Source organism: Bradyrhizobium sp. P3_C3, from assembly GCF_056402655.1.
In genome coordinates this window covers 164764-216703 of record NZ_JBFUGY010000001.1, presented here as the reverse complement: position 1 = coordinate 216703, position 51940 = coordinate 164764, and the positions used below count along the sequence as shown (strand labels likewise).

The 51940-nt window shown below is 62.2% G+C and carries 63 protein-coding genes, 2 tRNA genes and 2 pseudogenes (1 of these 67 cut by a window edge); 41 read left to right on the top strand and 26 right to left on the bottom strand.

The window, feature by feature from the left end; all coding sequences use genetic code 11:
• Window positions 1-245: 245 nt before the first annotated feature.
• A tRNA-Gly gene (locus AC1DW2_RS01215) sits at window positions 246-319 on the top strand.
• Window positions 320-457: 138 nt separating this feature from the next.
• Entirely contained in the window at window positions 458-700 is a 243-nt protein-coding gene (locus AC1DW2_RS01210; RefSeq protein WP_477005095.1) for a hypothetical protein, read from the top strand.
• On the opposite strand, the gene AC1DW2_RS01205 is transcribed toward AC1DW2_RS01210, so the two are convergent.
• Both AC1DW2_RS01205 and AC1DW2_RS01200 read right to left on the bottom strand, forming a co-directional pair.
• On the bottom strand, window positions 697-966 hold the full coding sequence (locus AC1DW2_RS01205) for a hypothetical protein (protein WP_477005094.1): 270 nt from the start codon (window positions 964-966) through the stop codon (window positions 697-699). The genes AC1DW2_RS01210 and AC1DW2_RS01205 overlap by 4 nt on opposite strands.
• Entirely contained in the window at window positions 963-1232 is a 270-nt protein-coding gene (locus tag AC1DW2_RS01200) for a hypothetical protein (RefSeq protein WP_477005093.1), read from the bottom strand. Before AC1DW2_RS01200 ends, AC1DW2_RS01205 begins: the two co-directional genes overlap by 4 nt.
• An 851-nt stretch (window positions 1233-2083) precedes the next feature.
• Here AC1DW2_RS01200 and AC1DW2_RS01195 point away from each other — a divergent pair.
• The 5 genes and pseudogenes from AC1DW2_RS01195 to AC1DW2_RS01175 all read left to right on the top strand — a co-directional run bounded on the left by AC1DW2_RS01195 (window position 2084) and on the right by AC1DW2_RS01175 (window position 6213).
• Window positions 2084-2674, top strand: a complete 591-nt coding sequence (locus tag AC1DW2_RS01195; protein ID WP_354124140.1) for an RNA polymerase sigma factor — start codon at window positions 2084-2086, stop codon at window positions 2672-2674.
• Window positions 2675-2873: 199 nt separating this feature from the next.
• Window positions 2874-4808, top strand: a complete 1935-nt coding sequence (locus AC1DW2_RS01190) for a vWA domain-containing protein (RefSeq protein WP_441256379.1) — start codon at window positions 2874-2876, stop codon at window positions 4806-4808.
• A 382-nt stretch (window positions 4809-5190) separates the two neighbouring features.
• Window positions 5191-5547, top strand: a pseudogene (locus AC1DW2_RS01185) (DUF1109 domain-containing protein); the annotation flags it as partial.
• A 50-nt stretch (window positions 5548-5597) separates the two neighbouring features.
• Window positions 5598-5765: pseudogene (locus tag AC1DW2_RS01180) on the top strand (GDP-L-fucose synthase); the annotation flags it as partial.
• Window positions 5766-6009: 244 nt separating this feature from the next.
• Window positions 6010-6213: a hypothetical protein gene (locus AC1DW2_RS01175; protein WP_063986285.1), complete on the top strand. Its 204-nt coding sequence runs from the start codon at window positions 6010-6012 to the stop codon at window positions 6211-6213.
• 124 nt (window positions 6214-6337) lie between these two features.
• Here the strand turns inward: AC1DW2_RS01175 and AC1DW2_RS01170 are convergent, their stop codons facing one another.
• The gene (locus AC1DW2_RS01170; protein WP_354124142.1) at window positions 6338-7069 is read right to left on the bottom strand and encodes an IclR family transcriptional regulator; all 732 of its coding nucleotides are present in this window, start codon (window positions 7067-7069) and stop codon (window positions 6338-6340) included.
• 235 nt (window positions 7070-7304) lie between these two features.
• On the opposite strand from AC1DW2_RS01170, the gene AC1DW2_RS01165 reads away from it, so the two are divergent.
• The 13 genes from AC1DW2_RS01165 (at window position 7305) to AC1DW2_RS01105 (ending at window position 20688) form a co-directional block, all read left to right on the top strand.
• Window positions 7305-8135 (top strand): transporter substrate-binding domain-containing protein, encoded by an 831-nt coding sequence (locus tag AC1DW2_RS01165; RefSeq protein WP_354124143.1) that lies wholly within the window; start codon window positions 7305-7307, stop codon window positions 8133-8135.
• 17 nt (window positions 8136-8152) lie between these two features.
• Window positions 8153-8869, top strand: a complete 717-nt coding sequence (locus AC1DW2_RS01160) for an amino acid ABC transporter permease (protein WP_063982553.1) — start codon at window positions 8153-8155, stop codon at window positions 8867-8869.
• Window positions 8866-9684, top strand: coding sequence for an amino acid ABC transporter permease (locus AC1DW2_RS01155; protein ID WP_477005092.1), 819 nt, complete (start codon window positions 8866-8868; stop codon window positions 9682-9684). The genes AC1DW2_RS01160 and AC1DW2_RS01155 overlap by 4 nt, the downstream gene beginning before the upstream one ends.
• On the top strand, window positions 9681-10427 hold the full coding sequence (locus tag AC1DW2_RS01150) for an amino acid ABC transporter ATP-binding protein (protein ID WP_354124145.1): 747 nt from the start codon (window positions 9681-9683) through the stop codon (window positions 10425-10427). Before AC1DW2_RS01155 ends, AC1DW2_RS01150 begins: the two co-directional genes overlap by 4 nt.
• A gap of 86 nt (window positions 10428-10513) precedes the next feature.
• Window positions 10514-11830, top strand: coding sequence for an NAD(P)/FAD-dependent oxidoreductase (locus tag AC1DW2_RS01145; RefSeq protein WP_354124146.1), 1317 nt, complete (start codon window positions 10514-10516; stop codon window positions 11828-11830).
• A 60-nt stretch (window positions 11831-11890) separates the two neighbouring features.
• Entirely contained in the window at window positions 11891-13207 is a 1317-nt protein-coding gene (locus AC1DW2_RS01140; RefSeq protein WP_354124147.1) for an NAD(P)/FAD-dependent oxidoreductase, read from the top strand.
• 475 nt (window positions 13208-13682) lie between these two features.
• Window positions 13683-15080, top strand: a complete 1398-nt coding sequence (locus tag AC1DW2_RS01135) for an MFS transporter (protein ID WP_085405396.1) — start codon at window positions 13683-13685, stop codon at window positions 15078-15080.
• A 120-nt stretch (window positions 15081-15200) separates the two neighbouring features.
• Window positions 15201-16028, top strand: a complete 828-nt coding sequence (locus AC1DW2_RS01130; RefSeq protein ID WP_477005091.1) for a 3-oxoadipate:acetyl-CoA acetyltransferase — start codon at window positions 15201-15203, stop codon at window positions 16026-16028.
• Window positions 16029-16173: 145 nt separating this feature from the next.
• Window positions 16174-17379: an MFS transporter gene (locus tag AC1DW2_RS01125; protein ID WP_477005090.1), complete on the top strand. Its 1206-nt coding sequence runs from the start codon at window positions 16174-16176 to the stop codon at window positions 17377-17379.
• Between the two features lie 137 nt (window positions 17380-17516).
• On the top strand, window positions 17517-18203 hold the full coding sequence (locus AC1DW2_RS01120) for an outer membrane protein (protein WP_477005089.1): 687 nt from the start codon (window positions 17517-17519) through the stop codon (window positions 18201-18203).
• A gap of 218 nt (window positions 18204-18421) precedes the next feature.
• Window positions 18422-19651, top strand: coding sequence for a CaiB/BaiF CoA transferase family protein (locus tag AC1DW2_RS01115; RefSeq protein ID WP_063982558.1), 1230 nt, complete (start codon window positions 18422-18424; stop codon window positions 19649-19651).
• A gap of 225 nt (window positions 19652-19876) precedes the next feature.
• Window positions 19877-20092, top strand: a complete 216-nt coding sequence (locus AC1DW2_RS01110) for a hypothetical protein (protein ID WP_014494475.1) — start codon at window positions 19877-19879, stop codon at window positions 20090-20092.
• Window positions 20093-20295: 203 nt separating this feature from the next.
• Window positions 20296-20688 (top strand): RidA family protein, encoded by a 393-nt coding sequence (locus AC1DW2_RS01105; RefSeq protein ID WP_283016887.1) that lies wholly within the window; start codon window positions 20296-20298, stop codon window positions 20686-20688.
• Window positions 20689-20867: 179 nt separating this feature from the next.
• Here the strand turns inward: AC1DW2_RS01105 and AC1DW2_RS01100 are convergent, their stop codons facing one another.
• Window positions 20868-21539, bottom strand: coding sequence for a TetR/AcrR family transcriptional regulator (locus AC1DW2_RS01100; protein WP_477005088.1), 672 nt, complete (start codon window positions 21537-21539; stop codon window positions 20868-20870).
• A gap of 209 nt (window positions 21540-21748) precedes the next feature.
• Between AC1DW2_RS01100 and AC1DW2_RS01095 the strand changes: the two genes are divergently transcribed.
• The 3 genes from AC1DW2_RS01095 (at window position 21749) to AC1DW2_RS01085 (ending at window position 25010) form a co-directional block, all read left to right on the top strand.
• Entirely contained in the window at window positions 21749-22984 is a 1236-nt protein-coding gene (locus AC1DW2_RS01095) for an acyl-CoA dehydrogenase family protein (protein ID WP_477005087.1), read from the top strand.
• A 131-nt stretch (window positions 22985-23115) separates the two neighbouring features.
• Complete coding sequence (locus AC1DW2_RS01090) at window positions 23116-24174, top strand: phosphotransferase family protein (RefSeq protein ID WP_283016886.1); 1059 nt, start codon at window positions 23116-23118, stop codon at window positions 24172-24174.
• A 209-nt stretch (window positions 24175-24383) separates the two neighbouring features.
• Complete coding sequence (locus AC1DW2_RS01085; protein ID WP_477005086.1) at window positions 24384-25010, top strand: LysE family translocator; 627 nt, start codon at window positions 24384-24386, stop codon at window positions 25008-25010.
• Between the two features lie 199 nt (window positions 25011-25209).
• Here the strand turns inward: AC1DW2_RS01085 and AC1DW2_RS01080 are convergent, their stop codons facing one another.
• The 3 genes from AC1DW2_RS01080 to AC1DW2_RS01070 form a co-directional block, all read right to left on the bottom strand.
• Complete coding sequence (locus AC1DW2_RS01080; protein WP_477005085.1) at window positions 25210-25512, bottom strand: hypothetical protein; 303 nt, start codon at window positions 25510-25512, stop codon at window positions 25210-25212.
• A gap of 167 nt (window positions 25513-25679) precedes the next feature.
• Window positions 25680-26867 (bottom strand): acetylornithine deacetylase, encoded by a 1188-nt coding sequence (gene argE / locus AC1DW2_RS01075; protein ID WP_085405573.1) that lies wholly within the window; start codon window positions 26865-26867, stop codon window positions 25680-25682.
• A gap of 93 nt (window positions 26868-26960) precedes the next feature.
• Window positions 26961-27611, bottom strand: coding sequence for a TetR/AcrR family transcriptional regulator (locus tag AC1DW2_RS01070; RefSeq protein ID WP_085405574.1), 651 nt, complete (start codon window positions 27609-27611; stop codon window positions 26961-26963).
• A 94-nt stretch (window positions 27612-27705) separates the two neighbouring features.
• Here AC1DW2_RS01070 and AC1DW2_RS01065 point away from each other — a divergent pair, with 94 nt between their 5' ends.
• Complete coding sequence (locus AC1DW2_RS01065) at window positions 27706-28188, top strand: anthrone oxygenase family protein (RefSeq protein WP_477005084.1); 483 nt, start codon at window positions 27706-27708, stop codon at window positions 28186-28188.
• Window positions 28189-29116: 928 nt separating this feature from the next.
• On the opposite strand, the gene AC1DW2_RS01060 is transcribed toward AC1DW2_RS01065, so the two are convergent.
• Entirely contained in the window at window positions 29117-29902 is a 786-nt protein-coding gene (locus tag AC1DW2_RS01060; RefSeq protein WP_071912821.1) for an SDR family NAD(P)-dependent oxidoreductase, read from the bottom strand.
• Window positions 29903-30036: 134 nt separating this feature from the next.
• Between AC1DW2_RS01060 and AC1DW2_RS01055 the strand changes: the two genes are divergently transcribed.
• Both AC1DW2_RS01055 and AC1DW2_RS01050 read left to right on the top strand, forming a co-directional pair.
• Entirely contained in the window at window positions 30037-30735 is a 699-nt protein-coding gene (locus tag AC1DW2_RS01055) for a histidine phosphatase family protein (RefSeq protein WP_477005083.1), read from the top strand.
• A 69-nt stretch (window positions 30736-30804) separates the two neighbouring features.
• Window positions 30805-31572, top strand: a complete 768-nt coding sequence (locus AC1DW2_RS01050) for an SDR family NAD(P)-dependent oxidoreductase (RefSeq protein WP_063982568.1) — start codon at window positions 30805-30807, stop codon at window positions 31570-31572.
• Between the two features lie 150 nt (window positions 31573-31722).
• Here AC1DW2_RS01050 and AC1DW2_RS01045 read toward each other — a convergent pair whose 3' ends face one another.
• A complete protein-coding gene (locus tag AC1DW2_RS01045) occupies window positions 31723-32946 on the bottom strand; it encodes a serine hydrolase domain-containing protein (RefSeq protein WP_477005082.1) in 1224 nt (407 codons plus the stop codon).
• Window positions 32947-33099: 153 nt separating this feature from the next.
• On the opposite strand from AC1DW2_RS01045, the gene AC1DW2_RS01040 reads away from it, so the two are divergent.
• A tRNA-Trp gene (locus AC1DW2_RS01040) sits at window positions 33100-33175 on the top strand.
• A gap of 40 nt (window positions 33176-33215) precedes the next feature.
• Here the strand turns inward: AC1DW2_RS01040 and AC1DW2_RS01035 are convergent.
• The gene (locus AC1DW2_RS01035; RefSeq protein ID WP_477005081.1) at window positions 33216-33380 is read right to left on the bottom strand and encodes a hypothetical protein; all 165 of its coding nucleotides are present in this window, start codon (window positions 33378-33380) and stop codon (window positions 33216-33218) included.
• A gap of 848 nt (window positions 33381-34228) precedes the next feature.
• Here AC1DW2_RS01035 and AC1DW2_RS01030 point away from each other — a divergent pair.
• From AC1DW2_RS01030 to AC1DW2_RS01015, 4 genes are read left to right on the top strand one after another with little or no spacing between them, the layout of a single operon-like run.
• Window positions 34229-34516: a hypothetical protein gene (locus AC1DW2_RS01030; protein ID WP_477005080.1), complete on the top strand. Its 288-nt coding sequence runs from the start codon at window positions 34229-34231 to the stop codon at window positions 34514-34516.
• Window positions 34513-34806 carry a hypothetical protein gene (locus AC1DW2_RS01025; RefSeq protein ID WP_477005079.1) on the top strand — a complete coding sequence of 98 codons (294 nt, stop codon included), beginning with the start codon at window positions 34513-34515 and terminating at the stop codon, window positions 34804-34806. Before AC1DW2_RS01030 ends, AC1DW2_RS01025 begins: the two co-directional genes overlap by 4 nt.
• On the top strand, window positions 34803-34958 hold the full coding sequence (locus AC1DW2_RS01020) for a hypothetical protein (RefSeq protein WP_354102181.1): 156 nt from the start codon (window positions 34803-34805) through the stop codon (window positions 34956-34958). Before AC1DW2_RS01025 ends, AC1DW2_RS01020 begins: the two co-directional genes overlap by 4 nt.
• Window positions 34959-35007: 49 nt before the next feature.
• Entirely contained in the window at window positions 35008-35247 is a 240-nt protein-coding gene (locus AC1DW2_RS01015; RefSeq protein WP_283016418.1) for a hypothetical protein, read from the top strand.
• Window positions 35248-35888: 641 nt separating this feature from the next.
• On the opposite strand, the gene AC1DW2_RS01010 is transcribed toward AC1DW2_RS01015, so the two are convergent.
• The 4 genes from AC1DW2_RS01010 to AC1DW2_RS00995 form a co-directional block, all read right to left on the bottom strand.
• Window positions 35889-36083 carry a hypothetical protein gene (locus AC1DW2_RS01010; protein WP_354102182.1) on the bottom strand — a complete coding sequence of 65 codons (195 nt, stop codon included), beginning with the start codon at window positions 36081-36083 and terminating at the stop codon, window positions 35889-35891.
• A 478-nt stretch (window positions 36084-36561) separates the two neighbouring features.
• On the bottom strand, window positions 36562-36837 hold the full coding sequence (locus AC1DW2_RS01005) for a hypothetical protein (protein ID WP_441268031.1): 276 nt from the start codon (window positions 36835-36837) through the stop codon (window positions 36562-36564).
• The gene (locus AC1DW2_RS01000) at window positions 36834-37310 is read right to left on the bottom strand and encodes a hypothetical protein (protein ID WP_441268030.1); all 477 of its coding nucleotides are present in this window, start codon (window positions 37308-37310) and stop codon (window positions 36834-36836) included. Before AC1DW2_RS01000 ends, AC1DW2_RS01005 begins: the two co-directional genes overlap by 4 nt.
• Complete coding sequence (locus tag AC1DW2_RS00995) at window positions 37307-37471, bottom strand: hypothetical protein (RefSeq protein ID WP_477005078.1); 165 nt, start codon at window positions 37469-37471, stop codon at window positions 37307-37309. Before AC1DW2_RS00995 ends, AC1DW2_RS01000 begins: the two co-directional genes overlap by 4 nt.
• Before the next feature lie 345 nt (window positions 37472-37816).
• On the opposite strand from AC1DW2_RS00995, the gene AC1DW2_RS00990 reads away from it, so the two are divergent.
• From AC1DW2_RS00990 to AC1DW2_RS00970, 5 genes are all read left to right on the top strand, one after another.
• Entirely contained in the window at window positions 37817-38269 is a 453-nt protein-coding gene (locus AC1DW2_RS00990; protein WP_477005077.1) for a HEPN domain-containing protein, read from the top strand.
• A gap of 10 nt (window positions 38270-38279) precedes the next feature.
• Window positions 38280-38795, top strand: a complete 516-nt coding sequence (locus AC1DW2_RS00985; RefSeq protein ID WP_477005076.1) for a hypothetical protein — start codon at window positions 38280-38282, stop codon at window positions 38793-38795.
• 162 nt (window positions 38796-38957) lie between these two features.
• On the top strand, window positions 38958-39182 hold the full coding sequence (locus AC1DW2_RS00980) for a hypothetical protein (RefSeq protein ID WP_477005075.1): 225 nt from the start codon (window positions 38958-38960) through the stop codon (window positions 39180-39182).
• A 197-nt stretch (window positions 39183-39379) separates the two neighbouring features.
• Window positions 39380-39733, top strand: coding sequence for a hypothetical protein (locus AC1DW2_RS00975; protein ID WP_477005074.1), 354 nt, complete (start codon window positions 39380-39382; stop codon window positions 39731-39733).
• Window positions 39733-40926, top strand: coding sequence for a single stranded DNA-binding domain-containing protein (locus tag AC1DW2_RS00970; RefSeq protein ID WP_477005073.1), 1194 nt, complete (start codon window positions 39733-39735; stop codon window positions 40924-40926). The genes AC1DW2_RS00975 and AC1DW2_RS00970 overlap by 1 nt, the downstream gene beginning before the upstream one ends.
• 138 nt (window positions 40927-41064) lie before the next feature.
• Here AC1DW2_RS00970 and AC1DW2_RS00965 read toward each other — a convergent pair whose 3' ends face one another.
• The 12 genes from AC1DW2_RS00965 to AC1DW2_RS00910 form a co-directional block, all read right to left on the bottom strand.
• The gene (locus AC1DW2_RS00965; RefSeq protein WP_477005072.1) at window positions 41065-41493 is read right to left on the bottom strand and encodes a hypothetical protein; all 429 of its coding nucleotides are present in this window, start codon (window positions 41491-41493) and stop codon (window positions 41065-41067) included.
• The gene (locus AC1DW2_RS00960) at window positions 41486-41905 is read right to left on the bottom strand and encodes a hypothetical protein (protein ID WP_477005071.1); all 420 of its coding nucleotides are present in this window, start codon (window positions 41903-41905) and stop codon (window positions 41486-41488) included. Before AC1DW2_RS00960 ends, AC1DW2_RS00965 begins: the two co-directional genes overlap by 8 nt.
• A complete protein-coding gene (locus AC1DW2_RS00955) occupies window positions 41898-42323 on the bottom strand; it encodes a hypothetical protein (RefSeq protein WP_477005070.1) in 426 nt (141 codons plus the stop codon). Before AC1DW2_RS00955 ends, AC1DW2_RS00960 begins: the two co-directional genes overlap by 8 nt.
• 50 nt (window positions 42324-42373) lie before the next feature.
• Entirely contained in the window at window positions 42374-42781 is a 408-nt protein-coding gene (locus AC1DW2_RS00950) for a hypothetical protein (protein ID WP_477005069.1), read from the bottom strand.
• 33 nt (window positions 42782-42814) lie between these two features.
• The gene (locus tag AC1DW2_RS00945) at window positions 42815-43018 is read right to left on the bottom strand and encodes a hypothetical protein (RefSeq protein ID WP_477005068.1); all 204 of its coding nucleotides are present in this window, start codon (window positions 43016-43018) and stop codon (window positions 42815-42817) included.
• A 950-nt stretch (window positions 43019-43968) separates the two neighbouring features.
• Complete coding sequence (locus tag AC1DW2_RS00940) at window positions 43969-45183, bottom strand: AAA family ATPase (protein WP_477005067.1); 1215 nt, start codon at window positions 45181-45183, stop codon at window positions 43969-43971.
• Window positions 45180-46037, bottom strand: a complete 858-nt coding sequence (locus tag AC1DW2_RS00935) for a DUF7146 domain-containing protein (RefSeq protein WP_477005066.1) — start codon at window positions 46035-46037, stop codon at window positions 45180-45182. Before AC1DW2_RS00935 ends, AC1DW2_RS00940 begins: the two co-directional genes overlap by 4 nt.
• Window positions 46034-46315, bottom strand: a complete 282-nt coding sequence (locus AC1DW2_RS00930; RefSeq protein ID WP_477005065.1) for a transcriptional coactivator p15/PC4 family protein — start codon at window positions 46313-46315, stop codon at window positions 46034-46036. The genes AC1DW2_RS00935 and AC1DW2_RS00930 overlap by 4 nt, the downstream gene beginning before the upstream one ends.
• Complete coding sequence (locus AC1DW2_RS00925) at window positions 46312-46470, bottom strand: hypothetical protein (RefSeq protein WP_477005064.1); 159 nt, start codon at window positions 46468-46470, stop codon at window positions 46312-46314. The genes AC1DW2_RS00930 and AC1DW2_RS00925 overlap by 4 nt, the downstream gene beginning before the upstream one ends.
• A gap of 272 nt (window positions 46471-46742) precedes the next feature.
• The gene (locus AC1DW2_RS00920; RefSeq protein WP_477005063.1) at window positions 46743-46970 is read right to left on the bottom strand and encodes a helix-turn-helix transcriptional regulator; all 228 of its coding nucleotides are present in this window, start codon (window positions 46968-46970) and stop codon (window positions 46743-46745) included.
• 94 nt (window positions 46971-47064) lie between these two features.
• A complete protein-coding gene (locus AC1DW2_RS00915; RefSeq protein WP_477005062.1) occupies window positions 47065-47646 on the bottom strand; it encodes a hypothetical protein in 582 nt (193 codons plus the stop codon).
• The gene (locus tag AC1DW2_RS00910) at window positions 47639-48886 is read right to left on the bottom strand and encodes a tyrosine-type recombinase/integrase (protein ID WP_477005061.1); all 1248 of its coding nucleotides are present in this window, start codon (window positions 48884-48886) and stop codon (window positions 47639-47641) included. Before AC1DW2_RS00910 ends, AC1DW2_RS00915 begins: the two co-directional genes overlap by 8 nt.
• Before the next feature lie 538 nt (window positions 48887-49424).
• On the opposite strand from AC1DW2_RS00910, the gene secE reads away from it, so the two are divergent.
• From secE to AC1DW2_RS00885, 5 genes are all read left to right on the top strand, one after another.
• Entirely contained in the window at window positions 49425-49616 is a 192-nt protein-coding gene (gene secE, locus AC1DW2_RS00905; RefSeq protein WP_007611620.1) for a preprotein translocase subunit SecE, read from the top strand.
• Window positions 49616-50173, top strand: a complete 558-nt coding sequence (gene nusG / locus AC1DW2_RS00900; RefSeq protein ID WP_063982569.1) for a transcription termination/antitermination protein NusG — start codon at window positions 49616-49618, stop codon at window positions 50171-50173. Before secE ends, nusG begins: the two co-directional genes overlap by 1 nt.
• A 131-nt stretch (window positions 50174-50304) precedes the next feature.
• A complete protein-coding gene (gene rplK, locus AC1DW2_RS00895; protein WP_006611824.1) occupies window positions 50305-50733 on the top strand; it encodes a 50S ribosomal protein L11 in 429 nt (142 codons plus the stop codon).
• A gap of 6 nt (window positions 50734-50739) precedes the next feature.
• Complete coding sequence (gene rplA, locus AC1DW2_RS00890) at window positions 50740-51432, top strand: 50S ribosomal protein L1 (RefSeq protein WP_014494487.1); 693 nt, start codon at window positions 50740-50742, stop codon at window positions 51430-51432.
• A gap of 117 nt (window positions 51433-51549) precedes the next feature.
• A protein-coding gene (locus AC1DW2_RS00885; RefSeq protein ID WP_477005060.1) for a 2-hydroxyacid dehydrogenase crosses the window boundary here: on the top strand, window positions 51550-51940 show its 5' portion. Its footprint extends 563 nt past the window's final position; only the first 391 of its 954 coding nucleotides appear in the window; its start codon is at window positions 51550-51552; its stop codon lies off the right edge, out of view.

The window sequence follows — 51940 nt, the reverse complement described above, 5'->3', positions numbered from 1 at the left end:
GGGCTGAGAGCGCCCCGATGCCAAGCCTTTCGTCAAAGCCTAGCGGGCGATCCCAGCGAGGTGACAGCGCTTGAGATAAGACACTGGATCACCTCCTTTCGTTGGTTTCGGGACTCTGAATATAGGACGAAATCCCGCCGCCGTTAAGGGGCGCCCCGGGGTGGGAACTAGCCTGTCCGCAAGGCGGGAAAGTCCGGTCCGGAGCAGTTGAGACTGCCGCCCGGTCGTGTTAGGGAGCCAGTGATGCGGGTGTAGCTCAATGGTAGAGCAGCAGCCTTCCAAGCTGAATACGAGGGTTCGATTCCCTTCACCCGCTCCAGTCATTACAATGACTTAGCGGCGGTTTTCGTCGTGCGCAATTTATTTTGGGTGTAACAACGGGTGTAAAATGCCCGATGCAACCTTGTTCCGCAGCGCTTTCTCATATCCACTGAATACTTTGTGAGAAGGCATCCCCATGAAACATGACGAATACGCAAGAACACTGAAAATGAGCGACGCCGATTTGCTTGACTTCGTAACGGAGACAAGCGGATCGCAGCGCGGACACTTAGCGCGCCATATCCTTGCGACACGCCAGCACGACACAATGAAAAAGGCGACGATCTATGCTGCAATCGCCGCCGGTCTTTCCGCGCTTGGTACGGTCATTCAAGCCGTCATGGCGGTTATGGCTTATGTGTATGCGCCGCCGCACTAGCTCCTTGCTGCCGCCAGTGCTTTGCGCCGCAGGTCGGTAACTCGGTCAATCTCGCCGTCAGGTGCGTTGAAGAGTCCGACGCAGTACAACTTCTCCTGCGCATCCAATGCCTCAACCAGCTGCTCATGCGCGTTAACTGCCTTCAGAATTTCATCGGCAGCATCGCCGTCGCCCTTCCTGAAAATCTGCGCGACGTACTCATGTGGTCGCCCCATCCGTGCCAGCATCTTCATGCCGCCTGGCGCATAGGCTATGCAGAGTTTCATAAATCCCCCTCATTACTGGGAGGAAGACTGTCTGCCAGCGTCATGTATTCAGTAGCGCGCTTCAACATCATACGGGCCGACTCTTGGCATTTTACCGAAAGGTCTACATGCCGTTTGGCGGAATCGATCAGTTCTCTGGCTTCGAGTTGGCAGCCCTCAGCATTCTCAAGCAGTTCCGATTTTATGCTTCTCACATAATAACGACCGTTGCGCAGCGACTTTTCCTTGCGCTTCAGCAGCGCGGCAATTCCCTTAATGACATTCATTATTTCCTTTCGTTCATGCCGCGCCCACGCGCAGCCACGAAAGCAATTTTACCACCGATGTATTTGCGCGTGTAAATGGATAGCCGGAACTGTTGCTTTTTGGGTGTAACTTTGGGTGTAAAAAGGTCGGAGTGACCAAGGGTTTGAAGGGTAACGACAATTCGCTGAAAGCGCCGAAAAACCCTATAAAATAAGATGTTTGCAGTGGTTTCGGGTGATGCGGCGTGATGTGCGATTATGCGGGCGGGAAAGCCTTCCAAGCTGAATACGAGGGTTCGATTCCCTTCACCCGCTCCAAATTTTTCGAAGATTTTGCGAGAGTGGTCAGGTTTCAGTCTGACAAATCGGCTGCTTTGCACGTTCTGATGCTCGCTTTCCGATCGACTGTTTCGCGCCTCTCTTGATAGCTTTCGTATTCCCCGCACTGGATAAGAACCGCGAAAGGCAACCAGTTAGAATCCCGGTTGGCGACTCCCTCCTGGCCTTCGCGGGTGTGCGACCGGCTGAAGCGAGGCTAATTGGACCGGGCCACGCCGAACCGCCTGAAAATCCTGGGCATGGTCGCCCGGATCGTGTTCGCCGCCACGATGCTTGCGTTGCTGCCGCCACAGAGCGCCGTAAGGCCCTGGTGTTGCGCCGTCCGGAAATTTTTTCAAACCTGGCCCAAGGATTCCGGCGTCTCGTTCGTCTCAATTCGTGAATGCCCGGAAAATCTCCTCCCGGCGCCCCGGCTTATGGGTGGAACTACTATGGTAAAGCGCATGCGGTCGCGGTCCAGGACGGGACTGCCCGGGGGACCGGGTAACGGTCCCAATTGTTTTGCTCAATCCTGTCGGCTTTGAGGAAAGGGCATGGGGGGCGCCATTCAGCTTATGACCGCAGAGGTGACTGAGCCGCCGGATGGCGGCGCCACGGATGACGACCTCGTCAGTCTGGCCACGCAGGGCAACCGTGCTGCATTCGAAGCCTTGTTGCGGCGTCACTACGACCTGATGCACCGGGTTGCGTGGCGCATGACCGGCTCCCAGACTGACGCGCAGGACATTTGCCAGGATGTCTGCTGCGCGCTGGTGGAACGGATCGCTTCTTTCAGGGGGGAGGCGAAGTTCACAACCTGGCTGGTCGGTATCGTGCGCAACGCCTGCCATGACCACCATCGGCGTCATTCGACGTTGACGCGGCTGAAAGGCCATCTCGCCGTTCTTGCCGAAATGGCGGCGCCGCCGGATGGCCGGGATCTCTTTCGTCGCAGCTGGCTCGCGAGCGAGCTGGCGCGGCTTTCGCCGCTGCTGCGGGAGACAGTCGTGCTTGTGGTCGGCGAAGGCATGACGCACGCGGAGGCGGCCACAGCCCTGGGCGTCTCCGAGTCGACCATCTCCGGGCGCATGCACGAGCTGAGGCGACAGGCGGATCTCGCGAAGGACATCGGCGATGAGTACTGATCACGACATCATGCGTTTGCCCGACCCTCCGCCGCCTGCGCCGGACGCGCGTGCCTCGGCTGTGCAACAGGCGCTGCTGCGCTTCGATCAAAAAAGCGCCGAGGAAAAAAACGCCGACGACAGCCAAGGAGTGCCGACCGACATCCGTCTCATCGAGCGAACCGCCGCGTCCTTGCGGCCGTCGCGCGAGAGGACTGTCATGAATCGTACGCGTTATCTCCTGGCTGCCAGCCTGGCCTGTATTGTTGCCGGATCGGGCGCCTATCTCCATCTCATGTGGTCGCCGCAGCCGCAGGATGCCGGCGTGCGCGTCGAACGGCTGGCTAGCAACGCCGTCGCTCAAGCTCCTTCGACAGTGGAAGCAAAGAAGGAAAGCGAAAGCCACGCCCAGCCGCAAATGCAAATCCAAACCGCCAGTCAGGCCGGAAAGCCCAGCCAGGAAGGCGCCGCGCCTTCGGCTGCCGCGGCGCCGCCTCCCGCCAGGTCGCGCGTGGAAAATCTGATTGCCAGCCGGGACGCTCCGAAGGCGCCTCCCGCGACGGCGTTGAGGGCTCCCATGCAGGGGGCACCGTCAGAAATGTACGCTCTTAGAGGCCGGAACGATCACATGCTCTCGCGCGCGCCGTCTGCTCAACTGCTGGCGCAGGTCGAAGTCTTTCGGGACCAGCGCGAACGTGTTCCTGCTGCGTCCGAGCCTATCGGCCGCGACAAGTTTGCAAACGCGCCGGAAAACGCCTTCAAGGTCGCGCGCGACGCACGCGTCTCGACATTCTCTATTGATGTCGATACGGCGTCGTACGCGTTCGTCCGCGCACAGCTCAACCGCAATGTCCTGCCGCCGGCCGCGTCGGTTCGGACCGAGGAGCTGATCAATTACTTTCCCTATGCCTATGAAGCCCCCGCATCGGCGAACGAACCGTTCCGGGCCAACGTTGCCGTGTTTCCGAACCCCTGGGCGGAAGGCCGCAAGCTCATTCGCATTGGCGTCAAAGGTTATGCGCTGCAACAGACGAGCCGACCGCGCGCGAATCTCGTTTTCCTGATCGATACATCGGGCTCGATGGAGCCGCAGAACCGGTTGCCGCTCGTGAAGCAGTCGCTCGCCATGCTCGTTACCCAGCTGAAACCCGAGGACCGCATCGCGATCGTGACCTATGCCGGAAATGCCGGCACGGCGCTCGAGCCCACTTCCGTGTCCGAGAAAGCGAAAATCCTGGCGACGATCGATCGGCTCGAGGCGGGTGGCAGCACGGCGGGTGCCGAAGGCATCAGGCAAGCCTATGGTCTTGCAGAGCAGAACTTTGACGCCAGCGGCGTCAATCGGGTCATCCTCGCCACCGACGGCGACTTCAATGTCGGAATTACGAACAAGGATGAATTGAAAGGTTTCGTCGAGCGTCAACGCGAAAAGGGCATTTTCCTGTCCGTGCTCGGCGTTGGTGCCGGCAATTACAACGACGCGCTGGCGCAGACGCTGGCGCAGAACGGCAACGGCGTCGCCGCCTATATTGATACGATCAACGAGGCACGCAAGGTGCTGGTCGAAGAGGCAAGTTCGACGCTGTTTCCGATCGGCAAGGATGTGAAGATCCAGGTCGAGTTCAATCCGGCAGCCGTCGCCGAATATCGGCTCATCGGCTACGAGACGCGACTGCTCAATCGCGACGATTTTTCAAATGACAAAGTCGATGCCGGCGACGTCGGCTCGGGGCAAACCGTGACGGCGCTCTACGACATCGTGCCTGTCGGCGGGCCTCGCGTGGTCGACGATCTCAGATACGGTGCGCAAGCCCCGGCGAGCGACTCACCGTCGCCGGCCGAATATGCCTTCGTCAAGATCCGCTACAAGCTGCCGCGATCCGATCAAAGCGTGCTGGTCAGCACCCCCGTCGATCGCGCATCGGAACATGGCCGCTTCGAGGACGCGCCACTCGATGCCCGCTTTGCAACCAGTGTTGCCGCGTTCGGCGAGATTCTACGTGGCGGAAAGCACACCGGCCGGTTCGGCTATGACGACGTGCTCCGTATCGCCTCGGCCGCGCGCGGCGACGATCCTTACGGCTATCGCTCCGAGTTCCTTCAGTTGGTGCGCGCGGCCAAAACTGCGAGCGCGATGCAGCCGCTGCGACCGTGATCACTCTTCGATTTAGGCCAGCGCGCCCATTCCGGCATCGATAGGAAGCGGAGCAAAGTTGCCTCCGCTTCCGGGCCTCCCAACGCGATGCGAAGCCATCAAGGCGGAAAATTTCGTGCCGCCACCGCTCGCTGGATGGTAGCGCTTAGGCGGTGTCAACGCCGTGTGCCACATCCAAACCAGAAAGCGGACGCGTGAATTGTCACCAAGAGACTCGCGCTCTCGGCTCACACGCGTCGATCCTCACGAGGGCGTGATGTAACTGATCGCCGACCGTCGCCGAATTCAGGACCAGGGGGCTTCTCAATCCGTCCCGCCCGTGGAATTTTGCGGCCATGAAATTTCGAGCTGTCATGTCCTGAAGCACAGCATGGCGGTCGTCGTCCTGCCGTTTCTGCTGATCGCGGCGCTGGCGCTCATCAGCATCGGTTCGGCGCCGGTGTCGCACTGGGACCGAATGGTTGCGGGTGACGCGTGGTTGGAATGTCTGGTGTCGATCCCGATCATCGCCATTGTGGCATTTGCGCTAACGATGTGGGCGGTGCGTCAGGCGGCACCGATCGACCTGCGCCGCGCAGGGGCGTTCGCCGGTCTTGTCGCTGGCAGCATCAGCGCAGTGGCCTACGCGCTTCACTGCACCGACGATTCGCTGCCCTTTGTCGCGCTCTGGTATGGTGGAACGATCGTGGTGTGCACTCTGGCGGGGGCCGCGCTCGGGCCGCGGCTACTGCGGTGGTGAGGTGTTGCGTCAATACCGACGTCGAACTCGAAACCGCGACAAATGCGTGCGGCGATATCAGTGTCGATAGCTCGCGTCCCGATCGAACGCCGCGCAAACTGCTCGACGTCAGCCGTCTCGCCAAGCTCGGCTGGCGCGCCGCGACCTCGCTTCACGATGGCTTGAAGAGCGCCTATGCGGCGTATCAGGCCGGCGCGCCGGTGGCGGCGCGAGAGTAGGAACCTTCACCGCAAGCAAGAGTTGGCCGGTCGGGCAGGGCGAAAAGCCACACGAGGCCGACCGTGCAACAAGCCGTGCGCGTGCGCTCCACCGCGCAAATCGAGGGTCATCCGATTCATCCGATGCTGGTGCCACGACAAGGCCGGCGCATTGCTGGTCGCCGACGACAGCGGCAACGCCGTGTGGCGGGTGACGGCGGCCCATCCGCAGGTCACGCAGCGCTGGATATCGAGGAGTTGCACCATGGGCCTTGCTCAATACGCGATCGTGCCGGTCGAGGATGAATGGGGCGTGCTGCATGACGGCGACGTCAAAAGCAAATACGCGACCAAGGAAGCCGCGTTCGAGTCCGCGGTCGCTGCCGCCTCCCTGGCGATCCGTCAGGGGCATGAGGTGCATGTCAGCGTGCCCGGTCGCGAAGCCGGCGAGAATGCGCTGGGAAGCTAGGGATACGATCAAGCCCGTGCGCTTGTGATCCTGAGCGAGTACGGCGCCACGACTGCGCATCATCCCTACGTGAACGATATCCGCTAACCTGTTTCCGGCCGTCGCCACGCCACCCTGATCCTTCCTACTGACCGACGATGGCGTCGATTTCCTCTTTCAGGAGGGCGCCGTAATGTTCGAGGACGCCCGGCGCCAGCTTGGCGCAGAGCAGCGTGAAACTGAGCGCCGCGCCCGGCTTTTCGCCCGGCGTCATGATCGGCAATCCAACTCCGGCAATGCCGGGAATGAGCTCGCCCACATCCACCGCGTAACCGCGGCGACGGGTGTCGGCAATCAGCTGTCGAACCTTGTCCTCGGTGAGGTTGCGATAGGACGCGTAGCGCCCGAGGTTGGCGCGGATGATGTAGTCCTGCTCGTCCTCGTCCAGGAATGCGAGCATTGCGATCGAACCGGGGCCAACGCCGAGGGGGACGAAGCCGCCGATCGATCCCGTCAGCGTCGGCACGATGCATTCGCCGTCGCGCCGGTCGAGACAAACGGAATCGTGGTTGAAGCGGGCCATCAGATGGGTCGTGTCGCCGGTGCGGCGCCTGAGCCGGGACAGCGCGATCTCGCAGCGGCTGATGATGCCGGGGCCGCGAGCCGCGCGGACGCCGTAGATCGCCATGCGTGCACCCAACCTGTAGCGCCGTTTTTTGTCGTCGCGGGCAAGCAGCTTGTGACCGACCAGCGTGTTGAGGATGCGGTGACAAGTGGCGGTGTTTAGCCCGGAGCGGGCCGCCAGGTCTTTGAGCGATAGGCCCTCGACGCCGCCATCGGCGACGAGATCCAGCAGGATGACGGTCCGGTCGAGCAACTGGGCTCCACCGGAGGGCGGTTGGGCGATCACCGGTATATAATCTCACATTATGAAAAAAGTGGTCTCAACAACTTGTACATTGAGAAAGATGTGTCTCCAATGATGAAAATTAGGTCGCTTGGGATTGATGCATATTTTTTGAGCGACCTGATTTCTGCATTCGCAAAGCTGATGGCTGACGCGGCGCTGTGGCAACAGCGCTGGAAGGCCGTGATTTATCCAGAGGAACAGGATGACAGGCTTCAAAACGATGATGGGCGTTTCCGCTGTTGCGCTCGCTGCCTTTTTTGCTGGTAGCGCCGCCGTGGCGGGCACGCTTGAGAACGTCAAGGCGCGCGGCAAGCTCGTCGTCGGCGTGAAGAATGATTACGTGCCCTATGGCTTTCTGAACGACAAGGGCGACATCGTCGGCTTCGAGGTCTCGCTTGCGAAGTACGTTGCCAAGGAGCTCCTTGGCTCCGAGGACAAGATCGAGCTCGTGCCTGTCGTCGCGTCCAATCGCATCGAATTCCTGACCGCCGGCCGCATCGATGCGATTTTCGCCACGCTCGGCGTCACGGCCGAGCGCGCCAAGGTCATCGACTTCACGACGGAATACGTTTCCGCTGCCGGCCCGTCCGTGCTGGCGGCCAAGGAAGCGACGGTCTCCAAGTGGGAAGAGCTGAAGGGCAAGTCGGTCTGCGGCATCCAGGGCTCCTACTACAACAAGAAGATGACCGAGGAATTCGGCATCAATCTCGTGGCCTTCAAGACCCAGCCGGAAGCCTATCGCGCGTTGAAGGACAATCGTTGCATCGGCTTCGTCTTTGACGACATGACGCTTCAGCAGAAGCTCAAGGAGCCCGATTGGGCAAACTACAAGATCGCGGTGGCGCCCTATGAATTCCAGCCGATGGCGGGCGGCCTGCGCAAGGGGGACACGGAATTCCACGAAGCCGTCGACAAGGCCATCGCGAAGGCCGAGGCCGAAGGCAAGCTGATTGCGTGGGAGACCGAGTTCGGCATGCCGCACTCCGGCTACATCGCCGCGCGGGCGAAGGCTGCGGTCGCGAAGAAGAACTGACGCACACGGAGCGGCCTTTGTTCGGACTCGACTATTCCTGGCTCGCGGATCCTGCGTACCAGCAATGGCTGCTGACCGGTGTCGTCAACACGCTGAAGCTGGCGGCGCTCTCATCGGCGGCCGCCATCCTCATCGGGATGCTCGGGGCCCTCGGGCTCACGCTGCGGATTTTCTGGCTCGATGCCCTGATCGAGCTGTTCGTCGAGGTGTTCCGCAACACACCGCCGCTGTTGCAGATGTTGTTTGCCTATTTCACCTTCTCGAACCTCGGCCTCAAGGTGACCGATCCGTCGACGGGATTATCGGTTCCGCTTCTCAGTGCTTTTGCCTGTGCTGCGATTTCGCTCAGTCTCTTCGGCGGGGCGCTGGCGACCGAAGCCTTCCGCTCGGGCATCGAAACCATGCCGCGATCGATCATCGATGCCGCACGGTCGCTGGGGTACGGCCGATGGGCCCGCTTCTGGCGCATCGAGGCGCCGATCGCCACCCGCATCTGCCTGCCGGGACTGACGAACATCCTGACCAACCTCTTCAAGACGACGTCGCAGGCATCCGTCATCACCGTGCCGGAACTGATGTACTACGCCGGGCAGATCTACAATGACACGTTCCGCACGCTGGAGGTCATGATTCTGGTCCTCCTCATATATGTGGTGCTGGTGTCCATCCTCACATTTGCGATGGCGAGGCTCGAAGCCTTCATGGCCTTCCCGGGTTACGGGAGGGGGCATTGATCGCGGGCTCCATGCTCTCCTATGACGGAAAGAAGCGCGCCGTTCTGCTGCTGATCGCCTTTGGCGTGGCCGTCTGGATCGGGGTCGATGCGGCGGCGGGCGGCTCGGCGCACCGGAGCCGCGTGCTGGCGCGGCTTCCTCTGCTTCTCACCGGCTCGGCGTCCGGCTGGCCGATCACGGGCGGCTTTGCCCTCAATATCATTCTCTCGATCGCCTCCATGGCACTCGCGACGGTGCTCGGTACGATCATGGGTCTTGCGACGCTCGCCAGGTTCGGACCGATCCGGGTCCCGTCTCTTCTGCTGATGAATTTCCTGCGCAATTCACCCTGGCTCGTTCTGCTTTTTGCAACGCTCTATTTCCTGCCGTTTGAGATGCATGTCTTCGGCACGACCATTGCGTTCCCGCCGTTCGTGAAGGCCGTGATTGGCCTTGCGCTGCCGACGGCGGCGAATTTCTCCGAGGTGATCCGGGGCGCCGTTCAGTCCATTCACAGCGGTCAGTGGGAAGCGGCACGTTCGCTCGGCTATGGCACCGGCCAGATCTATCGCCACGTGATCATGCCACAGGCGCTGCGGCGCATGATTCCGGGCTGGATGAATTCCTACGCGTTGCTGATGATCGCGACAGCGCTCGCCACGGTGGCCGGTATCCAGGACGTGCTGACAATTCTGAATACTTTGCTCGCCATGGAGAACGAGCGCGTGATCGTCTACTTCTATTTGACCATCCTCTTCCTGTTCATCGCCTATTGCTATCCGATCGCGGTCGTCGCGCGCTGGTTGGAACGCGCCGCGAAGGGAGAAAGCCTGTGAACCGCATCGACGCGCTGATCGAGCTCGACAACGTCCGCAAGTCCTTCGGTGACGTCCCTGTTCTCAAGGGCATTTCGATGTTCGTGCAGAAGGGCGAGGCAGTCTGCATTATCGGTCCTTCCGGGTCGGGAAAGTCCACCATTCTGCGCTGCATCAACGGCCTGATTCCCGTGGACGAAGGCTTTGTCCGCGTCGGCGCACACCGTGTGCATGAAATGAGGTCGGAAAAGCAGATGCGGGTGCTGCGCCATCAGGTCGCGATGGTGTTCCAGCAGTACAATCTTTTCCCGCATCGCACCGCACGGGAAAACATCATGATGGCGCCGATCCAGGTTCTCGGACACGATCGCGCCGAAGTCGAGGAGCGGGCCCGCAAGCTCCTGAAGAAGGTGCGGCTCTCGGAGAAGGCAGACAGCTACCCGGGGCAGCTGTCCGGCGGCCAGCAGCAGCGCGTGGCAATCGCCCGCGCACTCGCGATGCAGCCGGAAGCGATCCTGTTCGACGAGGTGACGGCTGCGCTCGATCCCGAAACGGTAAAGGACGTGCTGTTCGCGATCCGCGAACTGGTGGAGGAGGGCCTCACCTGCATTCTCGTGACGCACGAGATGAAGTTCGCCCGGGAAGTCTCGCAACGCGTTTGTTTCACCGATCGTGGTCTGATCGTGGAAAGTGCGCCTCCTGCGGAACTCTTCGACAATCCGCGAGACCCGCGCACGCGCGAATTCCTCGGTCAGGTTCTCTGATCGCACCACCGGGGCGGACGCGCTGCGTGGTGCGGCCATCCCACGTGCAATGAAAATGAAAGGTGAGCCGGAAGGCCCAATACATCATGCCTCGTTTTGACGACATCTACGCCAAGGACTTCAAGGAGACGCCTTACTGGTGGGAGGCCGCGGAACCGGAGACCGATCTCGATCCGCTGCCGGAGCGAGCCGAGGTCGTGGTCATCGGCTCGGGCTATGCCGGGTTGAATGCAGCGACTCATCTGGCGCGCGCCGGGCGCTCCGTCGTCGTCATCGACGGTGACCGGATCGGGGAGGGAGCCTCGACGCGTTCGGGCGGGATGGTGTCGAGTGGCCAGAAGCTGGTGGTTAGTGGTGCGATCAAGGGAATCGATCCCGTGCTCTTCTCGCGCCTGATCGGCGAGAGCAACGAGAGCTTCGATTATCTGAAGATGCTGGTCGAGACGGAGAAGCTGGATGCGGGGCTTGCGCTCAGCGGCCGCTTTTTCGGCGCCCACGCCGCGGGCGATTACGAAACCCTGAAGCGGCATGGCATGCTTCTGGCGGAAAAGACCGGCGTGACCGTACATTTCCTCGATCGCGCGCATCAGCGATCGGCGATCGGTTCGGACTATTATCACGGCGGCATGGTGATCGACGAATATGGCGGTCTGCATCCGGGCAAGTATCACAAGGCGCTGCGCGACCGGGCGCGCGCCGCCGGCGTCATGCTGCGCTCGCATGCGCGCGCGGGTATGGTGCAGGATGGTGCGAAAGGAGAGAAGATCGTGCCGACCGCTCGAGGTGCCATCCGGGCTGCCCACGTGGTCGCAACCACGAACGGTTACACCGCCGCCGATGCGACGCCTGGCCTCGCCAGCCGTATCGTGCCGGTCAAGAGCTATCAGATTGCCACCGCGCCGCTGCCGGCCGATCTCTTGGCCGAGCTCGTTCCGCAGGCCCGCATGGTGTCCGACACACGCCGTGATTTGATCTACGCCAGGCCGTCGCCTGACGGGACACGGCTTCTGTTCGGTTCACGCCCGGGCATCTTCGACATGCCCGACAAGCTGGCCGCGAAGCGGCTTTATGCGCGCATGTTGGCCATCTGGCCGCAGCTTGCGGGCGTGAAGATCACTCATGCCTGGAGCGGGCGCGTGGCCATGACCGTCGACAAGATAGCCCATCTCGGGGCTCGCGACGGCGCGGATTTCGCGGCTGGTTGCAATGGCAACGGCGTCGCGCTGATGACCTTTCTCGGCTACCAGACAGCACGCAAAATTCTCGGCGAGCAGAACATGCCATCGGCCTTCGATCGCGAGACATTCACGGCCGTGCCCTTCTATTCGGGCAAGCCCTGGTTCGTGCCGCTCTTTGCCGGCTGGTATCGCCTGCGCGATTTCCTCGACCGTCCGGGACGCTGAGCCTCGGGCGGCACATCCGGCCCGGCTCGCCTTCCGCGTACCCGTTTCAAGGAGGACCACGTGTCCAGGATTATTCCCGATCTTGTCGTCGCGCCGCAGGAGCTACCTGCGCATGTGGACGTCGTCGTGATCGGCGGCGGCATCATCGGCGTGTCGACCGCGCTTTCGCTGGTTGAGCGTGGCGTCTCCGTTGCCCTGTGCGAAAAGGGATTGATCGGAGCAGAGCAGTCGTCGCGAAACTGGGGCTGGGTACGCCAAATGGGGCGCGATCCGGCCGAGTTGCCGCTCGCGATCGAGAGCCTTCGGCTCTGGCGTGGTATGAACGAGCGTATCGGCGGCGAAACCGGCTTTCGGCAGGCCGGCATCGCCTATCTCTGCGACACGGATGCCGACGTTGCGATGTATGACGAGTGGTTGAAACACGCCACGTCTTTCGATCTCGACTCTCGCTTCGTAAGGGGCGAGGCGCTGAAGACGCTCATGCCGGGTATGGCGAAACCGTTCCGTGCCGCGCTGCATACGCCGAGCGACGGCAAGGCGGAGCCGTTTATCGCCGTCCCTGCAATCGCGCGCGGCGCGGCCGCGAAAGGGGTGCATATCCTCACCAACTGCGCGGTCCGTTCCATCGAGCGATCGGCGGGCAGGGTGAGCGGCTGTGTCACCGAGCGCGGCGAGATCCGCTGTTCGTCCGTCGTGCTGGCGGGAGGGGCTTGGTCGCGCCTCTTCGCCGGCAACATGGGCATCGATCTTCCGGTCCTGAAGATCCTCGGCAGCGTCGCCCGCGTTTCTTCGATCGAGGGCGTTCCGGATTTTGCCGTTGGTGCAGGCAACTTCGCTTTCCGCCGCCGTCTGGATGGAGGGTTCACCGTCGCCCAACGCAACGCGAACGTCGCCCCGATTACGCCGGACAGTTTTCGATTGTTCTGCGACTATGCGCCGACGCTCATCAAGAGCTGGAACGAACTGACGCTTCACATCGGCGGTCAGTTCGTTCGCGAGGTGAAAATGGCCCGCAGCTGGAAGAGTGATGAGGTTAGTCCTTTCGAGCATGTCCGCATTCTTGATCCCGATCCGTCGCTGCGGTTCGTCCATGGCGGCGTCACCCATCTGTGCGAAGCCTTCCCGGCGTTCCGCGACGCCAAGATCATGCAAATGTGGGCTGGCCTGATGGATGTCACGCCGGATGCCGTTCCCGTTATCGCGCCGGTCGGCTCCGTTCCAGGCTTCTATCTCGCGACCGGCTTCTCGGGCCACGGCTTCGGTATCGGTCCTGGCGCCGGCGCCCTGATGGCCGATCTCGTGACCGGTTCGACGCCTTGCGTAGATCCCGCACCCTTCCGGATGGAGCGCTTCAAGCGCCTGAAGAAGGCCGCCTGATTTTTGATGTCCACGTCAAACAAGGCGTAGTCGTCACGGGAGCTCTTCTCGTGGCAGACGGCGGCGGCCGGTCTCCCACACACAGTCGCGCTGTCTGAGGCGGGCAATCTTGCCGGCATGGGAGAAGCGAGCCTAGCGTGCGCTTGTGGCGAAAAGCGTGTTTTGAACTGGCGGTCTGAAAATATCTGGTCGTCTCTGCGTCGGATGTCGACGACGCGTCTCCGCCGGAGCGCTGCTGATCGGCGCACAATCGCCAACTGTGTTCAAGTCCGGCGAAAATAACATCATGTTAAGTTTATCGCATAACTGGGTAATTGTGTTAGCCCGGCGAAAGCCTATTGTCGCGACCAATCGGATACCCATCGGCAGTGACAAGCGCTCGCGGAAGTCGGCAGAGCGCCCGGAGAATGCTGCCCAATTTCTAGCGAAGCCCGACAACGGGACGTCAGCAAACCCAGTGGAGGAATTTTCTGCGATGACCACGACTCGCACGATCCGTCACATGAGTCAGTCCAGGAAGGCCGCTGCCAGCGGCTGGATCGGTTCGGCTCTCGAATATTATGACTTCTTCATCTACGCGACCGCCGCGTCGCTGATCTTCCCGCAAATCTTCTTCCCGTCGGAAAATCCCACCGTCGCCATCGTCGCATCGTTGGCGACCTATGGTGTGGGATATGTGGCCCGGCCGATCGGGGCTTTCGTTCTCGGACATTGGGGCGACACCCATGGCCGCAAGACCGTTCTCATCGTCTGCATGTTCCTGATGGGCATCTCGACGATGGCGGTGGGTTTTCTGCCGACCTATCAGCAGGTCGGCATCCTGGCGCCGATCCTGCTCGTCATCCTGCGCCTTGTGCAGGGATTTGCGGTGGCCGGTGAAATCTCCGGCGCGAGCTCGATGATCCTGGAGCATGCGCCGTTCGGCCGGCGCGGCTTCTATGCCAGTTTCGCCCTTCAGGGCGTGCAGGCCGGACAAATCCTCGCGGCAGCCGTGTTCCTGCCGCTGGCGGCCTATATGCCGACCGACGCATTCAATAGCTGGGGATGGCGGATTCCGTTCCTGCTCAGCTTCTTCGTCATTGTCGCAGGCTACATCATTCGTCGCGAAGTCGACGAAACCCCTGCCTTTGCGCAAGAGGGCGCACGGGGAGAAACGCCGCGGTCGCCCATTGTTCAGGCCATCAAGCTGAGCTGGCGCGACATGCTCAGGGTCATCTGCATGGCTCTGATGAACGTCATCCCGGTCGTTGCGACCATCTTCGGTGCGGCCTACGCGGTGCAGCCGGCCTATGGCATCGGTTTTGCCAAGGACGTCTATCTGTGGATCCCGGTCCTCGGAAATATGCTGGCCATATTCGTCATTCCCTTCGTCGGCAATCTCTCCGACAAGGTCGGTCGCAAGCCTCCGATCATCGTGGGCGCGCTGCTCTCAGGCTTGCTTGCCTTCGTCTATCTCTATGCCATCAGCATCAGGAATGTGCCGCTGGCAATCCTGGTGTCGCTGCTGATGTGGGGCGTCGTCTATCAGGGCTACAACGCGATCTTCCCGAGCTTCTACCCGGAGCTGTTTCCGACCCGCACGCGGGTGTCGGCGATGGCGATCTCGCAGAACATCGGAACGACCATCACCGCGTTGCTTCCGGCCCTGTTTGCGACCGTGGCGCCTCCCGGCTCGGACAATATCCCCTTGACGGTGGGAGCGATCGCCTTCGGTATCACTGTCATCGCGGCGCTGGCGGCCGTCACGGCCCGGGAGACCTATCGGGTCAGTATCGACGATCTCGGCAATCCCAAGGCCGTTCCGATGCCGCGGGCCGACTATGAGCGGCAGCGTGCGGAGGCGGCGAGCGGTGCGGCCGCAATTCCGACCTGAAGGGCACGCAAGGGGCCTGCCGCTGCGATCGATGATGTTTGCAGCGGCAGGGCTCGATGCGTTACTTGAGTGCCTATTCGAACTCCGTGCGCGCGAGCGCGATCATCATGAGGTCAAGGGATGAACCCCGTTGTTGTTGCTGTCGCCATCACCGGCTCCGTTCCGCGCAAGAAGGACAATCCCGCGGTGCCGATCTTGCCGTCCGAGCAGATCGAGTCGACGCAGGAGGCCTTCGAGGCCGGCGCCACGCTTGCCCATATCCATGTTCGAAACGATGACGAGACGCCGTCCTCCGACCCCGAGCGTTTTGCCCTGGTGCAGGAAGGCATCAAAAAGCACTGCCCCGGGATGATCGTTCAGTTCTCGACGGGCGGGCGAGGCCGCGATCCCTCGGCGCGGGGATCATCGCTTTATCTGAAGCCGGACATGGCCTCGCTGTCGACAGGGTCGGTGAACTTTCCGACGATTGTCTATGAGAACGGCGCCGCCCTGGTCGAGACTCTCGCGACCGGCATGAAGACAAATGGCATCCGCCCGGAAATCGAGATCTTCGATCTGTCGCATCTACACGGTGCGCGGCGTCTGATCGAGGCGAGGCTGATGGACTCACGTCCGCACGTGCAGTTCGTCATGGGCGTCAAGAATGCGATGCCGGCCGACGAGCATGTCCTCGACATCCTCCTGGGAGAGCTGAAGCGGCTGATCCCGACAGCGACGTGGACGGCGGCCGGGATCGGACGCCATCAGGCCGAGGTCATGGGCTGGGCGCTTGCGCGCGGCGCCGACGCGGTGCGCACCGGGCTCGAGGACAATATCAGGATCGACAAGACCCGCCTGGCCGCCAGCAATGCTGAGCTCGTGACCATCGCCGGCGAGGCTGTCGCGCGCCACGGCCGGCGCGTCGCGACCGCGGCCGAGGCGCGATCCTTGCTCGGGCTCGCGGGGTAGGGGCTACTGCCTCCTGCTGACATGCTCCCGGCCGCCTTCTGCCATTCGGCGGCCGGCGTTCCGCTGCGCCAGGACTTCCGTTATCAAGACTCCCGCTATGACGTGTCCGTGTGCACGCATGCAGCTGGGGCAGGCGACGATCGGAATGCGGTTCTTGAAATCTGACGGCAGACTCATCGGGGTCCTGCTGGTGCTTGCAATCACCCAGCTCATTGGATGGGGCACGATCGGTCTTCCGCCGATCGTGGGCCGTGACCTCGCGGCCGATCTCGGCATGAGTCTGCCGATGGTGTTTGCGGGCACCTCGACGCTTTATGTCACCATGGGCCTGTGTGCGCCTTGGCTCGCCAAGGCTTTTGCGCGGCACGGCGCACGCAAGGTGATGATGGTGGGCACCGTCGTGGCCGTGCCGGGCTATGTCCTTCTGTATTTTGCGCACGAGCCGATGCTCTATTTCGTGGCCTGGGTCATCCTCGGCATGGGCGGCAGCGCCACGCTGTCGACCGGCGCCTATATCATGCTCAACGAGGTCGCCGGGCGACAGGCCAAGAGCGCGATTGGCGCGCTCATGCTGGTGACGGGACTGTCCGGCAGCATCTTCTGGCCGACCACCTCGTTCCTGAGCGGCCATTTCGGTTGGCGCGGCACCTGCCTCGTCTACGCCGGCATGCTGTTTCTCGTTTCGCTTCCGCTTTATGCTTTCGCAACTCCGCGCCGGGCCATCGCGAAGGAGGGGGGCACCGCTCCCGCAAAACATGCCAGTGCGCTGTCGATTCCGCGGAGCACGTTCGGCCTCGTCGTCGCCGCGATCACCGTCAATGCCTTCGTCACTTTCGGCTTGAGCGCCGTTTTCATCGAATTGCTGCGGGCCGAGGGGCTGGCGCCGGCGCAGGCGATCGCCTTCGGCTCGATGCTCGGCGTGATCCAGGTCAGCGCCCGCGGGCTCGATTTCCTCGGCGGCGGGCGCTGGGACGGCATCACGACGGGGCTTGTCGCCGGCACGGCGCTGCCCGTGGCCATGCTGCTCTTGATGCTGAGCGAGGGGGCGACCTGGGCGGTCGCGGTCTTCATCCTGCTCTACGGCGCCGGCAGCGGCGCCATGGCGGTAGCGCGGGCGACGATCCCGCTGGTGTTCTACGATCAGGTCGAGTTCGCCAAGGCGTCGTCGATGATTGCGCTGCCGCTCAATCTGGCCTCCGCGATCTCGCCGCCCGTTCTTGCCGGCCTGCTCACCCAGTTCGGCAGCCGCGGCGCGCTCGGTCTCACCTTCGTCTGCTCCTGCGCAGCGGTGCTGATCCTGCTTCTGCTCAGCCGCCGCCGTCCGCAGGTGGCCGCGGCCGGTGTCGTGTGAGGTCGGCGGCACGTCGGTTGCCGCGAGTTGCCGGTCGCTTCCTATTCGTTTTCACCGAGTGTCGCCCGGCCGCCACAGCAAAAGCGGGGGGAACCCGCTAGAGTTGGAATCGTCAATCCGATGGGCTGGAATTTGCAATGAAACGCAAGCTAATCTGCCTCGCCGCGCTGGCCTGCTCCGCCGTCGCTGCGGATGCTGCCGACTTGCCCGTTAAGGCAGTGCGCTCTGTCGCCGTGTCGCCCTTCGCATGGACTGGCTTCTATGCAGGTGTCCAAGGTGGTTACGCGTGGAGCCAGGATCGCACTGTCGAATTCTTCTTGGGCGGGCCTCCGACCGGCTTCACGCATGGGTTCCGCGCGGACGGCGGCTTCGGCGGTGTCCATGTGGGCTACAACCATCAATTGGACAGGCTCGTTGTTGGCCTTGAGGCCGATGTAGACGTGGGCCCGGTGAACGGCGGATTTAACATCCCGTTTTTCCGATACGACGCGCGCAAGGAGTGGGAGGCCTCCGTTCGCGGACGGCTCGGCTTTACACCGACTGAGCGCCTGCTACTCTATGTGACGGGTGGCTTGGCGTTCACCGAGGTGAAGTACCGGTGGACGTCGACATTGGCAGTTCCCACGGTGGATGCCGACATTTCGAAGACCGGATGGACCGCAGGCGTCGGCGGAGAAGCGGCGCTGACCAATCGGGTTACGGCGCGCCTGGAATATCGCTATAGCGATTTCGGCACGTCCCGCTTCGACTGGCCCGACGTCGGGAGCTACGAGCAGCATCCTCGCTTCCAGTCCGTGCGCGGTGGAATCAGCGTCAGGTTCTAGCCGTCATCAGCGGCGCGGATCGCCGTGGCGGAGCGCCGGCGCAGGCGTGATAGCCGTGGCGCGGAAATTCGCCCGCCGCAGGGCCGCTCCTGCTGCCGGGCGATGGATAGCCGTATGCCCCGAACGCAGTGCTCAGAACTCCAAAATGGTGTATCCGCAGGGAGCGCGGCCAGGGCTTAAGGCCGCCGCGCCAATATCAGTTCCCGGAGGAAATCGACATGTCGGCCTTGCCGCTCTCAGGCATCAAGATCCTTGACCTCACCCGCGTGCTGGCCGGGCCCCTGTCGGCCCAGATGCTGGGCGATCTCGGCGCAGAGGTGATCAAGATCGAGCGGCCGGGCACCGGCGACGACGCGCGCGCCTTCGGCCCGCCTTATCTGACCGACCCCGAGGGCAAGGCCAACAACAACAACTCGTTCTACCTTTGCGCCAACCGCAACAAGAAGTCGGTCACCGTCAACATCGCCAAGCCCGAGGGGCAGGCGATCATCCGCGCGCTCGCCAAGGACGTCGACGTCTTTATGGAGAACTACAAGGTCGGCGATCTCAAGCGCTATGGCCTCGACTACGAGACGATCAAGGCGATCAACCCCGGCATCATCTATTGCTCGGTGACCGGCTTCGGCCAGACCGGCCCCTACGCGCCGCGTGCCGGCTATGACGCGATCCTGCAGGCGATGGGCGGCCTGATGAGCGTCACCGGCCATATCGACGGCGAGCCCGGCGAGGGTCCGATGAAGGTCGGCCCGTCTATCGTCGATTACATGACCGGCATGAACACCTCGATCGGGATTCTCTCGGCGCTGTACCATCGCGACGCCAATGACGGGCAGGGACAGCACATCGACGTCTGCCTGTTCGATACCGTCATCGCATCGCTGTCGCACTGGCTGCAGATCTACCTCGTCAACGGCAAGATGCCGCCGCGCCGCGGCACCTGGGGCAATGGCGGCATGCCGGCCGGCGTATTCCGCTGCACCGACGGCGAGCTGATGCTGGTGGTCGGCAATGACGGCCAGTTCCAGCGCACCTGCGCCGTGCTCGGCGAGCCCGAGCTCGCCAACGACAAGCGCTTCGTCAAGAACAACGACCGCGTCGTGCACGGCAAGGAAATCATGGCGATCTTTGCCGGCCTGTTCCTGAAGCAGCCGGTGGCCTACTGGTTGGACAAGCTGGAGGAGGCCGGCGTGCCGTCGGGCCCGATCAACAATTTCGAGCAGGTGTTTTCCGATCCGCACGTCCAGTCGCGCGGCATGCGGGTGAAAGTCGATCATCCGTTCGAGCCCGATCTCTCGCTGATCCGCAACGCGCTGACCCTCTCGGAGACCCCGATCGAGAATTACCGCGCCCCGCCGCTGCTCGGCGAGCACACCCAGGAGGTGCTCGGCGGCAAGCTCGGCTATGATGCCGGCAAGATCGAGCAGCTGAAGCAGCAGGGGATCATCTAGCTTCGCTTCCTGATCCTCCCAGGGGCGTGCTGGCGAAGACCAATGCGGTGCTGGCGCGCATGCGACAGCGATCCTGACCAGCCTCGGAGCGACGGTTGCGCGATGCCAGGCCTTGCCCGAGGCTTGCGTGCAATCCCCAGATGAACCCGGTCCGTACTCGCACAGGCTTCCGCTTTGCGCGCGACTCTGATGCGATCATCCCGACGCAAGTCCGGGAGGGAACGCATGTCCTACACGATCGGGTTTCAGGCCAAGGACCAGAAGGCAATTCTGGCGACCGAGGCAGCAACGGCCAATCAGGCCGTCGCCATCATTGCAGCGCTGCGGCAAAGCGCCGACGAGATAAAGTTCATCCGTTCGCCCCAGGAAGGCGAGATGGGCATCGAGATGCTACTGCTGCTCGCCAAGGAAGAGGCCGAGGAGATGCCGCAGCGGGTGTAAGGCACGATCCGGAAAACTGCGCAGCGGTTTTCCCTCGCGACAAACGCGGAACGGGTTTGCGCGGAGATTATCTCAAACAAAAACTAGAGCGCGATCTCATCGCGCTCTAGGCCCGCAACCACACTTCGAGCTTTAGCGAAGCATGCCGGCTGCAAAATAATGTAGCAAGGCGCCAGTCTCGCTCGAACCGAAGGTGGCCGCCGATGAAACGCGAAGCACTCCGCGTCGAACCGATCTCGTCCTTTCTCGACCGCGTCAAGGCGCCGACCTCGCCGGTCACGCGCGCCGGCAACATGATCTTCGTCGCCGGCCTGCCGCCGTTCGACCCCGAGACGGGCGAGATCGGGGGGATGCCAATCGCGCGGCAGAGCGAGATCATCATGGAGCAGATGAAGCTCTGCCTCGAGACGGCAGGCGCCTCGCTCGACAATGTTATGAAGTGCAACGTCTACTGCACCTCGACCAAACACTTCGCCGCGTTCAACGCGGTCTATGCCCGCTATTTCCCGATTGATCCGCCGGCGCGCATCTTCGTCTGCACCCCGGAATGGTTCGGCCCCTTCGACGTCGAGATCGACTGCATCGCGATGATGTGAGGGGGATTTCCGCGGCCCATCCTTCGAGACGCCCGCTTGAGGCGGGCTCCTCAGGATGAGGACGGAGCGCGCGGCATAGATTCAACGGGCAACAATGCCGATTAGCCTCATCCTGAGGAGACCGCAAAGCGGTCGTCTCGAAGGACGAGGCGTGCACGAGAATCGATCGAGCTCATTCGTCAGCGCGCGTCTCGCGCGAGTAGGCGCGCGGGCGCCTTCGTCTCGGTCCGCCCCGCCGTCAGCGCCATCGTCGCGACGCTGACGACGCGCGCGACGACGTCCTCGACGTCGTCGAGATCGCATTTGCCTTCCGACAGTTTCGTCAACCGCTCGCTCTCGCGGATGGTGTGGTGCGCCATGGCGAGCGCGAAGTTCAGGCCCCAATAGATATCGACGTCGCTGCGGTCGGGCAGGGAGCGCCGCATGGCGCCTGCGAATTTCCGCAAATGATCGATCTCGCGGTTCTTGATGCGGCGGATCGGCGGCACGGATTCGATCGAGGCGCGGATCATGAAGCGCGCCGCGGTGGAGCGCTGGTTTTCCGGACCCAGGCAGCCGCGCAAGGTCGGGCCGACCAGCGCCCGCAAGATCACCTCGATCGGCGCGCGACCGCCGCCTTGCTCTTCCGCGGCCTTCAATTCGCGCAGGCGTTCGCGATTGGTGGCGATCGAGCGCGAGACGAACAGCTCCGCGATCAATTCGTCCTTCGAGCCGAAATGATAATTCACCGCCGCGAGGTTGACGTTGGCCCCCGCGACGATGTCGCGCAGCGTCACGTCGCCAAAGCCGCGATCGGCATAGAGCCGTTCGGCGGCGGCGAGAATGGCAGACCTCGTATGATCGCTGGCCATGGATGCCCCTCGGGGAGGGAGTTGCAATTCAAACACTTGTATGAAACTATCGTTTGAAGGCCGGAGAAAGTCAATCCGCAATCGAGACTCGTTCGCAACGCGCGAGCCGGTTCCGAGGCGTCCGCAAGCATTCGCGCTTGCGGGTCGCGTGCGGCGGGAGGACAGTCCGGCGCAAAACAGCTTTGCAAAGAGAGACCGAGGAGCGTCCCATGGATTTCGATCTGTCCCCCAAGCAGAAGGAATGGCTCGACCGCGTGCAGTCGTTCATGACCAAGCACGTGCGTCCGGCGGTGCCGATCTATAACGAGCAGGATCACAGCGGCGAGCGCTGGAAGGTGATCCCGGTGCTGGAGGACCTCAAGAAGAAGGCGAAGGCCGAAGGCCTCTGGAACATGTTCATGCCGCCGAACGTGCATGAAGACGACGAATTCCGTGGCGCGGGATTGACCAATCTCGAATACGCGCTGCTGTCGGAGCAGATGGGTCACATCTCCTGGGCTTCGGAAGTGTTCAACTGTTCGGCGCCCGACACCGGCAACATGGAAGTGTTCATGCGCTACGGCTCCAAGGAGCAGAAGCGCAAATGGCTGCGTCCGCTGATGGACGGCGAGATCCGCTCGGCGTTCCTGATGACGGAACCGGCGGTCGCCTCGTCCGACGCCACCAACATCGAGACCAGCATCGAGAAGGATGGCGATCACTACGTCATCAACGGTCGCAAATGGTGGTCGTCCGGCGTCGGCGATCCCCGCTGCAAGATCGCGATCCTGATGGGCAAGACCGATTTCAAGGCGGCCAAGCACCAGCAGCAGTCGCAGATCCTGGTTCCGCTCGACACTCCCGGCATCAAGGTCGAGAAGATGCTGCCGGTGTTCGGCTTCGACGACGCGCCGCACGGCCACGCCCAGGTGCTGCTCGAGAACGTGCGCGTGCCCAAGGAGAACATCCTGCTCGGCGAGGGCCGCGGCTTCGAGATCGCGCAGGGCCGCCTCGGTCCCGGCCGCATCCATCACTGCATGCGCACCATCGGCAAGGCCGAGGAGGCGCTGGAGAAGATGGTGAAGCGTCTGATGTCGCGCACCGCCTTCGGCAAGAAGATCGTCGAGCACAGCGTGTGGGAGCAGCGCATCGGCGAGGCCCGCACCAACATCGAGATGACGCGTCTGCTCTGCCTCAAGGCTGCCGACATGATGGACAAGGTCGGCAACAAGACCGCGCAGGCCGAGATCGCCATGATCAAGGTCGCAGCACCCAACATGGCGCTGAAGATCATCGACGAGGCGATCCAGGCGTTTGGCGGCGCGGGCGTGTCGGACGAGGCGGGGCTTGCCAAGGACTACGCCGGCATCCGCACGCTGCGGCTCGCCGACGGTCCGGACGAGGTGCACAATCGCGCCATTGCCAGGCTCGAAGTTCGGAAGTATGCCAATTCTCCCAAGCATTAAGAGGGAGAGCCCTGCGGCGCTCCCGACTTGAAAAAGACGACAGGGCTGATCCGCATTCGGTGACCGCTTGACGCAAGTGCGTCAGCGGTTACCGATTAGGATCATGTTCGGACTGAAGAGGGAGCGTCATCGTGGCTGACGGCGTCAGGAAAGACGAAGAATTCTCAGGCACCAAGCCGGTCGAGGAGCGTCATCGCTTCGACGAGATGCGGCTCGAAGCCTGGATGCGCGACAACGTCGAAGGCTATGAGGGCCCGCTGGTCGTCCTCCAGTTCAAGGGCGGCCAGTCCAATCCGACCTACCGGCTCAACACGCCGAACCGCTCATATGTGATGCGCCGAAAGCCGTTCGGCAAATTGCTGCCGTCGGCGCACGCGGTCGATCGCGAATATCGCGTCATCGCAGCCCTTGGAAAGCAGGGTTTTCCGGTCGCGCGCGCCTACGCGCTGTGCCAGGACGACAGCATCATCGGCGCCGCCTTCTACATCATGTCGATGGAGGACGGCCGGGTGTTCTGGGATCCGACGTTGCCGAGCCAGACGCCGGAAGATCGTCGAAAAATCTTCACCAGCAAGATCGAAACGCTGGCAAAACTCCACATGTACGATCCCGTCGCGATCGGCCTCGGCGAATTCGGCAAGCCCGGCAATTATTTCGCGCGCCAGATCGATCGCTGGACCAAGCAGTACCGGGCGTCCGAGACCCAGCACATTCCGGAGTTCGAGAAGGTCGCCGAATGGCTGCCGAAGACCGTGCCGGAGCAGGCGCGCGTCTCGATCGTCCACGGCGACTATCGCCTCGACAACATGATTTTCCACGCGACGGAACCGCGCGTGCAGGCCGTGCTCGATTGGGAGCTGTCGACGCTTGGCGATCCCATGGCCGACTTCACCTATCTCCTGATGCAGTGGATCATGCCGGGCCTGGATGGCGCTGACCTCAAGGCGCTCAACATCCCGAGCGTGGACGAGGCCGCGCAGATCTATTGCAACGTCACCAAGATGACGGTGCCTGATCTCAACTGGTATTTTGCTTACAACCTGTTCCGCCTCGCCGGCATCACCCAAGGCATCGCCGGCCGCGTCCGCGACGGCACCGCCGCCAACGCGAAGGCCCTGGAGTCGGCCAAGCGCACCGTGCCGCTGTCGAAGGCGTCGTGGGAGTACGCGCAGAAGGCGGGCGCGGTTTAGACACACAAAGGCGCGGCTGATGGCCGCGCCTTTTCGCTTTGTGGTTCGCCGTCTCCACACTTTCGGTGTCATTGCCCGCGAAAGCGGGCAATCCAGTATCCCAGAGACAGCGCGTGGACGCAGAGGAGCCGCGGCGTACTGGATGCGCCGGTCAAGCCGGGGCATGACACCGCTGTCGTAGCGACATCAGTGAAAGAACGGCCAGCCACATGATCGATCACGCCACCCTCATCACCTACATCCTCATCGTACTCGGTTTTGTCTTCATTCCCGGGCCTGCGACGCTGCTCACCATGGCGCGCGCGGTTAGCTCGGGAACGAAGGTCGGCATCGCGACCGGCGCGGGGATTGCGGCCGGTGACTTGATCCACACTTCGATGGCGATCGTCGGTCTTTCGGCGATCATCGCGACCTCTGCGCTGCTGTTCAGCATCGTTAAATATGCGGGCGCTGCGTTCCTGATCTATCTCGGCATTCGCGCGATGCTCGACAAGGCGCCGGTCGAGCTGAACGGCGGCGCGCCCGCGATCGGCGCGGGCCGGGCCTTCCGGCAGGCCGTGCTGACCGAAGTGCTCAATCCCAAGACCGCGCTGTTCTTCCTTGCGTTCCTGCCGCAATTCGTGAGGCCGGAGCACGGTTCGATCGCACTTCAGCTTGCGATCCTCGGCATCGTCTTCGTGCTGCTGGGTCTCGTCAGCACCGTGGTGTTCGCCGTCGGCGCCGGTCGTCTGGGCAATCTCCTGCGCCGCCATCCGGCCGTGGTGAAATGGCAGGGCAAGGTGGCCGGGACCATCTACTGCGTCGTCGGCGTGCGGCTGGCGTTGCAGGAGCGATGAGGAACGCGTGCTCCCGTAGCCCGGGTGAGCGCAGCGACACCCGGGACGGCGGTCCCGCATGTTGCTAACGCTCATGCGGGCTACGCTCTGAACGGTTGCGGCGATGAACGCCATCAATGTCGACATCCTGCGCTCGCTGTTCATGCCCTTCTTCTTCGACGCGACGGCGTCGAGCGCCGCTCTGATGGTGATTGGCCTGCTACCGGGCGCGAATGGTGAACCTCGGTCCGACGTAGTAGCCGCCGTATCCGCGATCGTAATAGCCGGGACCGGCGTAGTAGTTGTAGCCCCTGCCGGGGAAGTAGCTGGGGTCGTCAAAGTAGCGCAGGACATAGCGTCCCCGGGTCCGCCAGCAGCGTCCATAATACTCGTTGCAGATCAGACCGACTTGGTCGACGTCGGAGATTTCGGCAGAGCGGATCGTCGTTGCGTTGAGCGGCGCGGCGGGAGCGGCGGCCGCAACCAGCGCGGCCCCGAGTGCGCCCAGTGCGATGGCCTTCATGGAGTTCTCCCTTCGGTTAGGCGAGAGTCTGGAGCCTCGCAGAAGGGAGCCTTGCCTGTCGGGCAAATCAGCTCCCGCAGGGTGGGCAAAGGCGCATCATTGTCCGCCATTCGCACGGGCAACAGAAGTGGCGGGTTACGCTGCGCTAAGCTAACCCACCCTACGGGTCAGCCCTTCACACAATGCGCGATCAGCCTTTCCACGAAGCCTGCGCATTTCTCCAGCTCCGCCATCGCCACGAACTCGTCGGGCGTATGCGCTTGCGCGATCGCGCCGGGGCCGATCACCACCGACGGGATATCCGCCATGCTGGCGAACAGGCTTGCCTCGGTGCCGAAGGCGACCTTGGCGTGGTCGTTGCGCCCGGCGAGGCTTTTTGCCAGCGTGACGATCGCGGCATCGGCATCGGTGTCGAGCGCGGGATAATCGAGGATCTCCTCGAAATCGATGCCGCACTCGGGATGTTGCTTCTTCATCTCCGGCTCGAGCTCGGCCTTGGCCCAGGCGACGATCGCATCCGTCACCTCGCGCGACTCGGTGATGCCGATGCCGCGGCATTCGAAATCCACCGTGCAGGTATCGGGCACGATGTTCAGCGCGGCGCCGCCATGCACGATGCTGGTGAGCAGCGTCGAATGCGGAACGTCGTAGAGGCTGTCATTCGATCGCGCGGCCGCAAGCTTCACGGCACGGCGACGGATTTCGGTGATCAGCTCGGCCGCGTATTCGATCGCGTTGACGCCGTCGGGCGCGATCGAGGAGTGGCGGGCGAGACCACGGAATGTCGCGCGCACGCCATGCTTGCCCTTGTGGCCGATGATGACCTTCATCTCGGTCGGCTCGCCGATGAAGGCGCCGAGCGGCTTGATCTTCTTCTTCGCGACCTCGCGCAGCATCGGCCGCACGCCGACGCAGCCGATCTCCTCGTCATAGGAGATGGCGAGATGGATCGGCGTCGTCAGCTTCGCTTCCAGCATCTCCGGCACCATGGCGAGGCACACCGCGACAAAACCCTTCATGTCGGTGGTGCCGCGGCCGTAGAGCTTGCCGTCGCGCTCGACCAGCTTGAACGGATCGTGGCTCCAGTCCTGGCCCACGACCGGCACGACGTCGGTGTGGCCCGACAGGACGAGACCTGGCCGGTCCTCCGGTCCGATCGTGACCCAGAGCGAGGCCTTCTGGCCGGTGTCGTCGACGATGCGCTCGCCCTTGACACCGAGGAAAGCGAGATAGCTCTCGATATGGGCAATCAAGGGCAGATTGGTGCGGTCGCTGACGGTGTCGAAGCCGACGAGGTCGGCGAGGAGGTTGCGAATGCGATCGGGTCGTGAACTCGGGAAAATCGGGTTGGGCATTGTCTCGTTCATGAGATGGAGGATGGCTTCGCGGCCTGCACGAAACATACCAATGGAGTGGCGGTTCGGGCAAATCCGGTCGCGAGGGGTGCTTTAGCCGAGTGCGGAGAGATCTTTCGGCAGCATTCGCTTGAACAGCTCAAGCGTGCGCCGCGCCTCCGCCGGCGGCAAGGCGATGGCGTGACGAACCGCGGCCGCGATCTGGATCATCGCCAGTTGCGAGAAGGAGGTGAGGGCGGTGGCGGGCTGTTTCGGCGCGACACGCTTGAGCGCCTCGCGCAAGAGGCCGGCGAGAAAAGCCACATCCTCCTCGTCGATCTTCTGCAAGCTTCGGTCGGCCTGCGTCGCCTGCCAGATGCGATGCATCACGGGATGTTCGCGGAACATCTGGTCATAGCCGTCGGTGATGCGGCATAGCGCAGCGTGCAGGTCGGACAGCTTCTTCATCTCGGCGAGGTCGCGCTGGACGCATTCGCGGCCGATGACATTGCACCGCTCGGCGAGCGTCCCGATCACCGTGCTCTTGTCCGGAAAATATTGATAGAGCGAGCCGAACGCGATGCCGGTGCGCTCGACGATGTCGCTCATCCGGAAGGCGTCGCTGCCTTTCTCGGTGAGGATCTCGGCCGCAGCGGTCAGGATGCGGTCGAAGCGTTCGCGGCTTCGCTCCTGCGTCGGCACCAGCGGCGTGCGTCGCGCGGCCGCGTGCGTCGTCTTGTCCGTCCTGCTTTTCCGTTCCGGCATCCTGATTCCCGCCATCCGCGCTTGACGTCACAAATAAGAGAGTTTATCGCATTTATCAAATACGAGAGTTTATCGTATTATAGGGAGCTGCGGCATGTGGCAGGGTTTTACGACCGGACTGCTCTGGTTTTCGGCGATCGGCTGCGGCCTCATGGCCGGAATCTATTTCGCCTTCTCGACCTTCATCATGGCCGCGCTCGGCCGGCTCGATCAGGCCGCCGGCATCGCCGTGATGAACGCGATCAATGTCGACATCGTGCGCTCGCTGTTCATGCCACTGTTTCTCGGCACGACGGTGGTGGGTGCGGCGCTGGTGGTGATGGGGACGTTGCGCGTCAGCGAGCCGGGGGCAGTGAGCATGATCGCCGGCGGCGGCCTCTACGTCATCGGCATGTTCGTGGTGACGATGGTGTTCAACGTCCCGCTCAACAACGCGCTCGCCACGTTGCAGCCGTCCGCGCCGGAGGCTGGCGCGGTGTGGGCGGCGTATCTGAAGGACTGGACGTTCTGGAACCACGTGCGGACGGTTGCGTCGTTGGTCGCGAGCGGGTTGTTTGTCGCAGCGCTGGCTTCGTAGGCCAAATCGGCATCGTAGCCCGGATGGAGCGAAGCGAAATCCGGGGCCACTATGTCCGGGGGCGCAAACCCCGGATTACGCTTCGCTCCAGCCGGGCTACAAGATCTCCAGTCTACAAGACCTTGCGTTGCCCGTCGGGCAAAACACTCAAACTCTCGGTCAATGTGTACTCGCGAAAATATTCCACTTTACCGAAATTCGGAAACGGCGTATCTGTCGCCGCAACCCGGCCCAAGGAAGAGGGGCGTATCGCGATCGTCACGAACGCGGGCCGGGCGGCGGTGGACGTGGGCCACATCGGTGCGAAAAGCTTCGCAGGGCGGGCGACCGTGAGCGAAGACCTCGCGCCAACGACAGATGTGATCGGCGTACGGCCAAATCGTGTCGTCCTGGCGCCCGGGGTCTGTGCGCCAAGTCTTGCGGTGATGTGGCAGCCCGACCGGGCATGCGCATCAGCCATCCGCAACGGCGACGGGGGCAATAGTGCAACGCTCCCCGGGGAGAGCACGACATAAGCCGTTCCAACCACTGCGCAGGGAAGGCCGGGATGCTCCGGTTGCCCTGTTACCCGCTGTGCATTGTAGCGCAAACTACTCATGGCATAGCGGACAATGGGAGCCAACCGGCTCCCGGCCTTCCCTGCGCCCTCTTTCAATTGGGGGTGAGGCGACCAAGCAAAGCTCGGGCGAAGCAAGCCGCGAGGATGCGAAGGTGTGTCTGCAATGAAGATGCGAATGATGAAGCGGCCGTGTCACCTCACACTCCGTCATTGCGAGGAGCTCTTGCGACGAAGCAATCCAGACTGCCTCCGCGGAGGGATTCTGGATTGCTTCGCTGCGCTCGCAATGACGATGTTGAGGCAGTTGCGCGCCAAAACTCCGGTCTCGTATCCCGGACGCAACGCGTCCGGGATACGAGAAAGCGCATGCTAAACCGGCTTGCCCGTATACGGCATCGACGCCGTCAAACCACCGTCAACCGGGAACGCCTGGCCGTTGACATACGATGCTTCGTCGCTGGCCAGGAACAGCCCCATCGCCGCGAGCTCGTGCGGCTGGCCGGGGCGCTTCAACGGATTGAGCTGGCCGATCTTGTCTTGGGTGCCGCGCTCCTTGGCGCGGTCGAAGATCGGTTTGGTCATGCCGGTCTCGATCAGGCCCGGGCACACCGCGTTGATGCGCACGCCGGTGCCGGTGAGCGAATACGCCGTGGTCTGCACCAGGCTGATCACGCCGGCCTTGCTCGCCGCATAGGGATGCCCGCTGGCGCCGGCCTTGAGGCCCGCGACGGACGCCGTGAGCACGATCGCGCCGGACTGCTGCTTCACCATGTGCGGCATCGCATGTTTCACCGCGAGGAACGGGCCGATCAGGTTGATGCGCAGCACCTCCTGCCACTGTTCCACGGTCTGCTCGCCGAGCGGCACGAGCCCGCCGGAAACGCCGGCATTGGCCCAGATCACGTCGAGCCGGCCGTGCGTCTTCACCGCCTTGTCGATGACGGCCATGACGTCCTTTTCGGAGCCCGCATCCGCCACCATGGCTTCCGCGACACCGCCGGCCTTCTTCACCTCGTCGACGGTCTCCTTCACCGCCTCGGTGCGATCGACCGCGATCAGCTTGGCGCCTTCCCTGGTGAAGAGGAGTGCGGCGGCGCGGCCGATGCCGCTGCCGGCGCCGGTGATGATGACGGATTTGCCTTGCAGACGGCCCATGCGTTTCTCCCTCTGGTATGCTGCGCGACGCTTGCCGCGCAACGGAATTTCAAACAAGATTTCAAACGGTAAAGTGTCTTGAGACACGTTCACACCTGACGTACAGCGACATCACACGGGATGGAAGAGTTTCGATGACAGGCACAGACAAGCCCAAAGTGGTCACGACGCGGTGGTGGTGGGTCCGTCATGCGCCGGTGCGCAATGACGGCGGCAACATTTACGGCCAGAGCGATCTCGCCTGCGATACCAGCGATACCTACGTGTTCAACGCTGTTGCCAAGGTGCTGCCACGCAAGGCGGTCTGGTATTCGAGCAATCTGATGCGCACCCACCAGACCGCGGAAGCGATCTGGGCGGCCGGCTTCCCAAGGCCCGCATCGATGAAATGGGAAGCAGACCTGGCCGAACAGAATCTCGGCCGCTGGCAGGGCATGAATCGCGCCCAGTTCATCGCCAGCCGCCCCGTCGGCTCGAGCTGGTTCGCCGACATCAACGAGCCCGCGCCCGGCGGCGAAAGCTTCATGGATCTCTACAACCGCACGCGCCGCACCGTCGAGCGGATCAACAACGAGGCGGCCGGGCAGGATGTGATCGCGGTTGCGCATGGCGGCACCATCAAGGCGGCGATCGGCCTCGCACTCGACGGCCAGGTAGAGCGGGCACTGTCGTTCGACATCGACAATGTGTCGATCACGCGGCTCGATTATTTCTCGAGCTCCGAACGCTCGGTCTGGCGATTGCCGATGGTCAACCAGCAGCCGTGGATCGCTGATGACGCGCACGCCGAGATGCATCAGCTGGCGGGGCCGGAAGTCAAGAAGCTTGCCTGACGCCATTGTCCGCTCGTGCGGACGCGGCGTAAGCTTCAAGCCAATCAAAACGCACTCTGGGAGAGAAACATGACCTTGTTCGACATGAAGGGGAAAGTCGCCGTCATCACGGGATCGACGCGCGGCATCGGGCTTGCGATCGCCGAGCGCATGGCTGAGCACGGCGCCAAGGTCGTGATCTCCTCGCGCAAGGCCGACGTCTGCGACCAGGTTGCGAAGGGCATCAACGACAAGTTCGGCAACGGCACGGCGGTTGCGATCGCCGCCAACATCTCGTCGAAGGAAAATCTGCAAAACCTCATCGACGAGAGCAACCGCGCCTTCGGCAAGATCGACGTGCTGGTCTGCAACGCCGCGTCGAACCCCTATTACGGTCCGCTCGCCGGCATCTCCGACGATCAGTTCAGGAAGATTCTCGACAATAACATCGTCGCCAACAACTGGCTGATCTCGATGGTGGTGCCGCAGATGATCGAGCGCAAGGACGGCTCGGTCATCATCGTGTCCTCGATTGGCGGCCTGAAGGGCTCGACCATCCTCGGCGCCTACGCGATTTCCAAGGCCGCCGACATGCAGCTCGCGCGCAACCTCGCCTGCGAGTACGGCAAGCACAACATCCGCGTGAACTGCATCGCGCCCGGCCTGATCAAGACCGATTTTGCCAAGGCACTGTGGGACAACCCGGAGAATTTGAAGGCCTCGACCTCGCGCTCGCCGCTGCTGCGCATCGGCATCCCCGACGAGATCGCCGGCGCCGCCGTGTTCCTGGGATCGAAGGCCGGCGACTTCATGACCGGCCAGACCATGGTGATCGACGGCGGCGCGACGATTAGTTGATGGTCTCGCGTCCCGGACGCGGTGCAGCACGAAGTGCTGCTCCGCTGAGCCGGGACCCAGAAGGCGGCGTTCGAGATCGCGGAGACATGGGCCCCGGCTCTGCGACGCACCGCTACGCGTTGCGTCGCGTCCGGGGCACGAGAGCGATCGTCAATCCACCGCCGCGTAAACTAGATCCCGCACCAGCGTCCGCGTGTGGTCGCGCTGCCCCGGTCCCTGCGACATAAACACGACGAACAGATCTTCCTTCGGGTCGATCCAGAAGAACGTCCCCGCAATGCCGCTCCAGAAATACTGGCCGACGCTGCCGGGGAACGGCGCGATGCCGGCCTCGCGGCGCACGGCGAAGCCGAGGCCGAAGCCGTGGCCCGGCGACAGCAGCGTGCTGTTGGTCACAACGTGCGGCCCAAGGTGATCGGATGCCATCAGCTCCAGCGTCTTGCGGCCGATGATCCTGTTGCCGTCGAGCGTGCCGCCGTTGCGCAGCATCAGCGCGAAGCGGGCATAGTCTATCGTGGTCGAGACCAGGCCGCCGCCGCCGGACTCCATCACCGGCTGCTCGAGCATGTTGAACAGCGCGACCTTGTCGCCGGTCCAGGGATCGGCTTCGAACGGCTGAGCGAGCCGGCCGGCATTGGCTTCGCTGGTGGAGAAGGCGGTTTCAGTCATCTGCAACGGCGCGAGGATGCGCTCGGTGAGGAACGCGCCGAGCGATTTGCCGCTGACGACCTCGATGATGCGGCCGAGGATGTCGGTGGAGCGGCTGTAGTTGAACTCGTCGCCGGGATGGCAGACCAGCGGGAAGCTAGCCACCAGCGCGGCATGCTCGGCATTGGTGATCTTGCGGCTGCGCACCCGCGAGTCCTGGTAGAGCTTGTGCACGGGGCCGTCGCCCTGGTGCTCATAAGTGAGACCAGAGGTGTGGCGGAGCAGGTCCTGCACCGTCATCGGCCGCCGGGGCGGAACCAGTTCCAGCTTGCCGCCGCTGACGACGCCGACCTTCTGGTCCGCGAACTCCGGAATGAACTTGGCGACGGGATCGGCGAGGAGCAAATGGCCATCCTCGACCAGCGTCATGATGCCGACCGAGACGATCGGCTTGGTCATCGAGAAGATCCGGAAGATCGAATCAAGCGCCATCGGCGCGGACCCCGCCGGGCTCTGCTTGCCGAGCGCCTCGAACCAGCCGACCTGGCCGCGCCGGGCGACCAGCACGGTCACCCCGGGGATGGTTCCCTTGTCGATCTCGCGCTTGAAGGCGTCCGACATCGCCTGGAGGCGAGGGCGCGACAGGCCCAGCGTTTCCGGCCTGGCCTCGGGCAAAAGCGGGGTTTTCGGCGCGGTGGCGGCTTGGGCGGCGGCTGTGGCAGTCATGTTCACTCCCGGGGGGCACATTATTATCGGGAATGAACTCTGGCCCAGAAGGCGCGGCACAAACAAGCGAAGCCAGCGCGCTTCACCCTTGCAAACCAGCCGTCCCCTGTGCTTGAAAGCGCCCCTGATCCGCGTGGCGACGCGAGGGTCCGTAGGAGTGTAGCTCAATTGGTAGAGCACCGGTCTCCAAAACCGGGGGTCGCAGGTTCGAGCCCTGCCACTCCTGCCAAGTAATCTCAATGACTTAGCAGGAAATCGACGAAGCCGCGCTACCGGGAAATTCGCCCTAGGTAGCGCCCGGGTAGCGGCCCGATATTGGCCGCCAGATCGAGCAGGCCGGCGCGCTCCAAGGGCAGGGCGCTCTCCTTCGCCAGCTCCGGGCAGATGCGCTCCATGCGCGCGAGTTCGTCCAACGATGTGAGGATTCGCATCATCCAGGCACCGCGATAACAGGGGCCCTATCTCAACGCCCTCTCACGAGCGACGTTAAGGCTCGCCTTCGTTTCTGCAATAGCCTCGCGGTCCTGCTCTCGCCTCGGGGGTGGCTCGCTCAGATCGCGGGCCCAAGCTGCACCGCGCTGTGGGGCCGACCGCTCAGCAACGGGCTCCGAAGTGGTGCAGGACGCCAGGAAGAAGCCGGCGAAAGCCACTGCACCCGGCAAAGCGATCCGCTCTTGAAGCCTGCGCATTCTGGAAATCCCGAAGAGTCGCACGCTCAGCGAGCAAACTCCCAGGGCCCCTGTTCGTCAAGACTTCATTTGCCCGTCCTGCGGCCGGCGCGGCGTAGGGATCGTCTTTTCGGCCAGCGACAACAGCGACCCCAATACCAACGGTCGAACGTATTCAGTTGCGTGGCAATGATCGTGCCCCTGGATGTGGCAGGAGCGGTTTCCGAACGCGCCTTTCATAGTTCCATCTTGATTGTAGCGCGAACCTTATTCTACCATAGCGTTGGTGGGTAAGCGGCTCGATGGGGAGAAATCGATGCTCAACAACATCGATCGCAGCGCGAAGCTGGCGCAACTGTCGCCAATAGGTTGGGCTCTTCTGTTTTGGGGACTGTTTCTTTTTGTCGGGTACTGTGTCCCTTGGTGATCGGACACTGCTGCGCACTCGGTCTTCGCGGGTTCAATCGACGTAGAGCCAGCGCGCCATGCGCCCGTAAGCGCGGACTGACGGGCTCCTGCTTCCCACACCCACGACGCGTAGTAGCTCGCGCGCGTCCGGGGACCCAAGGGATTGATAATTTGCGACGCGCTTAGGATGCCGCTTTGATCGCGGCATGCCTCGCCCGGTCCGCCGCCGCACGCCTACCCATGCCGACGGCCGCCCGATCAAGATCACCTTCGGCGAGATGCGTGAAATGGGCGTGCGCGGCGTGCTGGTCTACTGCCATTGTGGCCATCACATTGCCCTGGAGGCCGATCGGTGGCCTGACAATGTAAGGCTTTCCGATCTCGAGCCGCGGCTGGTCTGCCGGGGCTGCGGTGGCCGCGGAGGAGAAGTCCGGCCAGACTTCGAACGAGGCAATCCACAGCTTGCAATCATGGGGTACCGAAACACGAAATGACCAAGGGCTGGGGGCGGCCTTTCGAGAAGCCGATCGAGGTGGACGGCGGCAAGCTGGTGACGCTGCTGGATGCCGGCGAATACATCAGCGCTTTGCCGAGGAAGGAGCACCAGGCGCCGGAATGGCAAGCGGCGATGGAAGCCTTGATCCTGGTGGCGGAAGGCGGCGGCCCGGCGATGTTTGCCCGCATCGGGGTCATGCGGGCGTTGAACCGCCACCACGTCCCGGAGTTTAACCCGAAGGGAAAGGGGCCCCATTGGGGCCGGCGCAAACTGAAGAGGGATCAATGACCGTCTTCGTGTACGTGAATACTGCCAAACGGGTCGGCGACGCCGATCACATCAAGGTCTTTTCCACCATCGATGCTGCGGAAACGTGGTTCGAGGAGAACGATCCCGAGGGAGTGGCATTCGAATACGACGTGATAGGCTCACCAGCTTGATCCGCGGCGCAAGCTGCCGTGCACTTTCATCATTTGAGGATTCGAGATTATGCCCAAGGAAAATTGCCTGATCGTCCGTGCGGCTGGAAAACAGCTCGATCTACTGCGCGGAGAAGCTTCCCGAATTGCGAAGGAGAATAAGGTCGACTGGTGGATCGATCGGGCCGACGTCGGCATGGTCTTCTGCTTTGAAGACTCGAAGGCGAAAGATGCTTTCGCGCTCACTTGCGACAGCTTCGGCGTTCCATGCCAAGACGGGTTAGCCAAAAAGAAACCCGCGGCCAGCTGAGGCGAACTGGCGCGGAAGCATTGCCAACTAAGGCGGCCCTACGAGAACCGACCCATCGCCCAACGCGCGTTAGACGATGGGCGGTTCCGGGTGGATGGCGCGAACCTAGGAACGCGCCACAGACCGATTGCTCAATCTTTCTGTCGGACGATCGTTCCTATTGAATGACCAACCTCGGGATCCAACTGAACGGCCTTACAGGAAAAAGAGGCCAATGGCGGCAGCCGCTACCGGCAGCATCCCCAGCACAATCACAACGCCACGATAGACCAATTCGTTACGCATCGGGAAAAAGTAGCACGTCTGGAAGCAGCATGATGAGCAAAATTGCTCACTCCCAGCGCCAACTGAGGCGGCCTTTATTTTCTGTCTTGAGCAAAATTGAACAGGCGCGATTGTCGATGCGGTTCAGTGTGAGGGATGGCCCGGGAAACAGAAGCCCTAACCGCAGAAGAGTTCGCTTCGCTTCTTCTGGTTGGCAATGTGCCCCCAAACGGCCGCGCGCCCATAATCCCCCCCGCACACAGCGATCGGCTCATTGCTTTGGGCTACATGGTCTTTCTATCGGGTAGGCTGCGAATGACCACAAATGGCCGCGTTCGGATATACGCGGGGCAACTCGCGGCTGCCTGAAGGACCTTCTATTCCGGCGGCTGTAGGCCGGGCGATCTCAGCCAGTCGCTGATGTGAGAGCCGGTCTCGGCTTGGCGGGCTCTGCGAATTGCATGCTCCCGCTCGATTCCTGGGGGAAGCGTTTCAGCCTTCTCACGGAGGCGCTTGGCCTCTTCGGCAAAGCGCTCTTCAAGGGGGGTGGTCTGCTTGGTTCGGCGTCGCATGGCGCTGGCTCCTATCCAGAGGAAGGAGGCGGGAGCGCGAGATGGCGTTCTCATCACCGATAAAAGCCAAGGGCCGCGCGGTGATGATTTAGTGTGCGCTCTTCGACATAGGAACGCGAGTCATAATCCTGGCGGGGTCGAGCAGCAGCGGCTCCAACTGAAATGCCGCAAAATGGGAAAAGCCGCAGCGTGGTTCCAGCCCCACTGCGGCCATCCCGGGTAACTTGAAATCGGTTGGTACTTAAATCGCGCCGGTGTTCCTTTAATAGAACACCCCGTTCCGAAAATGGAGTCCGGGCAACTACCGGAGTCCGGTTTTCTACGCATTGTCACTTGGAGGGCAGACATGGCACGGCATGTCATTCCAGCCCCAACTGCTCCCGGCTGCCGATCCAATTGCGGATTAGAGCGCCGGGAGTGCTAGGCCCGTCAGCGTGAACCGGCGGGCCCTGGTATTATCGCCTCAGCCGCCGGCGCTTCATGGCGCACCCCGCTGCGTCTCGTCGTTCCACGCTGCGTAATAGCTCGTCTTGAACTCGCGCAGCATGTCCGCGAGGTGCTGGACCGCGAAGTTGGCAAGCTCCAGACATCGCTCGTTGGTCACGTCTTGGCACCAGTCGGCGACCAAATGCTCTGTGATCTCGCCCATCCGATCGAGATCGCCGACCTTTTGCTCCAGATTGCGGAAGGCCTTTGCGTGAAGTTTCTCGACGGCCGCTCGGTCGGGTCGCGATAGCTCAATCACGTTGCTCATGCTGATCGCTCCCGGTTCTCGCAATCTCGCTCGACCAGCCGAAACAATGATCGCAGGAAAAGGATCTCGAACGGTTGAAGATTGCGGCCCGACTCCTCGTCGCCGGACTGATCCATTACGACGTCGGCGACGCTGGCGAGCGACCACAGTTCAACCGTCCGAACCTTGCTCGTCTTACTCATGAGGCGCGTAAGCCTGCGCAGCGCTGCGTCCCGCCGCTCGGACGTGCCCTCAATGACGATCTCGGCAACGGTCGAATTGCCGGTGTGCTCGGCGCGCCAGGCACCGTTGATCGCGCCATTGATCGACGTATACGTAACGGCTGCGCGCATGATCGCGGAGGCTCGGTCGAGCTCCTCCTCGCTGTCGAGCCGGCTGGGCGGTGTCAGGATTTCGGCGACGTTCTCTGTAGGTAAGGCGGCGGGAGAATTCGCCCCAGCGCGCGCGGCAGACAGATCGATGATGTTGCTCATTGCTGCACCGCCTTGCCGAGCATGCTGCGGCGGGACAGGCCCTCAGCGGGCTTTAGGGACTCGCTGATGCGTTCGCCTGTTTCAGGCTGTCCGGTGGCGGGTTGAGAGGAAAACGAATCCACGGACTCCGCTCGCGGCGGAATGGGGCTATCGATGGTCATGGTTGTGGCTTTCTAGATTGGCTGTTCAAGGCCGATGCCGGTGACGGACCGGCAGCCGGGAGTTGAACACCTGCTAGAAACAGGCGGATGGCCTTTAAGCTTTCGCTCTGGACATAGCGCACCCCTCCCGGCCATAATGGCCAGGTCGGTGCACCCGCCAAGGTGCATCCAGCATCAGACCCCGCCAAGGGTCCATGCATTCGGCACGCTTCCGACGCCAATCGGTTGCACGCCTATTCTAGTCCGGGTGTTCAAGCCCACGGACATCCCATCACTGATTTGGTTAAAAATCCATCCCCTTTCGGGGCGCTTTCCCGCGCCTTCAGGTTGCGTTAGATCACCTGGATGGCAACTCCCGATTCACCGCCCGACAAATTCTTGGCCGTCTCCCACCTGACGGATGCGCAGCAGTACCGGCAAGCGGCGCGCATTCTCGCCGATAGCCAGTTTCAGCAGATTACGAGCCCACAATACTTTCTGATTTCGCAGAGCATTGAGCTTTATCTCAAGGCCTTCAACATTGCGGCCGGTGTGAAGCAGTCCGAGCTCAAAAAGGTGGATACACGCCATTCGTTAGCCAAGCTCTTTAAGATGGCAACTGAGCATGGTTATGCACCCAAGAGTCTAAAAACCGGGGCAGTGATCGAGTTGCTCGATCCGCACCATGCTGATCACTCGTTTCGCTATCGCAAGGTGGGGTTCAAGAGCTATCCGACTTTAAAGGAAGGATTAGACACGCTGGATCGAATGGACCGCGAGATTGGGCCCGTAGTCGCCCGCTCGATCAAAAAACTTTGAGGCAAGCGCTATGGACGCATGCACGGTCGATTTGATCGTGAAGTTTGCTGGTCCCGTCGCGACCGTGCTCGCCTCCATCACGGCGGCAGGAGTGGCGATCGCTTTCGGCCTCTATCAAGCTAAGATTGCGCGACGGCAAGCCAATATTGCTCAGGACAAACTGGCCCTTGATCTATTCCAACGGCGGTTAGATGCGTTTTCAACCCTTCGCGGCGCAATAGCGAAAATCGTAACTTCCGGCAGCTCAAATTCAGTGCTCGAGCAGGAATTGCTAGAAGGTATCGACCGCGCTCGGTGGCTTTTCGGAAAGGAAGTCACCTCATACCTTGATGAGTTATACATGCACGCGATCGATTTTGACGCGTGCAACAAGGAACTCAATGAAGCACACCTGTCGGGCGCACAGCGCGGCGACATGATCGCGGGTCGGCGGAAACATCTTGATGCGCTGAATGCATTTTACCCTCGAATGGAAGGTTTATTCGGTCCATATCTGGCGGCCACCCACAAGTTCTCGGGTGAGTAAGATCGCGGTCGTTGGCTTCAGCATTGCGCGCGGCGGGCGCGCCTGAGTCGCGGCGGCCGGATGTCAGCCAGCGCCATCGAATATCCAGGAATCAGGGAGGCAGGCACTTGCGCTCGCTCTCCGGTTGCGAAATGCTAATTTTGAAAGCCGGGAGGAGCAACGATGGCAGTAGACTGGCGCGAGTACGCAAAGGCTGTCGAGAAGCAGCTCGAGCAACTGAGACGAGACCTCGAACCGCTTGAGTCGGGGAGAATGAAGCTCGGCGAGCGCGAGGGAAGCAGCGCCTGGCGGGACGTCACCCAGGAGGCTATCGATCGAAACAAGCAGGTAATCGCGACGTACGAGGCGATATTGAAAGACGTTCGAGAGAACCGGATCAAGGACTGACGTCCTGGCTGTTGAAGCGCTCCTCTTGCCGGGCTGATTTGCTTAACGAAGTCCATCCCCCTCGGCATCTAGACCAACGATAAGTTGCATTGCACCCCGACTCTCGGGTAAGGCTGCAAAAAAATCCTTGGGGAACCATGCCGTACGAGTACCATCCCGAAATTCCGGAAGACTGTCCTTTGCAAGGAGCAACATCGGTGGGGACGATCTACCGATCGGTATCAGCTTTTTCGCCTGCCCCATCCGATTTTGCCTCAGACGTTGAGGCGAGAGGGGCGAAGCGTTCAAACTGCAAAAATTGGGGCTGCTCGGTTTGGCAAGACCTGCAGTCTGCTTACCATGCTCGCGAGCTCTACGACGGCTTTCGAACATCCTTCATCGTAGTTGGCGTATTGGCCGGTACAGAAGGTCAAGTGCTGTCGACGCCCTCCAAACAGCAGCCGGGCCATGCGACATTCTGGAAAGTTCACAATTTAGATATATCAGCACAGTTCGCGGTAGCTTTGCAGCCGATGGTGCCACAGCAAGATGATCCATTGGGACCCATGTGATGTGGTCTATTAATGAGCCAGCATCAAAACCGTGGACAACGAACCCGATTGTCCCGGTTGAAACTCTATACGAGTTTGACGGTCCACTGACCTTTACTGCCTCTTTCGGTCTTTTTAACGCGCTATTTCATCATGTTGGAACGCGGGGAGCGTCGAGTTATTTCGCGGTTGTCCAGGCGACCGAGGAGGCGATTGATGCGCTTCGTTCGGGTGCTCTGTCCGTTCGCGGCGCGCTGAACAACCCGAATATTTGGGTAGTTGAACTTGATCGCGCTCTCACTGTCCAACGATACTGGGCATGTGCTCAAGAAGAATTTCCAGAGAAGTTGCTCCCAAAGCGAAACGTTCCGCTTTTTGCGCACATGGAGCAGGCGCCTGATAGCCTTGAAGAAGCGAACGGTTACTTCTCGATCGCTTTTCGCGGCGAACGTTTGACCCACAAGAGCATTCCTTTCAACCTGCTAAAATCTCTTATTGATGATTCCTACGAGGCCGCGCGTCGCCTGTTGAGTCCAGCATTTTTGGCTGGTGCAAAAAGCGCGACATATGATTTTCCGGCACGTGCGGTTCCCGGCAGCCTGGTGTTGGTACTGGAAGAACCGCGGATAAATGATGCTCAATTGAAAAGAAGAACCGCAGAGGCACCGCTGACGGTTGAAGATGCCCAAGCTTCATTTATGAAACAGAGGGACCTGTTTTTCCAAGAAACAGCAGAGCTCGTTTCAGAAGCAAATACGGGACATCTCTCAGACAGCCTCGCCGAACAACGGTTCGCCTTGCTTGACAATCTACAACAGATAATTCCGTCCGATCAGAACAAAATAGAGAGCGTCGTATTCTCGGCCCGAGAAGGCAATTCGGTGTTATCTGTTTCTGTTAACGAGCGCGCTGGCACTACAATGCATCGGGCCTTTAAGCGGATCGAGAAGCAGGCCGTCACCGATGTTGGCAGAGTCGAAATTGTGAATTCTCCGAGTAAAACCTTTGTATATCGGTCGTCCCGTGGGAAGCAGGTTACTTGTTCGATACCGGCCGACGCGTTTCAACACCTAGAAGAGAGTGGTCGCCTCCGTATTGGATCGGTGGTGCGGGTGAAGGGTCACCTAACTAAAAGGCCCCAAAGGGATCTGATGACCTCCGAGGCGGAGCCTGAGATGACGGTGCCACCGCCCCCTCGTACGAACATACCGTAATAGCCCATTTGCGATCGAACTACTTTCCACGTTGCTGTCCGATTTAACGTGACGCCGCCGTCCGTCATGCCCTCTATTTCTTTGGGAGACGACTGAATCTCGATCTGCCGCGCCGGCTCCGGGCCGATGACGCGATACTTACGGTCTAATGATCTCGATCTGCGCGGGCGTGACGTCGATCATGGGCGGCCTGGGATCGTGAGTAATGATCTGGATGACCACGCCTGGCGACGCGATGCCGGAAGGTGCTGCTGATGCCGCCGCCTCGGGCACGACACCGATCAGGCCCAGGACGTAGCTTGAGGCGCGATCACGGACCATCTCGTTCGAGCTGTCGAGCAGTGCAAGCTTCGTGGCACCAGCACGGGCGGCCCCGACGACAAGCGTGCGCTTGATCTTCTGGCGCATGTGCTCGGCGACGTGAGGCTTCGATAGCTCGCGGGAGAGGTGCTCGCGGCTGATGCCGGCGACGGCGGCGGCGTCGGTAATCGTCTTGGCCGTATCCGCGACCATGGCATCGATGGCGGCCCGAACCTTCGCGGAGATCGGCTTGGGTTTTTCAGACATGATCGATGACCTTGGGCGGGAACTCGTGGTCGTCCCTGAGATCGATGACGTAGCCGGCCTTCACCTCGATGTTCAGGTTGACGCTGGGCTGGCTGGCCGGCTGGATACCGGCGAGCCCCAGGACGAACGAGCTCGCCCGGTCGCGGACCATGGCATTGTCGCAGTCGAGCAACTCGACCTTGGCAGCGCCGGCCCGCGCGGCGGCTGTGGCTAGATGACGCCGCGTCTGCTGGTTCAAATATTCAGAGACGTGCGGCCTGCCTATCTGCCTGCTGAGATGTTCGCGAGTTAGCCCGACCTTCTCAGCCGCTGCCGTGACGGTCTTGCACTCGCCCGTTGCCAAGCTCCTTATCGCCACCCGTACCTTGAGAGGGATCGGCTTGGGTCGATCGATCGTCGCAAGTTCAGCCATACCTGGCTCCTCGACGTTTCATTTGGACCACGCGGAGATGGGCGTGTGATTCCGGAGGCGTCTTGTTTTGGTGGGTTGCGGCGGTCGGCTTTTGTGCAGCGATTTGCTTCGGGGAATTGCTGTTGTTGGCGAAGCGCTGTTGTGCGCGATTGACCGGTTCACGACGAGCAAGCGTCTTCGCAGTGGTGGTTGGATTCTCAATAAGCAACACCTGCATTCCCAGGACTTCCAATAGCGTTTCAAAGCCTACGGGCCAGATCCTCTTGCTGTGTCCATTTCCGAGGAGCTTGCCGGCGTAGCCGGGCGTCAAGCCGCCCAATCGATCAATCTCGAGGCGGCTGATTTCCAGTTCTTGGGCCCGCGCGCGGCAGGCCTCGACCAAACCCTGGTAACCCTCGACAGGGCGCGCGATGCTCATCGTTGAACGTCCTTATTGCAGGGCGGCCGCAGTCGCGCGCCTGTGCCTCGTTATGCGGCGGATACGTCGGCCGTCTTGACCTGCGGCCGCGGGCCGCTGCCAGTCAGACCCAGCCCGTCCGTGAGAACGACTTTCCCGTCCTTCCAGGGCGCGCGCGGCAGCCGCGATTTGACCCGGCCATTGAAGAACTCGACCACCTTTTTGGCCGAATAGTTCAGCGGATGAAAATTCGCATGCGGCCACTCGCGGGTCTCGACGATTTCACCTTGCTCGTAGGCCCGATCCGCATACTGCCAGCAGTTCGAATCCGAGCAGCTGGTAAAGGGCGGCTCGAGCCGGAAGCGACTGTTCGGCGAGGGATAGACGGCGATGCCCACGCGATACTTCGGGGTTTCCCACTCCCAGCCGGGCGGCGGCGTTGTGGGAATGGCGCTTGGGCGGCTGATGGTCGCGGTCATGATGGAGGTCTCCGGAGGTTGAAAGTCAGATGATCAGCTTGCGGCCTGCGGGCTGTAGATCCAGCTGCCAATCACCACGGCGCCGTCGGTGGCGATGTTGCCGCTAAGCTTCTGCCCGCCGGCACTCTTCATTGCCTGCGATGCCAAGGCCAAACCGCGCGCGGCGTAGTCGACTTCCTGAAATCGCTTTTCCAGTGCGGTGGCTGGAAAATCTATCGTCACGGTCACAAGCGGCACGGCTCAGTACCGCTGCTGGCGCGGGTCGATACTGCCCCCGGACTGTTCGCCTGACGGCTTGAGATCCGCCGCGATCTTCGGGGCTCCCGGAGACATCGGAGAGACCTTCGGAGCCGTCGGCGGCGTCTGATGCATGATCGGCCGGGACGGCGGCGCCGGCGGCGCGGGGCCTCGCGTGACTTTCATCGATTCACCAGCAGATTTCGGCATGCTGCGCTCCTGAGTTCGGGGTTCGGGAATTCTCACGCGGAATAAAAAATCGGGGGCGGGACGTTTTCGGGGTCAATCGTGACCGGGGGACACCACCGATGGTTTGAGACGGCGGGTTTCGGCCCCCACCGGCCGCGTGGCGGGTTCTGGAATCGGAGGGCCCACCCCCGGCCTCGCGCGTGCACGGGCGCGCCTGGTCTGCTTCAACAGAGTGAAAGACCGAGTTGGCACCCGCGCCTGAGAGCCCTTTCGACGGCACCGATCGGCCTCCGATGGCCGGTCTCGCTACCCGCTCGCTACCTGATCGCGCCATCGACCCGCCTGATTGCCGCAAAGCACTGATTTGCATGCGAATCTATCAGATGGAGCACCGGTTTGTATAGCCGGTGTTCCGTACGGGTTGTGGATGGTTTGGGCGGTGGGGGGCGGTATATGGTGGAGACAGCCATGGGCGGGCGCCTCGGCCGCCGGTGCCGGCACCGCGCCGTAAACTCCTGCCTCGGCTCCTGCGAGCTCACAACACCTGCCACAGCCCCCTTTCGTGATGTCCCGCTGTCCCGTGATCTCTCCGTCTGTGCTGTGTTTGCCGTGGTCTGCTCGGTTGCTTCACCTGATCACGGTGGTGACCTGGCCCTCTGTCACACCCACACCGCCCTCTAAAGAGGGGCGGATGTGACGTGACATGTGACGGGCAGGTGTCACAGCGTCACATGTGACGGGGCGTGACGCTATGTGACAGGTCATGCGAAGTCGCCCCAAATGCCTATTGCGCCAGCGTTTTTGAGTGTCACATGAATCCGTAGGAACTGCTGGCGCGGGTTGCCATCCGGGTTGATAATCGACAGCTTTGCAAGTCTTGCGCGCCAAGTGTCCAATGTGACGCATGTGACACCCTTCGGGATGTGGTCGTCGGGCGGTGCGGCGGCCGGATTGTCGGCGGCGCATTCGAGGAGCGCGCGCAGTGCTGCGGTCGGAACGGGCGGCAGCTTTGGCTTCTTGCGCCCCATCGCGGCGTGGCCGGTTGTGCCATCTTCGCCGACCACGATGGACGTGGTGATCGGGTCGCCGTCCTCGTCCCGGCCGAGCTCGTACGCCTCGAGCCGGAAACTCACGAGCTCGCCCTGGGCGCTATCATTGCCCTTGATGACATCAGCGCGCTTCACCGTGTCGCCGCTGATCTGGACCATGATGTCGACGTCGCCGACGTGGGCATTGCTGCCGCGCGCGCCGCGGCTCTCGTCCTTGCCGGTGTGGCCGACCAACGCGATGTGGGTCTGGATCCGACTGTGGACCATGCGGAGGTGGGCTGCCGCCCGGTTCTGGTCCCTGGCCTTGTCCTCGTCGCCGCCGGCGGCTGCGATGGCCTTGGCGTAGGTGTCGATGCCGACCAGGCCGACGTCACAGCCGAACCTCTCGGCTGCTGCCTTCACCGTGTTGACGATGAGGTCGACGCTGCGCGGGTCGAGAATGTCGACAACCTGGTCCGCGACGGCGATGGGCAGCCCGGACAGCCCGTCGCGCTGGCGATAGACCTGCAGGCGGCGCTTGAAGAGGTCCGCGCGCTCCAGGGCGAAGATAACCACGCCACAGCGCCTCCGCGTCTTGTGTCCGTGCCAGTCGATGCCGGCCGCACAGGCTACAGATATCTCGGTGAGCAGGGCAGACTTGCCGGCTCCAGGCGGCGCGATCCATGCCGATGTCTCGCGGATCGTGATCACGCCCTTGATGACGGAATCCTTCTGGATGTACTGCCCGCAATCGTCGAAATAGGTCAGTGGCAGCGGCTTCGCAGAGACGGGCGGTTTGGCGCTGATCGCGCCATCGAGCACAGGCTCGCCGTCGGCACCTTCTGGGATCTCGGTCGGGCCCTGCCAATCATCGGCCGGTGCGTCCGGCACGAAATATTCGAGCGTAACGAGTTCGGCCGCGCGAGGCGTCGGGGCTGCGAGTTTCATGCCATCACCGCGTCGTTGATGTCGCCAGCTACGCGCGGCGTCGCGACTAAAACCTCACACTGTGCGGCAGCCCATCGGGCCCCGCATTCCTTGATTGCCTGGGCGTTGGCGCCGCTGTCGTCGGTCTCGGCTAAGACCGTCAATGCCCCGATGCCGGGCAGCACGGCGAATGTCTTGATCGCCTGCGCCGAGCCGAGGGCCCACACCGGGCGGAAGCCGAGCAGCCGGCCGGCAAGGCAAGTCTCAAACCCTTCGCCGATCGCGAGCCCTTGCTCGACGTTCTCGTCGGGGTCGATCTTGATCGCAGCGCCAGCCACCGGGCCGAGCATCTTGCGATCGATTTTGGCGCCGTCCTGCGTCAGCGCCGTGCGGTGGATCGCCTGCAGCTTGTCATCGCCGATAGACCGAAAGGCGAGCAGCATGCAGGGATGACGGACACCAGGGCCAAACGGGCAAGCGGCATGGAAGCGGACAACACGGTTTGCGATATCTTCCGGCAACTTGAGCCGGCGGCCTGCAAGGTAGATCTCGGCGAGCGTACCGCGCGGCTCGACGGCTTCGCGCCAGAGCGCTTGTGCCATGCTGTTGTCGCTGCGCGGCGCCGTTACTGAAACGTTACGTTCCCGTTTCACCGGCTCGGATGCCGAGCGGCCAAGCCGTTGCAACACGTGCTCGCGGCAAGGGCGCCAGTCGTCGCCGGCGTGGCTATGCACAATGAAGCCGTCGGGCGCGGCGGCCTCCAGTCTTACCGAAAGCGATCGGTCACGCGGCGAATGTCCTGGCCCTGGGCAGAGGATGGAGCGGCCGACAACGTCGCCGCCGAGCGCCGCGGCCATGCTGCGGAGCGCGTTCATTCCGCGGCCTCGCTGCCGAGCAATCCCAGCCGGCGAGCCTCGGCCTCTGCTTTGACCAGCGCGCGGGCCAGTTCCGGCAATTTACGGATGCCCATCGCCACGCCCTTCTGTGTCGGCCGGTCGATCCCGTCGTTGCCCGTGGTGTAGATGCGGACATTGACGAGGGGGTGGCCCTCGTACTCGCTCAGCGACACATGCAGGGATTCATTGCGCCCGCGGTTTTTCCAGAATTTTGCAATCTCGATCGGCTCGGCGAGCGTTGTGGGTTTTGCGCTCATGGCTGCATGTCCTGGGCTAGCTCGTGCCACGCCGCGAGTGCTTCAATGCGCGAGCCGTAGGACCAGCCGAACGAACGGTAGATGACAAGCCAGCCGAGCGCGTCCGGCTCTCGAACGATGCGAGGCACATGCAAGGGGAGGATCGCGGCGGCCATCAGCAGCGCCCCCAGTAGATCGATTTCCGAGGAAAGGGCCTCAGGCCGATCGCCATGCGCGCCCTTGCCTCGCGCTTGGCGTTCGTGCGGCGAAAATATTCGAGCGCTATCTCGCGGCCGATTGCCTGGCAAATGCGCGCGCGTCTCTGCGGGGAGGGCGCGGTTGGTAGTGCGTTGCGGCAGGTCGATGATTGAGATTTAAGCATGATCGCTGATCCCGAATTGCTGATCCGAAAAAAGAAAGCCGCCCTTTTGCCGAGGGCGGTGCTTTCTCATGCTGCGTTCGGGGGGATGACGCCCTGGGCGACCTCAAGGGCTCGCGCGTGGGCATCCAGGCGAGACTGGCGCCACAACAGCTTGCCGTTGATGCGGACCGGCTGCGGGACTTTGCCGGCGCGCACCAGGGCGCGGAAATGGCTTTCCGAATAATTGTAGTACTGTGCTGCCTCGGCAGTCCCGAAGTACGGATCAGGAAGGGCGGCTACGTTGCGATTATTCATGTCGTCACCGGTTTTGCGTGGATCGGTGACTATTGGCGTAGAGGCGTCGCGGTCGTTGCGACAGAAAGTTAGTCGGAGATTGTGGGAGCGAGTTTTATGAGGCTTCCTGCTGAAACAATCTCCGGAGCCTTGTCGCTCGACTGGCGCGCGTGCCGCCGCCCTTAAGTTGATCCGCCAATGCCTCAGAAGCTGCTGTCATGCTTAAGCCGCCGTCCATCAATCGCTTCATCTGCGGGAACTTAGAACGATCGTCCTCGGCATATCTCGCAATGGAGCCCTTCACCGGCCCGCGTTTCCCGCGAGGCGTAGCGATCGCCCCAAGCGCTGCGATCTCAGCGATGGCCTTAGAAAGATCACTTCTCGAATATTGCTTTGCCAGCGCCGGAAAGCCGCTTTGATCAAGCCATTCGAGCACGGTGGTCGACTGGATGATCATGCGGCGATCACGTCCGATCGCTTGGTCCAGTTTTCGAGCCAGCGCGGGCGAAGGGCAGCGTGCGATTATCTCGAAATAGCCGCTGGAGCCTTTCGGCCTGGGGTGACGCTTCGGGCCGTGCTGCCCATGAAGCAATTCGATTTCGGCAGCGGTCAGAGATCCAATCCAGTCCTCGCCATATAGCGCCTTACCTACAAGCTCTCGTGCGTCGTTATGCGATATCGATGCTGCCTCAACCATGGGCGGCCTCGCGAATGCTGGTCACGTTGTCGGTTTTTTTCCCGGTGACGATCGCGTCGACATGGGCGGCCCATCGGTTCAGCGCCGCCAGCTTCTCGTCCGCATAGTCGTGAAGCTGGTAGGTTCTCTGTAGCTTCGGTGGTGCGTGGTTTAGACAGGCCTCGATGATGTGCGGCTCGACCTTCAACCGCTGCAAACCGGTGGCGAAGGTCCGGCGCAGATCGTGCAGCGTCCAGGGCTCGAGCTTGTGGCCGGCCTTGGTGATGCGCTTGTCGAGTGCGGTTTTTGCCTTTGACCAGCCGGAGAAGCCGCGCTCTTTCCCGTAGCCGAACACGAACGCGTCCTGTGCCTCGACGGCCTTCTGCAGGATGGCGACGGAGGCATCGGTCAGGGGCACCAGATGCGCCCTGCCGTTCTTCGCTCGCTCCTCCGGCAACACCCATTCGTGCGCCTCAAAGTCGATCTCGGCGATCGGCATATGCCCGACCTCGTCGCGTCGCGCGCCGGTGAGCAGGAGCAGTTTCACGATGTTGCCGAACTGATCGTCCCGGCAGGCCTTCCAGATGATCGCGATCTCGGCGTCGGACAGCTTCCGGTCGCGGGGAGGGGTGGTGCCGCCGCCGTCATAGAGGGCGGCGACGTTCCGCTCCAGCTTGTCGTTCCGAACTGCCCAATCCATCATCGCCCGCAGGCTCGCCCAGGTGTGGCTTGCCGCGCCGGCGCCGCTCTCTCGCGAAATGTCCTTGTACAGGTCGGCCACGTCGCCCTTGGTGATGCTCCGGATCGGCTTGTTGGCGAAGGGGGCGCAGTGGGTTTCGAGGTGCCGCTTTACCTCCTCATAGCTGCGCGGCCGCATCGGCTTCTTGCCCGGCTTGATGGGGTGCAGCTTCTCCTGGAGGTAGGCCGCGACGAACAGGCTGAACCTGTCCTCGGCGTCGGCCTGCCGCTGTTGGCGCTCGGCTACCGGATCCCGGCCGAGCCGGACGTGGGCGAAGATGTCCTTGGCGATATCGCGCGCCTGCTCGGCGGTCTTCTCGGTCGTGAGCCCGATGGTCTCCTTCCGGGTCTGCTTACCGAACCGGTACTGGCAGAACCAGAGCTTGCGGCCGCTGCGGTAGACGCGCACGCCGAACCGCGGAAGCTCGCCGTCGAAGAAGATGCGACCGTCCGGCATGTCCTCGCTCAACGTTAGCTTGCGGACCACGGCATCAGTCAACTTAAGGGGGGCGGTGGAACTCATGGGTAGCGCTCCGGTAGCACGGGTAGCATCAGGTAGCGTCAAAGATCGCTACCCATCATCACCGGAAACTGATGGTAGTCTAGGGAAATCAAACGTCTTTCTACAGGAAAGATACCGATCGATATTGATCGTCACCCGGACCATCAAACTCCAAAACCGGGGGTCGCAGGTTCGAGCCCTGCCACTCCTGCCAGCTAATCCCAGACAATCAGGATCGACAGGCAGGACGGTGGCGGGCCGACAAGCTCGGACCGTGGATCATGCGGACCGGGTAAGCCCTTGATCCGGATCGGGTCCGCTGGCCTCGGCCGCGCGTGTCTCGGGCAGCCCACACCTTGACCTTTGGCACCATCCGCAGTATCTACCCCGCACTCGCAGCCGGCCCGTTAAACGCGGATTTCCGGCGCGGCTTTGAAATCCCCGAACAATCGAGCCCGGTTTCCCGGCTCATCCTTCGAGACAGAGGGCTGGGCCAACGGCGGCTGTTCGGATCCCTGAAATTCATTCGCGTCTGTCGACGGACGTTGGACATCAAACGATGGCAGTCAGCCCGTTCAAGTTTTTGCAGGAAGTGCGCTCGGAGACCGCCAAGGTCACCTGGCCGACCCGTCGTGAGACCACGATCACCACCATCATGGTGTTCGTGATGGTCGCCGTGGCCTCGATATTCTTCTTCGCCGCCGATCAGATCATCCGTTACCTCATCACCTTCCTTTTGGGCATTCACTGATGGCAACAGCCGCTGCAACCCAATCGACCGACAAGCGCTGGTACATCGTCCACGCCTACTCGAACTTCGAGAAGAAGGTCGCCGAATCGATCCGCGAGCAGGCCAAGCAGCGCGGGCTCGAGGAACTGTTCGAGCTGGTGCTGGTTCCGACCGAGAAGGTCACGGAAGTGCGCCGCGGCCGCAAGATCGACGCCGAGCGCAAGTTCTTCCCGGGCTACGTGCTGGTGAAGATGAAGCTGACCGACGAGGCGTTTCATCTGATCAAGAACACCCCGAAGGTCACGGGCTTCCTCGGCGCCGAGAACAAGCCGATGCCGATCTCGGAAGCCGAGGCCATGCGCATCCTGCACCAGGTGCAGGAGGGCGTGGAACGGCCGAAGGCGTCGGTGTCGTTCGAGATCGGCGAGAACGTGCGCGTGGCCGATGGCCCGTTCGCCTCGTTCTCGGGTGTGGTCGAGGAAATCGACGAGGCGCGCTCGCGCGTGAAGGTCGCGGTGTCGATCTTCGGCCGCGCCACGCCGGTCGAACTGGAATTCGGTCAGGTCGAGAAGGTCTGATCGGACGAGGCGTGAGGCTTCGGTCTCACGCTAGCAAGAGGCCGTGGGAGGGAGAGGGCGGTTGCCAGCCGCATCCGACCCAGACCACGAACCTGAAACCGCCGGCCCAGCCGGCACAACAGGAGTGATACATGGCAAAGAAAGTGACCGGATACCTGAAGCTTCAGGTCCCGGCCGGTGCGGCGAATCCTTCGCCCCCGATCGGTCCCGCGCTTGGTCAGCGCGGTCTCAACATCATGGAGTTCTGCAAGGCGTTCAACGCCCAGACCCAGAAGGAAGAGAAGAACACCCCGATTCCCGTCGTGATCACGATCTACGCCGATCGTTCGTTCACGTTCGAGATGAAGACCCCCCCGATGTCCTTCTTCCTCAAGCAGGCCGCCAAGATCCAGTCCGGCTCGAAGGCGCCGGGCCGCGACAAGGCCGGCAAGGTGACCAAGGCGCAGGTGCGCGAGATCGCCGAGAAGAAGATGAAGGATCTCAATTGCGATTCCATCGAGTCGGCCATGAAGATGGTCGAGGGCTCTGCCCGTTCGATGGGTCTGGAAGTGGCGGGGTAAGCGGTCATGGCAATCGGAAAGCGTTTGAACAAAGCCCGCGAAGGTGTTGACCGCGAAAAGCTTTACCCGCTCGCGGACGCCATCAAGATGGTCAAGGAACGCGCCAAGGCGAAGTTCGACGAGACCATCGAGGTCGCGATCAATCTCGGCGTCGATCCGCGTCACGCCGACCAGATGGTCCGCGGCGTCGTGACCCTGCCGAACGGCACCGGTCGTACGCTCCGCGTCGGCGTGTTCGCCCGCGGCGCCAAGGCTGACGAAGCCAAGGCTGCTGGTGCCGACGTCGTCGGCGCCGAAGACCTGGTCGAGAAGGTGCAGAACGGCTCGATCGATTTCGACCGCTGCATCGCCACCCCCGACATGATGCCGCTGGTCGGCCGTCTCGGTAAGGTGCTCGGCCCGCGCGGCCTGATGCCGAACCCGAAGATCGGCACCGTGACCATGGACGTCACCGGTGCGGTGAAGGGTGCCAAGGGCGGCTCGGTCGAGTTCCGCGTCGAGAAGGCCGGCATTTTGCAGGCTGGCGTCGGCAAGGCCTCGTTCTCCGAGGAGAAGCTGGTCGAGAACATCAAGGCCCTGGCCGATGCTGTCTCGAAGGCGAAGCCGGCTGGCTCCAAGGGCACCTACATCCAGCGCGTTGCGGTGTCCTCGACGATGGGCCCCGGCGTGAAGGTCGAGCCGGGCACCATTCTCGGTTAAGGCTTGCCTCGGCTGAGGTTTGGAAATTGCATGAGGCGAGGGGCGGAATTGGGCAACCGATTCCGCCCCTCGTCGTTTGTGGCTGTCATCGGAAGCAAGAACCGGGAAACAAGAAAAATGGCTGACAAGGTCCTGATCTACTCGCGCTTCCCGAAGACGATGATGGCGCGTTTCGCCGAGCGGTTCGAACTGCTCGACACCGGCGGCAAGCCGGCGCGCGAGGTGTTTTCGGCCGATGAGCTCGGCGGCATCCGCGCGATGCTCACCGCTGGCGGCTCGCCGCTCGCCGCAGATGCGATGGACCTGTTCCCAAAACTCGGCGCCATCGTCTGCTACGGCACCGGCTATGATGGCGTCGACCTGAAGGCGGCCGCCGCCCGCAACATCGCGGTCGGCCACAGCCCCGGTGCCAATGCGGCTTCCGTCGCTGACATCGCGATGACCCTGATGCTGGCGACGACGCGGCGGATCCTGGTCGCCGACCAATATGTCCGCAGCGGCGATTGGG

What these genes read in the sequence shown, in the direction of transcription:
- AC1DW2_RS01015 (WP_283016418.1), top strand. Translation starts at nt 35,008, where the DNA reads ATGCCCAAGGAAAATTGCCTGATCGTCCGTGCGGCTGGAAAACAGCTC.
- AC1DW2_RS01200 (WP_477005093.1), bottom strand. Translation starts at nt 1,232, where the DNA reads ATGAATGTCATTAAGGGAATTGCCGCGCTGCTGAAGCGCAAGGAAAAG.
- AC1DW2_RS01120 (WP_477005089.1), top strand. Translation starts at nt 17,517, where the DNA reads ATGAAACGCAAGCTAATCTGCCTCGCCGCGCTGGCCTGCTCCGCCGTC.
- AC1DW2_RS01020 (WP_354102181.1), top strand. Translation starts at nt 34,803, where the DNA reads ATGACCGTCTTCGTGTACGTGAATACTGCCAAACGGGTCGGCGACGCC.
- AC1DW2_RS00930 (WP_477005065.1), bottom strand. Translation starts at nt 46,315, where the DNA reads ATGAGCGCAAAACCCACAACGCTCGCCGAGCCGATCGAGATTGCAAAA.
- AC1DW2_RS01110 (WP_014494475.1), top strand. Translation starts at nt 19,877, where the DNA reads ATGTCCTACACGATCGGGTTTCAGGCCAAGGACCAGAAGGCAATTCTG.
- AC1DW2_RS00995 (WP_477005078.1), bottom strand. Translation starts at nt 37,471, where the DNA reads ATGACCATCGATAGCCCCATTCCGCCGCGAGCGGAGTCCGTGGATTCG.
- AC1DW2_RS01045 (WP_477005082.1), bottom strand. Translation starts at nt 32,946, where the DNA reads ATGACTGCCACAGCCGCCGCCCAAGCCGCCACCGCGCCGAAAACCCCG.
- AC1DW2_RS00940 (WP_477005067.1), bottom strand. Translation starts at nt 45,183, where the DNA reads ATGAAACTCGCAGCCCCGACGCCTCGCGCGGCCGAACTCGTTACGCTC.
- AC1DW2_RS01050 (WP_063982568.1), top strand. Translation starts at nt 30,805, where the DNA reads ATGACCTTGTTCGACATGAAGGGGAAAGTCGCCGTCATCACGGGATCG.
- AC1DW2_RS01195 (WP_354124140.1), top strand. Translation starts at nt 2,084, where the DNA reads ATGGGGGGCGCCATTCAGCTTATGACCGCAGAGGTGACTGAGCCGCCG.
- AC1DW2_RS01085 (WP_477005086.1), top strand. Translation starts at nt 24,384, where the DNA reads ATGATCGATCACGCCACCCTCATCACCTACATCCTCATCGTACTCGGT.
- AC1DW2_RS01130 (WP_477005091.1), top strand. Translation starts at nt 15,201, where the DNA reads ATGAACCCCGTTGTTGTTGCTGTCGCCATCACCGGCTCCGTTCCGCGC.
- AC1DW2_RS00920 (WP_477005063.1), bottom strand. Translation starts at nt 46,970, where the DNA reads ATGAATAATCGCAACGTAGCCGCCCTTCCTGATCCGTACTTCGGGACT.
- AC1DW2_RS01055 (WP_477005083.1), top strand. Translation starts at nt 30,037, where the DNA reads ATGACAGGCACAGACAAGCCCAAAGTGGTCACGACGCGGTGGTGGTGG.
- argE (WP_085405573.1), bottom strand. Translation starts at nt 26,867, where the DNA reads ATGCCCAACCCGATTTTCCCGAGTTCACGACCCGATCGCATTCGCAAC.
- AC1DW2_RS01205 (WP_477005094.1), bottom strand. Translation starts at nt 966, where the DNA reads ATGAAACTCTGCATAGCCTATGCGCCAGGCGGCATGAAGATGCTGGCA.
- AC1DW2_RS01060 (WP_071912821.1), bottom strand. Translation starts at nt 29,902, where the DNA reads ATGGGCCGTCTGCAAGGCAAATCCGTCATCATCACCGGCGCCGGCAGC.
- AC1DW2_RS01190 (WP_441256379.1), top strand. Translation starts at nt 2,874, where the DNA reads ATGAATCGTACGCGTTATCTCCTGGCTGCCAGCCTGGCCTGTATTGTT.
- AC1DW2_RS01210 (WP_477005095.1), top strand. Translation starts at nt 458, where the DNA reads ATGAAACATGACGAATACGCAAGAACACTGAAAATGAGCGACGCCGAT.
- AC1DW2_RS01100 (WP_477005088.1), bottom strand. Translation starts at nt 21,539, where the DNA reads ATGGCCAGCGATCATACGAGGTCTGCCATTCTCGCCGCCGCCGAACGG.
- AC1DW2_RS00990 (WP_477005077.1), top strand. Translation starts at nt 37,817, where the DNA reads ATGGCAACTCCCGATTCACCGCCCGACAAATTCTTGGCCGTCTCCCAC.
- AC1DW2_RS01030 (WP_477005080.1), top strand. Translation starts at nt 34,229, where the DNA reads ATGCCTCGCCCGGTCCGCCGCCGCACGCCTACCCATGCCGACGGCCGC.
- AC1DW2_RS00985 (WP_477005076.1), top strand. Translation starts at nt 38,280, where the DNA reads ATGGACGCATGCACGGTCGATTTGATCGTGAAGTTTGCTGGTCCCGTC.
- AC1DW2_RS00925 (WP_477005064.1), bottom strand. Translation starts at nt 46,470, where the DNA reads ATGGCCGCCGCGATCCTCCCCTTGCATGTGCCTCGCATCGTTCGAGAG.
- AC1DW2_RS01005 (WP_441268031.1), bottom strand. Translation starts at nt 36,837, where the DNA reads ATGAGCAACGTGATTGAGCTATCGCGACCCGACCGAGCGGCCGTCGAG.
- AC1DW2_RS01035 (WP_477005081.1), bottom strand. Translation starts at nt 33,380, where the DNA reads ATGATGCGAATCCTCACATCGTTGGACGAACTCGCGCGCATGGAGCGC.
- AC1DW2_RS00915 (WP_477005062.1), bottom strand. Translation starts at nt 47,646, where the DNA reads ATGGTTGAGGCAGCATCGATATCGCATAACGACGCACGAGAGCTTGTA.
- AC1DW2_RS01105 (WP_283016887.1), top strand. Translation starts at nt 20,296, where the DNA reads ATGAAACGCGAAGCACTCCGCGTCGAACCGATCTCGTCCTTTCTCGAC.
- AC1DW2_RS00950 (WP_477005069.1), bottom strand. Translation starts at nt 42,781, where the DNA reads ATGACCGCGACCATCAGCCGCCCAAGCGCCATTCCCACAACGCCGCCG.
- AC1DW2_RS01095 (WP_477005087.1), top strand. Translation starts at nt 21,749, where the DNA reads ATGGATTTCGATCTGTCCCCCAAGCAGAAGGAATGGCTCGACCGCGTG.
- rplK (WP_006611824.1), top strand. Translation starts at nt 50,305, where the DNA reads ATGGCAAAGAAAGTGACCGGATACCTGAAGCTTCAGGTCCCGGCCGGT.
- AC1DW2_RS00935 (WP_477005066.1), bottom strand. Translation starts at nt 46,037, where the DNA reads ATGAACGCGCTCCGCAGCATGGCCGCGGCGCTCGGCGGCGACGTTGTC.
- AC1DW2_RS00970 (WP_477005073.1), top strand. Translation starts at nt 39,733, where the DNA reads ATGTGGTCTATTAATGAGCCAGCATCAAAACCGTGGACAACGAACCCG.
- AC1DW2_RS01025 (WP_477005079.1), top strand. Translation starts at nt 34,513, where the DNA reads ATGACCAAGGGCTGGGGGCGGCCTTTCGAGAAGCCGATCGAGGTGGAC.
- AC1DW2_RS01000 (WP_441268030.1), bottom strand. Translation starts at nt 37,310, where the DNA reads ATGAGCAACATCATCGATCTGTCTGCCGCGCGCGCTGGGGCGAATTCT.
- AC1DW2_RS01010 (WP_354102182.1), bottom strand. Translation starts at nt 36,083, where the DNA reads ATGCGACGCCGAACCAAGCAGACCACCCCCCTTGAAGAGCGCTTTGCC.
- rplA (WP_014494487.1), top strand. Translation starts at nt 50,740, where the DNA reads ATGGCAATCGGAAAGCGTTTGAACAAAGCCCGCGAAGGTGTTGACCGC.
- AC1DW2_RS01175 (WP_063986285.1), top strand. Translation starts at nt 6,010, where the DNA reads ATGGGCCTTGCTCAATACGCGATCGTGCCGGTCGAGGATGAATGGGGC.
- AC1DW2_RS01065 (WP_477005084.1), top strand. Translation starts at nt 27,706, where the DNA reads ATGTGGCAGGGTTTTACGACCGGACTGCTCTGGTTTTCGGCGATCGGC.
- AC1DW2_RS01070 (WP_085405574.1), bottom strand. Translation starts at nt 27,611, where the DNA reads ATGCCGGAACGGAAAAGCAGGACGGACAAGACGACGCACGCGGCCGCG.
- AC1DW2_RS01125 (WP_477005090.1), top strand. Translation starts at nt 16,174, where the DNA reads ATGCGGTTCTTGAAATCTGACGGCAGACTCATCGGGGTCCTGCTGGTG.
- nusG (WP_063982569.1), top strand. Translation starts at nt 49,616, where the DNA reads ATGGCAACAGCCGCTGCAACCCAATCGACCGACAAGCGCTGGTACATC.
- AC1DW2_RS00955 (WP_477005070.1), bottom strand. Translation starts at nt 42,323, where the DNA reads ATGAGCATCGCGCGCCCTGTCGAGGGTTACCAGGGTTTGGTCGAGGCC.
- AC1DW2_RS01115 (WP_063982558.1), top strand. Translation starts at nt 18,422, where the DNA reads ATGTCGGCCTTGCCGCTCTCAGGCATCAAGATCCTTGACCTCACCCGC.
- AC1DW2_RS00910 (WP_477005061.1), bottom strand. Translation starts at nt 48,886, where the DNA reads ATGAGTTCCACCGCCCCCCTTAAGTTGACTGATGCCGTGGTCCGCAAG.
- AC1DW2_RS00960 (WP_477005071.1), bottom strand. Translation starts at nt 41,905, where the DNA reads ATGGCTGAACTTGCGACGATCGATCGACCCAAGCCGATCCCTCTCAAG.
- AC1DW2_RS01135 (WP_085405396.1), top strand. Translation starts at nt 13,683, where the DNA reads ATGACCACGACTCGCACGATCCGTCACATGAGTCAGTCCAGGAAGGCC.
- AC1DW2_RS01080 (WP_477005085.1), bottom strand. Translation starts at nt 25,512, where the DNA reads ATGAAGGCCATCGCACTGGGCGCACTCGGGGCCGCGCTGGTTGCGGCC.
- AC1DW2_RS01145 (WP_354124146.1), top strand. Translation starts at nt 10,514, where the DNA reads ATGCCTCGTTTTGACGACATCTACGCCAAGGACTTCAAGGAGACGCCT.
- secE (WP_007611620.1), top strand. Translation starts at nt 49,425, where the DNA reads ATGGCAGTCAGCCCGTTCAAGTTTTTGCAGGAAGTGCGCTCGGAGACC.
- AC1DW2_RS01165 (WP_354124143.1), top strand. Translation starts at nt 7,305, where the DNA reads ATGACAGGCTTCAAAACGATGATGGGCGTTTCCGCTGTTGCGCTCGCT.
- AC1DW2_RS00965 (WP_477005072.1), bottom strand. Translation starts at nt 41,493, where the DNA reads ATGTCTGAAAAACCCAAGCCGATCTCCGCGAAGGTTCGGGCCGCCATC.
- AC1DW2_RS00980 (WP_477005075.1), top strand. Translation starts at nt 38,958, where the DNA reads ATGGCAGTAGACTGGCGCGAGTACGCAAAGGCTGTCGAGAAGCAGCTC.